56 protein-coding genes and 2 pseudogenes (1 of these 58 cut by a window edge) are annotated in these 56,785 nt (G+C 60.5%); 41 read left to right on the forward strand and 17 right to left on the reverse strand.

The window, feature by feature from the left end:
- Positions 1-598, reverse strand: a 598-nt coding sequence (locus VE934_RS14445; protein ID WP_324888695.1) for a phosphonate ABC transporter ATP-binding protein, incomplete at its 3' end; no start/stop codon positions are given.
- Between the two features lie 137 nt (positions 599-735).
- On the opposite strand from VE934_RS14445, the gene VE934_RS14450 reads away from it, so the two are divergent.
- The 4 genes from VE934_RS14450 (at position 736) to VE934_RS14465 (ending at position 4,918) form a co-directional block, all read left to right on the forward strand.
- Entirely contained in the window at positions 736-2,235 is a 1,500-nt protein-coding gene (locus tag VE934_RS14450) for an AMP nucleosidase (RefSeq protein WP_324888697.1), read from the forward strand.
- Between the two features lie 80 nt (positions 2,236-2,315).
- On the forward strand, positions 2,316-3,131 hold the full coding sequence (locus tag VE934_RS14455; RefSeq protein ID WP_324888699.1) for a siderophore-interacting protein: 816 nt from the start codon (positions 2,316-2,318) through the stop codon (positions 3,129-3,131).
- Positions 3,132-3,161: 30 nt separating this feature from the next.
- On the forward strand, positions 3,162-4,115 hold the full coding sequence (locus VE934_RS14460; protein WP_324888701.1) for an ATP-binding cassette domain-containing protein: 954 nt from the start codon (positions 3,162-3,164) through the stop codon (positions 4,113-4,115).
- Positions 4,112-4,918, forward strand: coding sequence for an ABC transporter permease (locus tag VE934_RS14465; protein WP_414693854.1), 807 nt, complete (start codon positions 4,112-4,114; stop codon positions 4,916-4,918). Before VE934_RS14460 ends, VE934_RS14465 begins: the two co-directional genes overlap by 4 nt.
- A 131-nt stretch (positions 4,919-5,049) precedes the next feature.
- Here VE934_RS14465 and pcaG read toward each other — a convergent pair whose 3' ends face one another.
- Together pcaG and pcaH are read right to left on the reverse strand one after the other, a co-directional pair.
- Positions 5,050-5,640, reverse strand: a complete 591-nt coding sequence (gene pcaG / locus VE934_RS14470) for a protocatechuate 3,4-dioxygenase subunit alpha (RefSeq protein ID WP_324888705.1) — start codon at positions 5,638-5,640, stop codon at positions 5,050-5,052.
- Between the two features lie 13 nt (positions 5,641-5,653).
- On the reverse strand, positions 5,654-6,361 hold the full coding sequence (gene pcaH / locus VE934_RS14475) for a protocatechuate 3,4-dioxygenase subunit beta (RefSeq protein WP_324888815.1): 708 nt from the start codon (positions 6,359-6,361) through the stop codon (positions 5,654-5,656).
- 178 nt (positions 6,362-6,539) lie between these two features.
- Between pcaH and VE934_RS14480 the strand changes: the two genes are divergently transcribed.
- Entirely contained in the window at positions 6,540-7,256 is a 717-nt protein-coding gene (locus VE934_RS14480) for a TetR/AcrR family transcriptional regulator C-terminal domain-containing protein (protein WP_324888707.1), read from the forward strand.
- Positions 7,228-8,151 (forward strand): fatty acid desaturase family protein, encoded by a 924-nt coding sequence (locus VE934_RS14485; RefSeq protein ID WP_324888709.1) that lies wholly within the window; start codon positions 7,228-7,230, stop codon positions 8,149-8,151. The genes VE934_RS14480 and VE934_RS14485 overlap by 29 nt, the downstream gene beginning before the upstream one ends.
- Here VE934_RS14485 and VE934_RS14490 read toward each other — a convergent pair.
- Positions 8,140-9,030, reverse strand: a complete 891-nt coding sequence (locus tag VE934_RS14490; protein WP_324888711.1) for an SAM-dependent methyltransferase — start codon at positions 9,028-9,030, stop codon at positions 8,140-8,142. The two genes, VE934_RS14485 and VE934_RS14490, sit on opposite strands and share 12 nt — an antisense overlap.
- A gap of 89 nt (positions 9,031-9,119) precedes the next feature.
- Between VE934_RS14490 and VE934_RS14495 the strand changes: the two genes are divergently transcribed.
- From VE934_RS14495 to VE934_RS14520, 6 genes are all read left to right on the forward strand, one after another.
- A complete protein-coding gene (locus VE934_RS14495; protein ID WP_324888713.1) occupies positions 9,120-9,560 on the forward strand; it encodes a MarR family transcriptional regulator in 441 nt (146 codons plus the stop codon).
- A gap of 60 nt (positions 9,561-9,620) precedes the next feature.
- A complete protein-coding gene (locus VE934_RS14500) occupies positions 9,621-10,040 on the forward strand; it encodes an organic hydroperoxide resistance protein (protein WP_324888715.1) in 420 nt (139 codons plus the stop codon).
- A 70-nt stretch (positions 10,041-10,110) separates the two neighbouring features.
- A complete protein-coding gene (locus VE934_RS14505) occupies positions 10,111-11,199 on the forward strand; it encodes a DUF2855 family protein (RefSeq protein WP_324888718.1) in 1,089 nt (362 codons plus the stop codon).
- Between the two features lie 14 nt (positions 11,200-11,213).
- Complete coding sequence (locus tag VE934_RS14510) at positions 11,214-11,960, forward strand: metallophosphoesterase family protein (RefSeq protein ID WP_324888720.1); 747 nt, start codon at positions 11,214-11,216, stop codon at positions 11,958-11,960.
- A gap of 8 nt (positions 11,961-11,968) precedes the next feature.
- Complete coding sequence (locus tag VE934_RS14515; protein ID WP_324888722.1) at positions 11,969-13,402, forward strand: bifunctional serine/threonine-protein kinase/universal stress protein; 1,434 nt, start codon at positions 11,969-11,971, stop codon at positions 13,400-13,402.
- Positions 13,403-13,446: 44 nt separating this feature from the next.
- Positions 13,447-14,457, forward strand: a complete 1,011-nt coding sequence (locus VE934_RS14520) for a serine/threonine protein kinase (RefSeq protein ID WP_324888724.1) — start codon at positions 13,447-13,449, stop codon at positions 14,455-14,457.
- 35 nt (positions 14,458-14,492) lie between these two features.
- Here the strand turns inward: VE934_RS14520 and ubiD are convergent.
- The 7 genes and pseudogenes from ubiD to ubiU all read right to left on the reverse strand — a co-directional run.
- Positions 14,493-15,974: pseudogene (gene ubiD / locus VE934_RS14525) on the reverse strand (4-hydroxy-3-polyprenylbenzoate decarboxylase); the annotation flags it as partial.
- A gap of 3 nt (positions 15,975-15,977) precedes the next feature.
- The gene (locus VE934_RS14530) at positions 15,978-16,568 is read right to left on the reverse strand and encodes a UbiX family flavin prenyltransferase (protein WP_324888725.1); all 591 of its coding nucleotides are present in this window, start codon (positions 16,566-16,568) and stop codon (positions 15,978-15,980) included.
- Positions 16,569-16,578: 10 nt separating this feature from the next.
- The gene (locus tag VE934_RS14535) at positions 16,579-16,968 is read right to left on the reverse strand and encodes a putative zinc-binding protein (RefSeq protein ID WP_324888726.1); all 390 of its coding nucleotides are present in this window, start codon (positions 16,966-16,968) and stop codon (positions 16,579-16,581) included.
- Positions 16,965-17,486, reverse strand: a complete 522-nt coding sequence (ubiT, locus tag VE934_RS14540) for a ubiquinone anaerobic biosynthesis accessory factor UbiT (protein WP_324888728.1) — start codon at positions 17,484-17,486, stop codon at positions 16,965-16,967. Before ubiT ends, VE934_RS14535 begins: the two co-directional genes overlap by 4 nt.
- Before the next feature lie 14 nt (positions 17,487-17,500).
- The gene (gene trhA, locus VE934_RS14545) at positions 17,501-18,124 is read right to left on the reverse strand and encodes a PAQR family membrane homeostasis protein TrhA (RefSeq protein ID WP_324888729.1); all 624 of its coding nucleotides are present in this window, start codon (positions 18,122-18,124) and stop codon (positions 17,501-17,503) included.
- Between the two features lie 5 nt (positions 18,125-18,129).
- Complete coding sequence (locus VE934_RS14550) at positions 18,130-19,032, reverse strand: U32 family peptidase (protein ID WP_324888731.1); 903 nt, start codon at positions 19,030-19,032, stop codon at positions 18,130-18,132.
- A gap of 13 nt (positions 19,033-19,045) precedes the next feature.
- A complete protein-coding gene (gene ubiU, locus VE934_RS14555; RefSeq protein WP_324888733.1) occupies positions 19,046-20,095 on the reverse strand; it encodes a ubiquinone anaerobic biosynthesis protein UbiU in 1,050 nt (349 codons plus the stop codon).
- 259 nt (positions 20,096-20,354) lie between these two features.
- On the opposite strand from ubiU, the gene VE934_RS14560 reads away from it, so the two are divergent.
- The 9 genes and pseudogenes from VE934_RS14560 to VE934_RS14600 all read left to right on the forward strand — a co-directional run bounded on the left by VE934_RS14560 (position 20,355) and on the right by VE934_RS14600 (position 28,358).
- On the forward strand, positions 20,355-20,642 hold the full coding sequence (locus tag VE934_RS14560; protein WP_324888735.1) for a DUF2249 domain-containing protein: 288 nt from the start codon (positions 20,355-20,357) through the stop codon (positions 20,640-20,642).
- Between the two features lie 36 nt (positions 20,643-20,678).
- Positions 20,679-22,948: pseudogene (locus tag VE934_RS14565) on the forward strand (nitric-oxide reductase large subunit).
- A gap of 63 nt (positions 22,949-23,011) precedes the next feature.
- Positions 23,012-23,263: a DUF2249 domain-containing protein gene (locus VE934_RS14570; protein ID WP_324888739.1), complete on the forward strand. Its 252-nt coding sequence runs from the start codon at positions 23,012-23,014 to the stop codon at positions 23,261-23,263.
- 18 nt (positions 23,264-23,281) lie between these two features.
- Positions 23,282-23,752, forward strand: a complete 471-nt coding sequence (locus VE934_RS14575; RefSeq protein WP_324888741.1) for an Rrf2 family transcriptional regulator — start codon at positions 23,282-23,284, stop codon at positions 23,750-23,752.
- A gap of 18 nt (positions 23,753-23,770) precedes the next feature.
- Entirely contained in the window at positions 23,771-24,109 is a 339-nt protein-coding gene (locus VE934_RS14580) for a metal-sulfur cluster assembly factor (protein WP_324888743.1), read from the forward strand.
- Positions 24,106-25,272, forward strand: a complete 1,167-nt coding sequence (locus tag VE934_RS14585) for a hypothetical protein (protein ID WP_324888745.1) — start codon at positions 24,106-24,108, stop codon at positions 25,270-25,272. Before VE934_RS14580 ends, VE934_RS14585 begins: the two co-directional genes overlap by 4 nt.
- Positions 25,269-26,465: an NnrS family protein gene (locus VE934_RS14590; RefSeq protein ID WP_324888747.1), complete on the forward strand. Its 1,197-nt coding sequence runs from the start codon at positions 25,269-25,271 to the stop codon at positions 26,463-26,465. Before VE934_RS14585 ends, VE934_RS14590 begins: the two co-directional genes overlap by 4 nt.
- A 182-nt stretch (positions 26,466-26,647) precedes the next feature.
- Entirely contained in the window at positions 26,648-27,682 is a 1,035-nt protein-coding gene (locus tag VE934_RS14595; RefSeq protein WP_324888749.1) for a L,D-transpeptidase family protein, read from the forward strand.
- The gene (locus tag VE934_RS14600; protein WP_324888752.1) at positions 27,675-28,358 is read left to right on the forward strand and encodes a M23 family metallopeptidase; all 684 of its coding nucleotides are present in this window, start codon (positions 27,675-27,677) and stop codon (positions 28,356-28,358) included. Before VE934_RS14595 ends, VE934_RS14600 begins: the two co-directional genes overlap by 8 nt.
- Positions 28,359-28,371: 13 nt before the next feature.
- Here VE934_RS14600 and htpG read toward each other — a convergent pair whose 3' ends face one another.
- The 4 genes from htpG to VE934_RS14620 all read right to left on the reverse strand — a co-directional run bounded on the left by htpG (position 28,372) and on the right by VE934_RS14620 (position 33,424).
- Entirely contained in the window at positions 28,372-30,252 is a 1,881-nt protein-coding gene (htpG, locus tag VE934_RS14605; RefSeq protein WP_324888754.1) for a molecular chaperone HtpG, read from the reverse strand.
- Between the two features lie 228 nt (positions 30,253-30,480).
- Complete coding sequence (locus tag VE934_RS14610) at positions 30,481-31,770, reverse strand: alpha/beta hydrolase (RefSeq protein ID WP_324888756.1); 1,290 nt, start codon at positions 31,768-31,770, stop codon at positions 30,481-30,483.
- Entirely contained in the window at positions 31,757-32,596 is an 840-nt protein-coding gene (locus VE934_RS14615) for a pseudouridine synthase (RefSeq protein WP_324888758.1), read from the reverse strand. Before VE934_RS14615 ends, VE934_RS14610 begins: the two co-directional genes overlap by 14 nt.
- A 117-nt stretch (positions 32,597-32,713) precedes the next feature.
- Positions 32,714-33,424, reverse strand: a complete 711-nt coding sequence (locus VE934_RS14620) for a Crp/Fnr family transcriptional regulator (protein ID WP_324888760.1) — start codon at positions 33,422-33,424, stop codon at positions 32,714-32,716.
- Positions 33,425-33,577: 153 nt separating this feature from the next.
- On the opposite strand from VE934_RS14620, the gene VE934_RS14625 reads away from it, so the two are divergent.
- The 11 genes from VE934_RS14625 (at position 33,578) to VE934_RS14675 (ending at position 46,395) form a co-directional block, all read left to right on the forward strand.
- A complete protein-coding gene (locus tag VE934_RS14625) occupies positions 33,578-34,768 on the forward strand; it encodes an ABC transporter substrate-binding protein (protein WP_324888762.1) in 1,191 nt (396 codons plus the stop codon).
- Between the two features lie 152 nt (positions 34,769-34,920).
- Positions 34,921-36,867 carry an AMP-dependent synthetase/ligase gene (locus VE934_RS14630; RefSeq protein ID WP_324888764.1) on the forward strand — a complete coding sequence of 649 codons (1,947 nt, stop codon included), beginning with the start codon at positions 34,921-34,923 and terminating at the stop codon, positions 36,865-36,867.
- On the forward strand, positions 36,864-37,643 hold the full coding sequence (locus VE934_RS14635) for an ABC transporter ATP-binding protein (RefSeq protein WP_324888766.1): 780 nt from the start codon (positions 36,864-36,866) through the stop codon (positions 37,641-37,643). Before VE934_RS14630 ends, VE934_RS14635 begins: the two co-directional genes overlap by 4 nt.
- A gap of 118 nt (positions 37,644-37,761) precedes the next feature.
- On the forward strand, positions 37,762-38,691 hold the full coding sequence (locus VE934_RS14640; protein WP_324888768.1) for a branched-chain amino acid ABC transporter permease: 930 nt from the start codon (positions 37,762-37,764) through the stop codon (positions 38,689-38,691).
- 131 nt (positions 38,692-38,822) lie between these two features.
- Positions 38,823-39,899: a branched-chain amino acid ABC transporter permease gene (locus VE934_RS14645; protein ID WP_324888771.1), complete on the forward strand. Its 1,077-nt coding sequence runs from the start codon at positions 38,823-38,825 to the stop codon at positions 39,897-39,899.
- 213 nt (positions 39,900-40,112) lie between these two features.
- Positions 40,113-41,441, forward strand: a complete 1,329-nt coding sequence (locus VE934_RS14650) for an ABC transporter substrate-binding protein (RefSeq protein WP_324888773.1) — start codon at positions 40,113-40,115, stop codon at positions 41,439-41,441.
- 123 nt (positions 41,442-41,564) lie between these two features.
- Complete coding sequence (locus VE934_RS14655) at positions 41,565-42,386, forward strand: ABC transporter ATP-binding protein (RefSeq protein WP_324888775.1); 822 nt, start codon at positions 41,565-41,567, stop codon at positions 42,384-42,386.
- A 10-nt stretch (positions 42,387-42,396) separates the two neighbouring features.
- Positions 42,397-43,644 (forward strand): phenylacetate--CoA ligase family protein, encoded by a 1,248-nt coding sequence (locus VE934_RS14660; protein WP_324888777.1) that lies wholly within the window; start codon positions 42,397-42,399, stop codon positions 43,642-43,644.
- A gap of 256 nt (positions 43,645-43,900) precedes the next feature.
- Positions 43,901-44,884 (forward strand): tripartite tricarboxylate transporter substrate-binding protein, encoded by a 984-nt coding sequence (locus tag VE934_RS14665; protein WP_324888779.1) that lies wholly within the window; start codon positions 43,901-43,903, stop codon positions 44,882-44,884.
- A 125-nt stretch (positions 44,885-45,009) separates the two neighbouring features.
- Entirely contained in the window at positions 45,010-45,375 is a 366-nt protein-coding gene (locus tag VE934_RS14670; RefSeq protein WP_324888781.1) for a hypothetical protein, read from the forward strand.
- A 9-nt stretch (positions 45,376-45,384) separates the two neighbouring features.
- Positions 45,385-46,395 (forward strand): tripartite tricarboxylate transporter substrate binding protein, encoded by a 1,011-nt coding sequence (locus VE934_RS14675; protein WP_324888783.1) that lies wholly within the window; start codon positions 45,385-45,387, stop codon positions 46,393-46,395.
- A 47-nt stretch (positions 46,396-46,442) separates the two neighbouring features.
- On the opposite strand, the gene VE934_RS14680 is transcribed toward VE934_RS14675, so the two are convergent.
- Positions 46,443-46,742 carry a DUF1840 domain-containing protein gene (locus VE934_RS14680; RefSeq protein WP_324888785.1) on the reverse strand — a complete coding sequence of 100 codons (300 nt, stop codon included), beginning with the start codon at positions 46,740-46,742 and terminating at the stop codon, positions 46,443-46,445.
- 108 nt (positions 46,743-46,850) lie between these two features.
- On the opposite strand from VE934_RS14680, the gene VE934_RS14685 reads away from it, so the two are divergent.
- The 9 genes from VE934_RS14685 to VE934_RS14725 all read left to right on the forward strand — a co-directional run bounded on the left by VE934_RS14685 (position 46,851) and on the right by VE934_RS14725 (position 56,179).
- The gene (locus VE934_RS14685) at positions 46,851-47,591 is read left to right on the forward strand and encodes a 2OG-Fe dioxygenase family protein (RefSeq protein ID WP_324888787.1); all 741 of its coding nucleotides are present in this window, start codon (positions 46,851-46,853) and stop codon (positions 47,589-47,591) included.
- Positions 47,592-47,738: 147 nt separating this feature from the next.
- Positions 47,739-50,033 carry a bifunctional salicylyl-CoA 5-hydroxylase/oxidoreductase gene (locus tag VE934_RS14690; protein WP_324888789.1) on the forward strand — a complete coding sequence of 765 codons (2,295 nt, stop codon included), beginning with the start codon at positions 47,739-47,741 and terminating at the stop codon, positions 50,031-50,033.
- 68 nt (positions 50,034-50,101) lie between these two features.
- On the forward strand, positions 50,102-50,593 hold the full coding sequence (locus tag VE934_RS14695; protein WP_324888791.1) for a MarR family transcriptional regulator: 492 nt from the start codon (positions 50,102-50,104) through the stop codon (positions 50,591-50,593).
- Positions 50,590-51,444: an enoyl-CoA hydratase family protein gene (locus VE934_RS14700; RefSeq protein WP_324888793.1), complete on the forward strand. Its 855-nt coding sequence runs from the start codon at positions 50,590-50,592 to the stop codon at positions 51,442-51,444. Before VE934_RS14695 ends, VE934_RS14700 begins: the two co-directional genes overlap by 4 nt.
- A 1-nt stretch (position 51,445) precedes the next feature.
- Positions 51,446-52,657, forward strand: coding sequence for an acyl-CoA dehydrogenase (locus tag VE934_RS14705; RefSeq protein WP_324888795.1), 1,212 nt, complete (start codon positions 51,446-51,448; stop codon positions 52,655-52,657).
- Positions 52,654-54,282, forward strand: coding sequence for an AMP-binding protein (locus tag VE934_RS14710; RefSeq protein ID WP_324888797.1), 1,629 nt, complete (start codon positions 52,654-52,656; stop codon positions 54,280-54,282). The genes VE934_RS14705 and VE934_RS14710 overlap by 4 nt, the downstream gene beginning before the upstream one ends.
- Entirely contained in the window at positions 54,279-54,722 is a 444-nt protein-coding gene (locus VE934_RS14715) for a thioesterase family protein (RefSeq protein WP_324888799.1), read from the forward strand. The genes VE934_RS14710 and VE934_RS14715 overlap by 4 nt, the downstream gene beginning before the upstream one ends.
- Positions 54,719-55,114, forward strand: coding sequence for a RidA family protein (locus VE934_RS14720; RefSeq protein WP_324888801.1), 396 nt, complete (start codon positions 54,719-54,721; stop codon positions 55,112-55,114). Before VE934_RS14715 ends, VE934_RS14720 begins: the two co-directional genes overlap by 4 nt.
- A 93-nt stretch (positions 55,115-55,207) precedes the next feature.
- Complete coding sequence (locus tag VE934_RS14725) at positions 55,208-56,179, forward strand: response regulator (protein ID WP_324888803.1); 972 nt, start codon at positions 55,208-55,210, stop codon at positions 56,177-56,179.
- Between the two features lie 52 nt (positions 56,180-56,231).
- Here the strand turns inward: VE934_RS14725 and VE934_RS14730 are convergent, their stop codons facing one another.
- A protein-coding gene (locus tag VE934_RS14730) for a TolC family protein (RefSeq protein WP_324888805.1) crosses the window boundary here: on the reverse strand, positions 56,232-56,785 show its 3' portion. It continues 1,525 nt past the right edge of the window; the window shows 554 of its 2,079 coding nt (coding positions 1,526-2,079); the start codon falls outside the window, past its right edge; the stop codon is at positions 56,232-56,234.

Below are 56,785 nucleotides of genomic sequence, written 5' to 3' on the forward strand. Positions count from 1 at the left end.
TAACCCTGGCCAGGATGTCCATTACCTTGCGTGAGGACTCCGGATCCAGTGAAGCAATGGGCTCGTCTGCCAGCAGCACCCTGGCACCCTGAACCATCGCCCGGGCGATGGCGGCGCGTTGCTGCTGCCCACCGGACAAAGTTGACGCACGCTGAGCCCAGCACTCCGCAATACCCACGCGTCGCAGGGCTTCGATGCCCCGCGCCTTTTCCTCGCTGGTGAACCAGCGGATCAGGCTGCGCCACATCGGCACCCGGTGCAGCGTGCCCGCCAGCACATTGACCAGCACTGGCAGGCGACCCACCAGGTTGAACTGCTGAAACACAAAACCGATACCCGAACGCACAGAGCGGATGTTGCCAGCGATTTTTCCCATGCTCTGCACTGTGCGCCCATGGATCACGATGGAGCCCTCGCCAGCAGAATCACCGGCCATCAGGCCCGCCATGTGCCGCAACAAGGTGGATTTGCCGGAACCGGAAGCGCCGATCAGCGCCACCATTTCGCCAGGCGCGATGGACAGGTCAATGCCTTGCAGGGCCTTGCGGCCGTTGCCAAAGGTTTTGCTTAAAGTGTTGATTCGAATAGCCGTATTCATGGTGTTCCCCGGTGGTGTGCGACTGAATCTAGGTCCGCAATGTGTCGGTTTCGTGTCACTTTTGATCGCTTTACCGACCTTCTGGACATTCGCAGGACGACCCGCCTCGCCTGCAGGCGGACGGGCACAATAAGCCCATGCCCTACCTGCCCCCCTTCATTGCACCCACCCGTTACACCGATCCGCCGGCCGCCTTGGCCCAGGTGCGGGCCATTTATGACCAGCAGATTGCCCACCTGCGCGACGCCATGCACCGTTATGTGGCGGGGGCGGACCTGCCCGGTCATGTGCGAGCCTGCTATCCGTTTGTGCGGGTGCACACCGAAACAGTCGCAAGGGCTATTCTGGAAACACCAGATATTTCGCAGCTCAGCTATGGATTTGTGGCCGGCCCCGGACGGTATGAGACGACGCTGACCCGGCCAGACCTTTACGGCAATTACTACCTGGAACAATTTGGCCTGCTGCTGCAAAACCATTCGGTTGAACTGGAAGTGGGCACCAGCACGCAACCCATCCCGGTGCATTTTTCGTTCGCCGAACACGACCACATCGAAGGCAACCTGAGTCAGGCACGCCGAATGCTCATGCGCGACATGTTTGATTTGCCCGACCTGGCAGCCATGGACGACGGCATTGCCAACGGGACGTACGAGCCCCAACCCGGCGAGCCTCAGCCACTGTCACTGTTCACCGGCGCGCGGGTGGACTATTCATTGCAGCGACTGCGCCACTACACCGGCACCTCACCCGACTGGTTTCAGAACTTTGTGCTGTATACCAACTACCAGTTCTATATAGACGAGTTTGTGCGGCTGGGACACGCCGCCATGGCCGACCCTGAAAGCGAATACATCGCTTTTGTTGAACCCGGCAATGTGGTGACACGCCGTGTTGGCTTGCCATCCATCGCCGGTGACGAGCTGGGCATGGCGCCGCCGCGCCTGCCCCAGATGCCGGCCTACCACTTGATGCGCGCCGATCGCAGCGGCATCACCATGGTGAACATTGGCGTGGGCCCGGCCAACGCCAAAAACATCACCGACCACATCGCCGTGTTGCGCCCCCATGCCTGGATCATGCTGGGCCACTGCGCTGGCCTGCGCAACAGCCAGCAGCTGGGCGACTACGTGCTGGCCCACGGCTATGTGCGTGAAGACCATGTGCTGGATGAAGAGCTGCCGCTGTGGGTACCCATCCCGGCGCTGGCTGAAATTCAAAAGGCACTGGAGCAAGCCGTGGAGGATGTGACCCACCTGCAGGGGCCCGATCTCAAGCGCATCATGCGCACGGGTACCGTCGCATCCACTGACAACCGGAACTGGGAACTGCTGCCGGGCAACCAGCCGCAACGCCGCTTTAGCCAGAGCCGCGCAGTGGCGCTGGACATGGAAAGTGCCACGATTGCGGCCAACGGCTTCCGGTTTCGTGTGCCCTACGGCACGCTGCTGTGTGTGAGCGACAAGCCGCTGCACGGCGAGATCAAACTGCCCGGTATGGCCAATCACTTTTACAGGGAGCGTGTGGACCAGCACTTGCGCATCGGCATACGGGCCATAGAGTTGCTGCGCGCGCAAGGCAGTACCCAGTTGCACAGCCGCAAGCTGCGCAGTTTTTCGGAAGTGGCATTTCAATAGGGGCGCTTATCCCTACGATCCGCTCGCCCGGTCTTTCTGGATGACAATCGTTCTCAATACCGATTTCCAGAAAGCCGCATGTGACGATCGCCCCTGTCCTTTCCCAACCCAACTCACCCGCGGCGCCCCGTGCGCGCCGGCCACCGCGACGCGTGACGGTCAGCCGGGTTGAGGTCCTGAGTCCGGCCATGCGCCGCATCACCTTGACAGGGCCCGAGCTTGAAGGTTTTCCGCCCATCGGGCCCGCCAGCTACATCAAGCTGATTTTTCCCGAGCCCGGGCAAACCGAGCCAAGCCGCCCCTTGCCAGACGGACCGCGTGCGGTGTCCATGCGGACGTACACGCCCCTGGCGATACGGCCCGACGCGTTGGAAGTGGACGTTGATTTTGTATTGCACGGCGAAGGGCCAGCCTCGACCTGGGCTGCACAAGCCCGGGTTGGGCAGGTGTTGTATCTGATGGGCCCGGGGCCGGGCTACCCTGTGGACACCAGCGCGCCGCAGCACCTGCTGATTGCCGACGACAGCGCCCTGCCAGCGGTGGAAACCATTTTGATGGCGCTGCCCGTCAGCGCCAGTGTGCAAGTGTTGGTCGAAGTCATCGACGCGAACGAAGAACGACCATTGGCTGCACAGGCCCAGCTGGATGTCCGCTGGCTGCCACGCGGCAATGACCACCGGCTTGCGGGACAACCTCTTGCAACCGCGTTACGCGCCCTGCCATCCATCCCTGCAGAAACCCGGATCTACCTGGCCTGTGAGGCAGCCGCAATGCGCCGTCTGCGGACATTGCTCATCGATGAGCTGGGTGTCTCACGCAGCCAGATCGTGGCACGCGGGTACTGGAAGCTCGACGTGGTTAACCACCCGGACCATGACTATGGGGACGATGCCTGAGCCCAGGCACCGATCGGCAACAATCAAGGCATGATTTCTCCGCTTGTTTCCATCCAGGGCCTGACTAAGCGGTATGGTGATGCGCTTGTGGTGGATGACCTGTCGTTTGACATCGCGCCGGGTGAATGCCTGGGCGTGATCGGACCCAACGGCGCTGGTAAAACCACGACCATTCGCATGTGCCTGGGCCTCACCGTACCTGACACGGGCAGTGTTTCCTATTTTCTGGACGATGCGCGCGCCGGCTTGCGCATGCCGCAAGACGCGCTGGCCATCAAGGCCAAACTGGGTGTGGTGAGCCAGTTCGACACGCTGGACCCTGATTTCACATGCGCCGAAAACCTGCAGGTGTACGGCCGCTACTTCGGCATGGCCGCCTCAGCCGTGCGCGCGCGCGTACCCGGCTTGCTGGAGTTTGCCTCGCTGGGGCACAAGGCCGGCAGCAAGCCCGGCGAGCTGTCGGGCGGTATGCGCCGGCGCCTCAGCCTGGCGAGGGCCCTCGTCAACGACCCGCGGCTTTTGCTGCTTGACGAGCCGACCACCGGGCTGGACCCGCAGGCGCGGCATCTGATGTGGGAGCGGCTGCAACTGTTGCTGCAACAAGGCAAATCCATTTTGCTCACCACCCACTTCATGGACGAAGCCGAGCGCCTGTGTTCGCGTCTGCTGGTGCTGGACCATGGCAAAAAAATCGCCGAAGGAAAACCCCGTGAACTGATCGCCCAGCATCTGGACCCTGACGTGGTGGAGGTGTATGGCGTGGGAGCGCTGGAGCTGGCCAGGTCTGATGAGCACGCAGCCCTGCGCGCGCTGGCTGCACGTGTGGAAGTCAGCGGCGAGACCGTCTTCTTCTACACGCAGGATGCGCGGCCTCTGCTGGAGCAGCTGAGCAGCCACCACAAATTGCGCACGCTGCATCGCCCGGCCAACCTGGAGGATCTTTTTCTCAAACTCACCGGCCGCCAGATCAGGGAGGATGGATGATGAACCAGTCCATTTGGCGATGGCCTGACCTGTCGGCCCGTTGGTGGCCGGTTTTCTTGCGCAACATGCTGGTGTGGAAGAAACTCGCCATTCCCAGTCTGCTGGGCAACATTGCCGAGCCGCTGATGTGGCTGGTGGCTTTTGGCTACGGCATGGGCGCGTTGGTAGGCGAGATCAACGTGGGCGGCGGTGCCGGCAAAGTGCCCTACATCCTTTTTCTGGCCAGTGGTTCGATTTGCATGAGTGCCATGAACGCTGCGTCGTTTGAAGCCCTGTACTCTGCGTTTTCGCGCATGCATGTGCAAAAAACCTGGGACGGCATCATGAATGCCCCTGTGAGTCTGGATAGCGTGCTTCTTGCTGAGATGCTGTGGGCCGCATTCAAGGCCGTGTTCACGGTCACTGCCATTTTGGTCGTTATGCTGGCGCTGGGCATCAGCCACAGCCCAAAGCTTTTGGTGGCCTGGCCCATCTTGCTGGTGGTCGGCATGATGTTTTCATGCATCGCGCTGATCTTCAATGCGCTGGCCAAGAGCTACGATTTTTTCACCTACTACTTCACGCTGGTGCTGACGCCCATGATGTTTTTGAGTGGGGTGTTCTTCCCGCGTGAGCAATTGCCTACCGTTGTGCGCATCATCTCCGACTGGCTGCCGCTCACCAATGCGGTGGACATCATCCGCCCACTGTTCATGGACCAATGGCCGGCTACGCCCTGGCGGCATGGGCTGGTACTGGTGGCCTACACGGTGGTCGCATACTGGGTGGCCCTGGCGTTGACGCGTAAACGTTTCAGGGCCTGAAGGGCTAGAAACGGGGTTTAGGCTGCCTGCAGCAACTTCTTTAAACAAAATCGGTACTTTGCCCAATAACTACGGGCGCTAGCAGCTATCCATTTGATAGCAATCTGCTGGCTTTGCTGTTTAGCCAGCCTCTAGACATCAAAGAACACGGTCTCCTGATCGCCCTGCATCCGGATATCAAACCTGTAAACCACATGGGCTCCGGTAGCCTGCCGCTTGGCAATCAATGTCGCGCGCCGCTCAGCTGGCACGCTGGCCAGCACCCGGTCCGCAGCATTGGCGTTGGCCTCGTCATCAAAATAAATGCGAGTGAAGGTATGCACCAGCAAACCCCGGGCCATCACACAGACGGCAACAAAAGGGGCCTGTCCTTCCGCGACAGAGCCCGGCTTGACCGTGTCAAACACATAGTGGTGCCCGGCAAAAGTGCCCGTCCCGCAACGTCCAAAACCGGTGAACCCGCTGTCGGCCACCTCGGCGCCGGTACGGGCAAACCTGCCCGCCGCATCAGCCTGCCAGATTTCAACAACCGCGTCATGAATGGTGTTGCCTGCGCCGTCCAGTACCTGGCCGGTGATACGGATGTGTTCCCCTGCCGCATGGGGCTGCGCCAGCACCGGGGTAAACAGGCTCTTGAAGTCGTAGGCATATTGGGAAGGCGTCAACCCATAAGCAAAGAAGGGGCCGACGGTTTGCGATGGGGTTTGTAGCAGTTTGCTCATGATGGCGTTCCGTTCAGGATTCAAAGCGCGTGCCTTGCGGGCCGCGCAACACGATGTCAAACACATAGCCCAATGCAAAGTCGGGCTCGGTCACCTCGAGACTGAATTTGGACACCATGAGATCGCGCGTTTTTTCCGGCACGCCCATGTACATCGGGTCAAACGGCAACAGCGGGTCCCCGGGGAAATACATCTGCGTGACCAGGCGGCTGGCAAAGTAATCGCCAAACAGCGAAAAATGAATGTGGTTGGGCCGCCAGGCGTTGGGGTGGTTACCCCAGGGGTATGCGCCCGGCTTGATGCTGAGAAAGCGGTATCGGCCATCCGCATCCGTCATGCACCGGCCCGCCCCCAGAAAATTGGGATCCAGCGGTGCGTTGTGCTGGTCGGCCTTGTGCACATAACGGCCGGCAGCGTTGGCCTGCCAGACCTCTACCAGCGTGTTGCTCACTGGGCGGCCATCTTCGTCACTGACACGGCCAGTCACGATGATGCGTTCGCCCAGCGGCTCGCCGTTTCTCACAGCGTTTCTGGTCAGGTCATGGTCTAACGGCCCCAGGTCATCAGTGCCATAAACCGGCCTGTTCATTTCAGCCAGGGACTGCTTGATGGGCAACAGCGCTTGCTTGGGACCACGCAGCAGGGTGGACTTGTAGCCGGTGTAAATATGTGCAGGGTGGGAAGACCAGTCGCGCGGTGCAAGCTGAGGGATATTGGTCATTTCGGGCATAAAGAGTCTCCTTCAGGATGTCTGCGCCACTGACTCGGGTCAAGTGGACCTCAATGGTGACATTGTCTGGTCTTTTCATCACCAAAAGCGACAACGGCGCCGCAGCCCTGAACTTCGCTGATGAGCTTTGTCGATTGACATGCTTATTTGTATGCCATACATTTAAGGCATGCCTTCCCCGGTCCAGTCCATCAACCCGTCACCCAGTGAGACGGATGCCCGCAGCACACGCGAGCCTGGTCGGCGCATGCGTTCGCATTTGCTCGACATTGCAGTCGAGCTCTTCAAATCGCGCGGACTGAGCGGCGTATCAGTTGCGGAAATTGCGCAGGCTGCCGACGCATTTCCCAGCCAGGTGACCTATTACTTTCGCACCAAGGAAGCGTTGTTTGTCGAGGCCGCCTGCCGCGAGATTCTCTACACCGGCGAGCAGGCCGAACGCGCGGCGGCCAAGGCCACCACACTGCCGCTCTACACCCGGGCGCTCGCTGAAAGCGTTGTGGCCTCACCGGGTCTGGCGCTGTTTATTGAAGCGCTGACGCTTGCACGGCGACGACAAGATCTGGCGCCGCTGATTGAACGCACTTTTGAGCGCCTGCACAGCGAAGGCGACCGTGCGTATGGCGCGATTCGCGACCTGCGCAACTGGCCGCATGACGACGATCCGGCCCTGCGTGCCCGCCGGTTCTGGGCGTTGGCACTGGGCTCCGTGCTGCGCGGCGCGGCTACGGGTGTGGACCCCGAAGCCAGCGCACGCGACATGCTGGAGCTGCTGGACAGCGACATGGCGCAGCAAGCGCCCACCTCAGGCGCCCGGCCCCCACTCCAGATGGTGAAAGCCGCTCCAAAGGACAAACATGCCCGCAGCCGCACGCGTTCAAGCTGACACCTTTTTCGGCCCTGACGAATGGAAGGCGCTGTCCGCGCGCTCCTCCTGGAAAGGCATTGCCGTGGTGGCACATTGCTGGCTGGTGATAGGCGCGGCGATGGCGGTGGGAATCGTCTGGCCGCTGAGCATTCCCCTCATGGTCATGATCATCGGCAACCGGCAACTGGGTCTTTTTATCCTGATGCACGACGCCGCGCACGGCCTGCTGCATGCCAACCGCGCCATCAACGACCGGCTGGCGCTGTGGTTTTGCGGCCATGAACTCAACATCTACCGCCCTTACCATTTGCAGCACCACCGGTTTGTGCAGCAAAGCGAAGACCCGGACCTGGTGCTGTCCGCCCCTTTCCCGATCACGCCCGACTCCTTGCGGCGCAAGATCATCCGGGACCTGACCGGGCAAACATTTTTCAAACAACGCTTCGGCGGATTGATAAAGAAGCTGAAGGCCCGACCCAACGGAGAGGCCGCCTGGCCTTTGATCGGCGCTGCGCTCAAGCAGCAACGCATTTTTTTGATCACCAATGGCTTGGGCCTGGCCTTGTTCAGCGCGGCCGGGCTCTGGTGGGCCTGGGTTTTGATGTGGCTGCTGCCCATGGCCACCTGGTTGCCGCTGGTCAGCCGCCTGCGCAACATTGCCGAGCACGCGCTGATCGACCAGAACGGAACCGACCCGCTTCGCCACGCTCGCACCACCCACGCCAATCTGCTGGAGCGCCTGTTTATTGCACCCTACTGGGTCAACTATCACTGCGAACATCACATGTTCACGCAAATTCCCTGCTGGAACCTCCCGCGTGCTCACAAGTTGCTCAAGGCCAAGGGCGTCCTGGGACGCATGGAAATGCAGCCCGGTTATGCCACTGTGCTCCGATTGGCGTCAGCCGGTTGAACCAAAACGCGCCGTCAACTCGCCGAGATTGAGTTCGGCCAACACTTGCTGAAGGCGATCTTGCGCAGCGCGCATCTTGTTCTCGCTGGGGGTAGACGGCAGGCTCGCGAGGATAAGCTCGTTCTTCATCGAGTGCTCCCAACCCACCAACTCTGTCACTGTCACTTGGTAGCCATGGGCTTCCAGTTGCAGGCAACGCAGCACGTTGGTGATCTGGCTGCCGAACTCACGCGTGTGCAGCGGGTGCCGCCAGAGCTCGGCCAGCGGCGTCTTCGCCAGTGTCAGCGCCTTGTTCTTGCGCAACACGCTGGCCACCTCAGCCTGGCAGCAGGGAACCAGCACCATGTGGCGCGCCTGTTTGGCAAGACCAAAAGCAATCGCGTCGTCTGTGGCTGTGTCACAGGCGTGCAGGGCGGTAACGATGTCCACCCGCCCGGGCAACTCGGACGATGTGATGGCTTCGCTGACAAGCAGATTGACAAACTCCATGCGCTCAAAACCCAGCCGTTGGGCCAGCGCGCGTGATTTTTCCACCAGCTCGGCGCGCGACTCAATGCCGTAGATGTGCCCGGTGGTCTTGCGGCCCTGCTGAGCCACATTAAAGAACAGGTCGTAAAGAATAAACCCCAGGTAGGACTTGCCAGCGCCATGGTCAGCCAGTGTGAAGTTGCGCTCACCTTCGGAAACCTCGTCCAGCAACGGCGCTATGAACTGGTACAAGTGATAAACCTGCTTGAGCTTGCGCCGCGTATCCTGGTTCAGCCTGCCTTCCCGCGTCAGGATGTGCAGTTCCTTGAGCAGTTCAATTGACTGGCCGGGGCGCAGCTCTTCAATGACCTGGGCGGCCTTGGGGGCGGGGGGAGTGCGGGACTTGTTCATGAACCCTCAAGTCTAGGGCTTTGGTGCAACACATGGCGTCACAATTTTATTGAATTGCACACAATTTAATTGGGTGATACAATTGAGCCATGCCGAACAAAATCGACGCCATGCTGCAACTGGACAACCAGTTGTGCTTTGCGCTGTACTCTACATCGCTGGCCATGACCAAGCTGTACAAGCCGCTGCTTGACGAGCTGGGCCTGACATACCCTCAGTATCTGGTGATGCTGGTGCTGTGGGAGCAGGACGGCCTGATGGTGTCTGAACTCGGTGAGCGTCTTTACCTTGATTCGGGCACGCTCACCCCCTTGCTCAAACGCCTTGAAGCGTCGCAGTTGATCTCCCGCATTCGCGACGTGGCAGATGAGCGACGGGTTCACATCAGCCTGACGGCAACAGGCCGCAAGCTCAAGACCAGGGCCGCAAAAATCCCGGGTTGCATCCTGGCTGCCAGTCAATGTTCCATCCCTGAGCTGGTGGCTTTGACACAGCAATTGCAGACCTTGCGCCAAAGACTCGTCGCGTAATCACTCTTCTCATTTTTTCACCGCCGCCTCAATTCCGGGGCATTTTTTAAAGGAATCACCATGACCCCCCAACTCGAAAAAGTCCTCTACACCGCCAAAGCCCACACCACAGGTGGCCGTGACGGAAAATCCAAAACCGACGACGGCCGCCTGGACGTCACGCTGAGCTCGCCCGGCACAGCTGGCACCGGCACCAACCCAGAGCAGCTGTTTGCAGCCGGTTATTCCGCCTGTTTCATCGGCGCCATGAAGGCTGTGGCCGGCATGAAAAAAATCACCCTGCCGGAAGATGTCAGCATCGACGCAAGTGTTGACCTGGGCAAAATCCCGGCAGGTTACGGCATCGCTGCACGTCTGGACGTATCTCTTCCCGGCATGGACCGCGCCGCCGCACAGGCACTGATCGACGCCGCCCACCAGGTTTGCCCGTACTCGAATGCCACGCGCGGCAACATCGACGTGACCATTACGCTCAAGTAATCAGCCTCAGCTGTCACCAATGTGGCCCGCCGGTGTTGAACCGGCGGGCTTTTTCACTTAAGTTGTGGGCATGCACAACACATCCCTCCTCGTCCGCAAAAGTTCGCTGACCGACGCCCGCCTTGCTACATCGGATTCCGCCCCTCTCACTGATGGCCAGGTCCGGATGAAAATCCATTCATTCGCGCTGACGTCCAACAACATCACCTACGCTGCCTTTGGTGATGCCATGAACTACTGGCAGTTTTTTCCCGTCGCGGAAGGGGAATGGGGTTGTATCCCCGTGTGGGGCTTTGCGACGGTGACGGAATCGTTGTGTGAAGGCGTGAAGGTGGGTGAACGGTTTTACGGCTACTACCCGATGGCATCTGAAACAGTCTTGCTGCCCAGCCGCCTGAATGCCGCCGGATTTTCCGACGGCGCTGCCCATCGGCGCGAATTGCATGCTGTTTACAACCAGTATCTGCGCTGCAGCACCGACCCTTTGTACACCCCCGACACAGAAGATGCGCAGGCCCTGCTGCGACCGCTTTTCATCACTTCCTGGCTGATTGACGATTTCCTCGCGGACAACGATTTTTTTGGCGCCCGCACCATGCTGCTGTCCAGCGCGTCCAGCAAAACCGCGTACGGAACTGCCTTTCAGTTGGCCCAGCGGCCGGGCGTGGAGGTCATCGGTCTCACATCTGCGTCAAACGTCGCCTTCTGTCAGAGCCTGGGTTGCTACAGCCGCGTCCTTACCTATGATCAGCTTGATCAAGTGAGCATGGACACAGCCTGTGTTTACGTTGATTTTGCAGGCAATGCGCAGCTGCGCCATGCCATCCACAGCCGCTTTGCCAAGCTTGCATACAGCTGCTCGATTGGAGGCACTCATGTCGAGCAACTGGGCGGCGCGAAAGACCTGCCGGGCCCACGCGCCACACTTTTTTTTGCGCCCGCCCAGATCAAAAAACGTCATGCCGACTGGGGCGCGGAAGAGCTGGGCCGCCGGCTGCAACAAGCTTGGCACGCCTTCCTCACACAAGCCGTCAGCCCAGAGGCACCCTGGCTTGGCGTTCAACGCCATCAGGGTCCTGAACAGGTGCTACACGCCTATGCCCTGGTGCTGGCTGGGCGCGGTGACCCGCGGCTGGGTCACATACTTTCTCTGGAATAGGGCAAGATGGGGGCATGAAGCTTGCCCTGCTGTCCGACATTCATGCCAACCTGCATGCGCTCGAAGCCTGTCTGTCCGACGCTGCTGGGCGCGGCGCCACGCAATATGCCTTTCTGGGTGACCTGGTGGGTTATGGGGCCCAGCCCTCCGCCGTGATGGACTGCGTAATGGCCTTGGCCGCGCAGGGTGCCTGGGTGATCCGTGGCAACCATGATGAAGCATCAGCTCGGCCGACCGCCGACACCACGCGGGCTGACACAGCAGGTGCGGCCTGGACCCATGCCCAGCTAAGCCCCGCTCAACTGTCCTTTCTGGGCAATTTGCCTTTGACCCGACGTGAAAGCAGCACGCTTTTGGTTCATGCCAGTGCCCACGAGCCGCAGCGATGGCACTATGTTGAAAGCCCGCGCGAAGCGGAGATGAGCCTGGAGGCCGCTGGCCGCGGCGTGACCCATGTGTTTGGTGGTCATGTGCATCATCAGCGCTTGTTCTATCGGGGTGCTGGTCAGGGGCTCATGGCCTTCGATCCGACGCCAGGAGTGGCTGTTCCCGTTCCTGCACACCGCCAGTGGCTGGCCACCGTAGGCTCGGTAGGACAACCCAGGGATGGCCATTGCGAAGCGATGTACACCCTGTTTGACGTCAGCGAACTGCAGCTGACGTTTTTGCGTGTCCCCTACGACCACCTGGCAGCAGCGCAGGCCATCCGTTCAGCAGGTTTGCCCGTATCCAACGCCGACCGGCTGGCCATTGGACGCTAGTAGATCAAATGAAGCTGCTTGAACCTGGCACTGAAATCGACGGCTTCCGCGTTGGCGACTGCCTCCATGCCGGCGGTATGGCGCACATTTACCGGGTAAGTTTTTCAGCACCTGGCCGGGAGGGCGGTTTTGCCATGGCCATGAAAGTGCCACGCATGACCAGCAGTGACGGCGCTGAAACCATCCTGAGCTTTGAAGTCGAGCATCAGATGCTGCAGGTGCTCTGTGGCCCACACGTGCCGCGTTTTGTGGCGGCAGGCGATCTGGCACGACTCCCCTACCTTGTGATGGAGTATGTAGAAGGCCGCGTGCTGCAGAGCTGGCTCGACGATGCTGTTGAATCCCGTTTGCGCCCCGATCCCGGCGACATTGCGCGGCTGGGCGCTGCGCTGGCGGTAGCGGTACACAGCCTGCACAGCCAGAACGCGGTGCACTTGGACCTGAAACCCGCCAACGTGATGGTGCGACACGATGGCCAGGTGGTGTTGCTTGATTTTGGCTTGAGCTGGCATGCACACTACCCCGACCTGCTGGCTGAAGAGATGCGCGCGGCTGCGGGCTCACCAGCGTGGATGGCGCCTGAGCAGGTGGTGGGCGTGCGCGGTGATCCGCGTAGCGACATCTTTGCCATCGGTGTCATTCTGTACGAGCTGGCTACCGGCGAACTGCCATTTGGCGAACCACAAACCAGCGGCGGACTGCGGCAACGCTTGTGGATGGATCCGCCACCCCCCCGTCGCCTGCGACCCGAACTACCTGCGTGGCTCCAGGAGATCATCCTGCGCTGCCTGGAGCCCGAAGCCGCCAAACGTTATCCGTCTGCGGCGCATGTCGCGTTCGATCTGACCCACCCGGAACAGGTCAAGCTCAGTGAGCGCAGCGCACGCACAGGCCCAACGCCATGGCGCGTGCATTTCAAGCGCTGGATCAAGGCTGCAGGCATGCAATACCGGCCCAGCCCCTTGCCGGCGGAAAGCATTACCGAAGTCCCAATCGTGATGGTGGCCGTGCCCTGGCGCGACACCACCGATGCCACGCTCTATTCACTGAGACAGGCGGTCGACCGCTCGCTAGGCCAGCAGGCGGGCGCCCGCCTTGCATGTGTGACGGTCGTGCCGCCCGGCGGGGACACCACCGGTAACGAAACCAATGTGGTCCGCATGCAGCGCGAACGGCTGCGCCAGTGGGCGCAGGGCCTGAATCTGGACGGCCATCAGGTTTCCCTTCACGTACTGGAGGGCCGCGACACGGCTCATGCATTGCTCGACTACGCGCGCGCCAACCGGGTGAGCCTCATCGTTGTGGGCGCCGCCACGCATGGGTTGCAGCTGCAGCGCCTGATGGCGACAGTGCCCATCAGGGTCGCCATGGAAGCGCCATGCACGGTCATGTTGGTCAAGCAGGCTCTGCCTTACGAACGTCTGGGCACCACCGCTGACTGATCGGGTGAAATGATGGAGCGATTAGCGGGGGCGATAATCTTCCGATGTCTTCTCACCCCTATGACGCACTGATGCCCGATGTGGTGCTGGATGCACTTGCAAGCGTGGGCCTGTATGGCGACGGACGCCTCATGGCACTGTCTAGTTACGAAAACCGTGTCTACCAGATCCACCTTGAGGCGGCACCCGGCGCGGCGGTCGGTGACACCGTGGTTGCCAAGTTCTACCGGCCCGGCCGCTGGAGCGACGCGCAAATTCTTGAGGAACACGCCTTCGCAGCGGAACTGATGGCTGCAGAAATCCCGGTTGTGGGCGCACTCTCGCTCAATGGCTCGACCCTGCATCACTTTGAGGGCTTCAGTTTCAGCGTATCGCCCAAGCGCGGCGGCCGGCGACCCGAACTTGACGATGCCAGCGTGCTTGAATGGATTGGCCGATTTCTGGCGCGTATCCACACAGTCGGCAACAAGCAGCCGTTTTCGCATCGGCCAGCGCTGGACCTGCAGACCTTTGGCTACGCTTCACGCGACGTCCTGGCCGCCGGTGACTACCTGCCGCTGGACATGAGCTCGCGCTGGCACAAGGCTTTTGAAGAGGCCATGCTGGTGGCGCAAAACGTGTTTGAAAGCGTGGGCGACATCCACACCCTGCGGCTGCATGGCGATTGCCATCCCGGCAACATCTTGTGGACGCCAGAAGGCGTTGAAGGGGCTGGCCCGCATTTTGTCGATCTGGACGACGCGCGAAGCGGGCCAGCGGTACAGGACCTGTGGATGCTGCTCTCTGGCGACCGCGCGCAATGCACTCGGCAACTGGGTGCGCTGGTTGATGGCTACGAAGAGTTCCGCGAGTTTGACCGCCGCGAACTGGCCCTGATTGAGCCGCTGCGCACCTTGCGGCTGGTCCACTACAGCGCCTGGTTGGCCCAGCGCTGGAAGGATCCGATTTTTCCGGTCAACTTCCCGTGGTTCGGTACCAGTGACTACTGGAAAGGCCAGGTTGACATGCTGGAGGAGCAAACCGAGGCCATGCAGGAAGCGCCGCTGGTGGCTTGAATCTTTTCCGCCAGGCTACCAGCGGCGACAGATCCCAAGCCCAATGAATCAAAAATGCCCTGCATACGGGCCTGCACTGCGGGGTCCATGACAATCGGTCGGCCCCATTCGCGTTGGGTTTCGCCGGGCCATTTGTTGGTTGCATCCAGTCCCATCTTGCTGCCCAGGCCGCTCACGGGCGAAGCGAAGTCCAGGTAGTCGATAGGCGTGTTTTCCATCAGCAGGGTGTCACGCGCCGGGTCCATGCGGGTGGTCAGGGCCCAGATCACTTCGCGCCAGTCGCGTACGTCGACATCGTCGTCCACCACCACCACAAACTTGGTGTACATGAACTGTCGCAAATGGCTCCATACGCCCATCATCACGCGTCGTGCGTGGCCGGGGTAGGCCTTTTTAATACGCACCAGCGCCATGCGGTAGCTGCAACCCTCAGGCGGCAGGTAAAAGTCGGTGATCTCGGGAAACTGCCTTTGCAGCAGGGGAATGAACAGCTCGTTCAGGGCCATGCCGAGCACAGCAGGCTCGTCCGGCGGTTTGCCGGTGTAGGTCGAGTGGTAAATCGGGTCACGCCGCATCGTGATGCGATCCACCGTGAACACCGGAAATGAAGCCTGCTCGTTGTAATACCCCGTGTGATCGCCGAAGGGGCCTTCGAGTGCGTGCTCATAACCAGTGGCGTGGCCGGCATCCGGATAGATATGCCCTTCGAGCACGATTTCTGCGGAGGCCGGCAGGCGCAGGATGCTGCCCAGCGCGCGCACGACGTCGGTACGCGCACCGCGCAGCAAGCCGGCAAACTGGTATTCAGACAAGCTGTCAGGCACCGGCGTCACCGCACCCAGAATGGTGGCCGGATCAGCACCCAGCGCAACAGCCACGGGATACGGTTGGCCCGGGTTCACTGCGCCGTGGTCACGAAAATCAAGTGCTCCTCCGCGGTGGGGCAGCCAGCGCATGATGAGCTGGTTGCGTGAAAGGACCTGCTGGCGGTAAATACCCAGGTTCTGCCGCGGCTTGTGTGGCCCCTGTGTGATAACAAGGCCCCAGGTGACCAGGGGTGCGACGTCGCCGGGCCAGCAGTGTTGCACCGGCAGGCGTGCCAGGTCGACGTCCGCGCCTTCCCACACTACCTCCTGACAAGGTGCAGAACGAACTTCGCGCGGGGCCATATGCCACAAGGTTTTGAGCAGACCGCCCAGGTCAAGCATGTCTTTCAGACCCTTGGGCGCCTCGGGCTCCTTGAGGGCGGCAAGTACCTCGCCAAAGGTGCGCAGCGCACGCAGATCGGCCACACCCATGGCGCGAGCCACGCGTTCTGGTGTACCGAACAGGTTGGCCAGCACCGGCATGCTGTGGCCGGTAGGGCGTTCAAACAAGAGGGCCGGACCACCCGCACGCAAAACGCGGTCGCACAGGGCCGTCATTTCCAGATGGGGCGACACCGGCTCGGCTACGCGGCGCAGATCGCCGGTCTTCTCGAGCTGGGCCATGAAATCGCGCAGATCGCGGTAGCGCATGAGTCAGGGGCTCGCTGTGACCAGCGCCTGCCCGCCCCAGCGGGGGGCCACGTTATGCGAAATCTCCAGCAAGTCGAGCACACGGGCCACGCTACTGTCCACCAGCTCAGCCACGGATTGCGGGCGCTGATAGAAAGCAGGCATGGGCGGACAGAGAATGGCACCCATTTCGGTCGCACTGACCATGTTGCGCAGATGACCCAGGTGCAATGGCGACTCGCGCACCATTAGCACCAGTCGCCGTCGCTCCTTGAGCATCACGTCAGCAGCGCGCGTGATGAGGTTGTCTGCCAGGCCGTGCGCTACGGCGGCGAGCGTGCGCATCGAGCAGGGCGCCACCACCATGGCACTGGATAAAAAGGAGCCGCTGGCAATGGAGGCGCCCACATCGCGAGCGTCGTGCACCTGATCGGCCAGGGCTTCGACGGCGGCGCGGCTCATGCCCTGCTCCTGGTCCAGATTGCGCCAGCCAGCGTCGGACACCACGAGGTGGGTTTCAATCCCCGTCATAGGGTGGAGCACTTGCAGCAGGCGTGTTCCGTACACCGCGCCGCTGGCACCGGAAATCGCAACAACAATGCGCCTGGCGTTCACGTTTTGGCCGTCACGGTCTGGGCCTATCCAGCGGTGCGGCCAGCAGGTCAGCCGTCACTCGCTCAAGCACCAGCGCCGCCTGCGCGGGATCAAAGTCTTCATGCGTCCGCTTTTTCACGCCGTACTGCTGGAGCGGGTAATGCCGATCGGCGGTGATGGCGTGGCGCGCAAGCACGTTTTTGACGCAGGCCAGCGGGCAACCGTCTAGCGCCACAATGGGCCGGCCGGAGCGCGCAATTTTCATCAGGTGCGGTACGTCGCCGCCCACTCCGGCAATGCAGGACATCTCGGCGATGCCACGCCGGTCCAGTTGCAAGGCCACATGGTTTGCCAGTTGCGCCGCGCTTGAACACCCGGAACACGAGTAGACAAGTGGAAAGTGCCTGCGGTTTTCAGTCATGTTCTTTCTCTACCATGTTCACGCGGCCCGATACCGGCCGTGCGTTTGCGCGGCCCAAAACGGGCCAGCACCTTCAGGGGTGTCCACTGCTGCAGGTCAAGCGCTGGCAGTTCCAGCGCATCGAGCGCGTTTTTCACGACCAGACCGAGCTCAGTGTCACCTTCCATTGCGAGGCGGCGGCTGAAGAACAGGGTGTCCGGGTCTTCACGGCGTTGAGCCAAACGCATGAAATCATGGGCGTTCGCGCTGATGGCCAGATCAGTGGCCTGCAGGCGGGGGCAGGCGGAAAACCGTTGCCCTGTCCATGTAAAGTCAAAAGTCAGGTGCGCGTCGCGAACATAAATGCGCAGCTTTTTGTGCAACAGAAAACTGCACACGTCGGCCGGGAGTTGGCGTGCCAGGTTCAGGTTAAGAGCCTGCACCAAAAGCACCGAGCCGGGGTAGGCCGGGAGGAGGCCGAGCAGGGAACCAACTGCTGGCGGCAGCACAAAGCGTGGGAACGGAGAAGATGGTTTCATGGTGGCAGGTGGCGTCAAGCCACGTAAAGCAGCACGGTGATGAAGTGGCAGATGCTGCCGCCCAGTACGCACAGATGCCACCAGCCATGGCCATGGCCATGGCGCAGCTTGTGGTCCGTAGTGTAAAAGCCAATTCCCAGGGTGTAACAAGCGCCTCCTGCAGCCAGCCACGCAAAGCCTGCGGGCGTCAGCGCTGCCCACAGGGGCAATACCGCGACCAGTGCCAGCCAGCCCATCACCACATAGATGACCAGCGAGACCACCCGTGCGCCCCTGGCCAGCCAGATCTCCTGGACTATGCCCAGCACCGCCAGGCTCCACACCACACCCAGGAGAGACCAACCCCAGGCACCGCGCAGTGAGACCAGCGCAAACGGCGTGTAGCTGCCGGCAATCAAAAGGTAAATGGAGCAGTGGTCAAACTTGCGCAGCACGTTTTTTGCACGCCCACTGATGCTGTGATACAGCGTGGAAAAAACATACAGCAGAACCAGCATGGCGCCATAAATGCTGAAGCTGACGATCTTCCACGGATCGCCGGCCATGCCCGCCGGCACGATCAGGACGGCTGAGCCGCCCGCCGCCAACCCTGCGCCGACCAGATGGCTGATGCTGTTGAAGCGTTCACCGTGGTACATCGCGTTCAGCCTTGCACGGCAGGAGCGACCTGCTCCAGTCCGGGCCGGCCGTGCCAATACCCGTTGCACCCCTGCTCCGGCATGAGCGGCTGCATGCGCGCCAGTGCCTCCTGCGGTGCCAGCAGTTTCTCGCGGGCTGCGTCAAATATGGCAATCACTTCTACGGTGTGCTGCGCTTGGGGACTCAGGCGAACCACATCCACGCCGATGGCCCGCATGTCCTCCAGCGCGTCCACAAGGTTGTAAACGCGTGCCGACTGGGTTTGTGTACCGTTGAGCACCAGAAATTCCTCCCGTTCACGCGTTCTGAGCATCAGGCCGTCCGGGTGGTCCAGGCAGCTGAAACGGCAGTCGTCTTTTGGCAGGTTGCGGTGCCGCGCGGTAAAGCAGCGCGCCGAATAGGCCAGTGGCATGCGGCCATAGGTAAACACCTCGGTCTGCAAGCCGCTCGGTCGGTTCTGCTGCAACAACTCGAGATCGCTCTGCTTCATCTCCAGCGGCATAACCCAGCGACTCGCTCCCAGCGCGGCCATCCATTGGAGGGCAGCCGGGTTGTAAAGGTTGAGATGCGGGCCGGCCACAAACGGCAGCTTGCCCGCCAGGCGATGGACGGCGCCCATGTCGTTGGCCTCGACCTGAAAATTACCGTTGGCCGTGATCCTGTGCATGGTGCCGACGTCGCTGCCCGACTCAAGTAGGACGTGGGTTGAGAGCACCACCTCCTTGCCCGCCGCGCGAAGAAGGACGGCGATGTCCAGCCAGTCGGCCAGGCGCAATTCATGCCGTCGCGAGCACACGGTCTCGCCCAGGTAGACCACATCCACCGGGGTGCTGGCGATCTCTTCGTAGAAGTCGAATACCTTCTCCCGTTGCCAGTAGTACAGCAAGGGACCAAGGGAAATTTTCATGGCGCGGGTCTCACTATTTCCAGGGCCGGTGATAAGCGCCCAGCGTGTGTTGCTGGCCTTCGGCCACCTGGTCCAGGCTGGCCATCCAGCTGGTTTTCGGTGCGTAGCGATGCGGATTGGCAACGCAATGGTCAATGGCCTCACGCCAGACCCGGGTCACCTGCGCCACATACGCGAGGCTGCGCTGCCGACCCTCGATCTTGATGGCGCGTACCCCCATCTTCAGGAGTTGCGGCAAGAGCTCGAGCGTGTTCAAACTGGCAGGCTCCTCAATGGCGTAGTAGCTCTCGTCATCTCCCACGTCGAAACGTCCCTTGCAGAGCGTGGGGTAACCAGTGTTTTCACCGCTGGCATAACGGTCAATCAACACACCGCCCAGGCGCGATTCCAGGCCCTGCGGCGTCTCCTGCCAGCGCACGGCCTTGGCTGGCGAACACACGCCGTGCGTGTTGGGCGACTCCCCCGTCACATAAGACGATAGCGCGCAGCGCCCTTCTACCATCACACACAGGCTGCCAAATCCGAATACTTCGATCTCTACTGGTGTCTTATCGATGACTTGACGTACTTGGTCGAGCGACAGCACACGCGGCAATACTGCACGAACCACACCGAACTGCTCGCGGTAGAAATTGATGGCGTCGTAGTTGGTTGCCGACCCCTGCACGGAAAGGTGCAAGCGCAAGGCCGGATAACGCCGGGCAGCGTATTGCATCAGTCCCGGGTCGGCCAGGATGACCGCATCCATTCCCAGGTCCACCGCCTGGTCGACCGCCGAAAACCACGGCCCGGGATTGGCTGCCTGGGGATAGGTATTGAGTGCCATGAAGACCTTGCAGCCACGGTCATGTGCGTACCCCACGCCCGCTGCAATCGCAGTTGCATCGAAGTTGAGTCCTGCAAAGTTGCGCGCATTGGTCGCATCACGCAAACCCAGGTAAACACAGTCGGCGCCGTTGTCGACCGCGGCTTTCAGGGCAGGAAGACTGCCGGCCGGGCACACCAGCTCTGGCGTAACTGCCGGCGTCTGCGGGATGTCAGGAAGGGAAGGAGTGGAAGTCATGCAGATTGAAGTCAGACAGGCTCCCGGAAGAGAGCCATCGCAACCCGCAACCTTACGCCGAACTAACAGAATACTTTCTGATCCCCGTCAACAGTTGGCCTGAACGCAGGCTCACAAGGACATGGATCACCGGCTGACTTTTTTGCCGAAGCTCCTCAAAGTCCAATTGACCTGGATCAATAGGGGAATGCACCACTCCCATCTTAATAGATGTATTATTTATACATCTTCTAAATTTTGCTTTTCAAATGGAGTTCTCATGAGCCACGCTTCCGCAACATCCACACTCGATATCCGGACGATTCCTCCCCGCGAGCGGCATCCCGCCATCTTCTCCACTTTGGGCCAACTTGGCACCGGCCAGACCCTGGAGCTGATCAACGACCACGATCCACAGCCACTGAACCTTCAGCTCCAGGCAGAAATGCCAGGCAAATTCGATTGGTCCTGGCTTGAACAAGGCCCCGATACCTGGCGCGTGACCATTACCCGGCGGGCGTCGACCCACAGCGACGGGCAGTGCTGCGGCTCCTGCGGCGGCGCCTGATCCGCCTTTTTTTCAAGAATTCAGAAGGAATACGCGATGAAAAACAACAATATGCTGTGGCGCTGGCTCGGCTTCATCTTTGTGCTGTCGTTTGGTGCGCTGGGGTACCTCGGTGTACAGATCTACCTGACAGCCCCACCCATTCCCAAGGCCGTCGTCACCACGTCTGGCGAGGTTCTTTTCACCGGTGAGCAGGTCCAGAAGGGCCAGCAGGTGTGGCTGGCCAGCGGCGGCCAACAGCAAGGCAGTGTCTGGGGCCATGGCGCCTATGTGGCGCCGGACTGGTCGGCCGACTGGCTGCACCGCGAAGCGCTGGCGCTTCAGGCCATTCATACCCAGGCCTTGCGCAAGGGCCCATCCGCAATGACAGCTTCCGACCACGGCGCAATCAATGCTGCGCTGAAGGAAGAAATGCGGCGCAATACCTACGACACGACGACCGAGACTGTCACCGTGTCTACCGAACGCGCACAGGCGATCCGCGAAGCGGCAAGCCACTACGACGCCCTGTTCGGCAGTGATGTGCTGCTGGACGAACTACGTGACCAGTATGCGATGACCGGGAACCTGCTGCCGGACGCGGCGGATCGGCAGGCGCTCACCGCTTTCTTCTTCTGGACTTCCTGGGCCGCAAGCACCGACCGGCCAGGCGAGGAAAACCTGTCTTACACCAGCAACTGGCCGCATGAGCCGCTGGTGGGGAACAAGACGACCGACTCGGCCGCGATCTGGTCGATGGTCAGCATCGTGCTCCTGCTCGGTGCGATCGCCGCCATGTTGTGGCTGCACGGCAGCCAGCGGCATGAGGCGGAGGCAGTTCCCCCCAAGGCGGATCCATTGCTGGGCGCGGTTGCCACACCTTCGATGAAGGCCACGCGCAAGTACTTTTTTGCCGTGATCGGCCTGATGTTGCTACAGATCGGCATGGGCGTGGTCACCGCGCATTACGCCGTCGAGGGCAAGGCATTCTTCGGTCTGCCGCTGGCAGAAATTCTGCCTTATGTGGTCAGCCGCACCATCCATACCCAGGTCGGCATCTTCTGGATCGCCACGGCCTGGCTGGCCACCGGTCTGTACATCGCCCCGCTGCTCTCGGGCCGCGAGCCCAAGCTGCAGAAGCTGGGTGTGGACGTGCTGTTCTGGGCGCTGATTGCCATCGTCGTCGGATCCACCGCCACCGCCTGGTTGGGCACACTGCAGCGCCAAGGTGTGGACTTTGCCTTCTGGGTGGGCAACCAGGGGCTGGAATTCACCAGCATGGGCCGCGTCTGGCAAATTCTTCTGTTCGTCGGCCTGCTGTTCTGGGTGTTCCTGCTGGGCCGGGCACTGTGGCCGGCGCTGAAAAAACCTTCAGAAACCCGCGGCCTGATCGCCATGGTCTTCCTGTCGGCCACCTGCATCGGCGGCTTTTACGCGACGTCGTTGACCTGGGGCCAGAACACGCACTACTCGATGGTCGAGTACTGGCGCTGGTGGCTGGTTCACCTGTGGGTGGAAGGGTTCTTCGAAGTATTCGCCACAGCTGTGGTGGCGCTGATCTTCGCCAAGCTGGGACTGGTACGCACCGAAAGCGCCAACCGCGCCATCATCGCCGAGACCATCGTGTTCCTGTTCGGCGGCATCCTGGGCACCCTGCATCACCTGTATTTCACCGGGACACCCACATCGGTGATTGCTGTTGGCGCCGTGTTTTCTGCCCTGGAAGTTGTGCCCCTGACCCTGATCGGCCTGGAAGCCCTGCAAACCTACCGGCGCTCCAAAGCCCTGCCATGGCTTGCCACCTACAAGTGGCCCGTGATGTGTTTTGTCGCGGTGGGCTTCTGGAACACTGTCGGCGCCGGCCTGCTCGGTTTTGCCATCAACCCGCCGGCATCGCTCTACTACGTGCAGGCCTGAACATGACGGCCGCCCACGGTCACGCTGCCCTGTTCGGTGTCTACGGCATGCTCGGCATCGGCCTGATGCTGTTCTGCCTGCGCGGCCTGTATTCGCGCAACATGCATGCCGACAACATCCTCAAGCCCGCCTTCTGGAGCCTGAACATCGGTCTGGCCATGATGGTTTTCCTGTCGCTGCTGCCCGCAGGCATCTACCAAGCCTGGGCCAGCATCACCCGGGGCCTGTGGTACGCGCGCTCGCCGGAAATCATCCATTCCCCGGTGATGGAAACGCTGGTATGGATGCGGGTCCCGGGCGACATCCTGTTCGCCATCGGTGCGGTCCTGCTGGCGTGGTATGCAGCACGACTCTTGCGGCGTCCCGCCGTGCAGCACGCGCTGGCGGCAACGGCAACCGCCCGAGGCTGACCCCTGTGAAGTGCCGGCCCATCCGGCACTTTGTTCCAATGCTTTTTAATCGGAAAACCAATCATGAGCGAGATACAGACACTCCACAATGTCCACCCCTTTGACGCCCGCGGCGTTGCCAAGCGCTTCCGCCACGCGGCTATCTTTGGCGCCCTGGAAAGCCTTCATGCAGGAGAAACCATGCGCTTTGTCAATGATCATGATCCGTTGCCACTGTTGAACCAGTTGCAGCAGGCCTTCGGCGACAAGCTGGGCATCGACTATGTGCGGCGCGAACCGGGGGAAATCGTGATCGACTTCCAGGTGCGCGGTTGAGGCCTTACATTCATCTCTATGAAACTCACCGCCTTTACCGACTACAGCTTGCGTGTGCTGATTTACCTGGCCGCGCAGCCCCAGAAACGTGCCACGATTGCCGAAATCGCGACTTCTTTCGACGTGTCGGAAAATCACCTGATCAAAGTTGTGCACCTGCTCGGTAAAAACGGCTGGCTGGCCAATGTGCGTGGCAAGGGTGGTGGGCTCGAACTGGCCATGCCGCCCGAACTGGTCGGCGTCGGCGAGGTGGTGCGCCAGACAGAAGGCACAGCGGTGGTGGCCGAATGTTTTTCTGATGAGGCCAACCACTGCGCGATCACGCGCATCTGCCGGTTGCGCGGTGTGCTCGGCGAAGCGGTGGATGCCTTCTACAACGTGCTGGATCGCTACACCCTGGCCGACCTGGTCCAGAACCGGCACTCTCTCGCCAAAGTGCTGTTTATTGACAGAACCACACCCATGGCGGCGGCAGAACGCGTCGCATGAGCTGATGTCGGGACTGCCATGACTGAGCCTGTAGCGCCGTTTCCCTACGAAGGCCCGGAGGCGTTGCGGCAGCCCCTGGTGGAGGCACTCAGGCGTGTAGTCGACCCGGAGGTCGCCATGCGCATCGTGGATGTCGGGCTCATCTATGGCGTCACGGTGACTGACGAGAAACTGCATGTCAGACTGACCATGACGTCCGCCGCGTGTCCGGTGGCCGATCTCATCATTGAGGAGGTCGAGACCGAGCTGGATCGCGTGGCGCCGCCGGAATTGCTGATTGAAGTTGAACTGGTGTGGGAGCCACCCTGGTCCGCCGATCGCATGAGCGAGCGAGCCAGGCGCTTCATGCAGTGGTGAAAACGTCACCCCGGCCCAAACAGGCACAGCGCCAAAGCGCGCCGCGTTGGGTCGCCCTGGCGGTGCGACCACTGCTGTTGTCATTGGTTGCGTTATCGCTGTTGGCAGGCATCTCAGGCGGACTGCTGCGCGCCGGGGTCGCGCTGCCATTGCCGACGGATTCCGCCTGGCCAAGCCAGGCCGCGCTGATGCATGCTGCGCTGATGATCTGCGGTTTTCTCGGCACCGTCATCGGCATCGAACGTGCGGTAGCCGTCAAATTGCGTTCCGCCTTCCTCGCCCCGCTGGCCTCAGGAGCCGGTGGCGCACTCCTGCTGCTGGGTCAGCCCCGGCCGGGCGCGTGGATGGGCGTGGTAGCGGCCGCCATTTTCACGGCTGTCAACATCGTGATCGTGCGGCGCCAGCGCGCAGCCCACACCTGGCTGCTGCTGGTCGCCGCCGGCGCGTGGCTGGCCGGCAATCTGCTGTTCGCCACGGGCCAGGACAGCGTCGCAACGCTGCCCTGGTGGTTCGCATTTCTCGTGATGACCATCGCCGCCGAGCGCCTGGAAATGACGCGGTTGATGCGCCGGCGCCCCGCCGCAGAGCTGTCGTTGCAAGCCGTTCTGGGGGCGTTGATCGCGGGCGCGGCCTGGTCGGCGCTGGCCCCGGTTGCGGGCGGACTTTTGTACGGTGCAGCACTGGCCTTGCTGGCGCTGTGGCTGGCGGCTTTCGACATTGCCCGCCACACCGTCCGGGCACATGGACTCAGTCGTTACATGGCTGTCTGCCTGCTCGGCGGCTATGCGTGGCTGGCGGTGGCGGGTGTTGCCTGGGCTGGCACCGCCATAGGCCTGCCCCTGCGCGACGCCGCTTTGCACGCCCTCGGCCTGGGTTTTATCGTCAGCATGATGATGGGCCATGCACCAGTGATCCTGCCGGCCATTGCACGCGTCAAGCTGAGGTTCGGCGTCTTTTTCTATGTACCGCTGGCCGTGTTGCACCTCTCCCTGCTGTTGCGGCTGGTCGCTGGAATGGCCGGTAACCCGCTGCACAGCACTGGTGCCCTTCTCAATGCTGTTGCAATGGCGCTGTTTGCGGCCACCATCGCCGGCGCCGCGATTGCCTGGCGCATCCAGCATGGCGGGCCCGACGCCCTGTCCACACGAAAGACATCCTCATGACCTCCTTCGTCAACATCGCGGAGCCTACCCGCCCTTCGCCAGCACCCGTCGGCTGGGCGCTCTGGGACCTTGGCTTTCGCCCGTTTTACCTGCTGGCCAGCGCCTTCGCTGCCTTGTCCATCGGCCTGTGGGCGCTGCAATTCTCAGGTTGGCTGGGGCTACCCTACCTGCAGGGACCGATGTGGCACGCCCACGAGATGCTGTTCGGCTTTGCACTGGCTGTGGTCGTTGGTTTTCTCTTCACGGCTGGGCGCAATTGGTCGAACCGGCCGACGCCCACCGGCTGGCCCTTGGCTGCTCTGGCCGCGCTGTGGGTAGCCGGCAGGGTACTGGTACTTACACCCTTCGGCTGGGCTGCTGCAGCCGTCAATGTTGCATTTCCCCTTGCCGCCGCCATCGCGCTTGCGATTCCCTTCATCGCTGCGGGCAACCGCCGCAATTACTTTTTTGTGGGTCTGCTGCTGCTGATGTCAGCAGCCGTGCTGGGTATTCACTTGGCGCAACTCGGCGTAGTGCAGCTTCCAGGCTGGGTGGGCATTCAGCTCGGCCTGGATGTCATGCTGTTCATCATGGCCGTGATGGGCGGCCGTGTGATTCCCATGTTCACCAACAATGGCGTTCCGGGAGCCAATGCCACGCGCCAGCCCCTACTGGAGAAAGCGGCACTCGGTGGCGTGCTAGTTCTGTTGCTGGCCGACGCCGTGCAACTGCATGGCGTCTGGCTGGGCGCGTTGGCTGGGGTTTGTGCACTTGCCCACCTTGCCCGATGGAGCCTGTGGCGGCCCTGGAAGACAGGGCGTGCGCCGCTGGTCTGGGTGCTGCACGTTGCTTACTTGTGGATTCCCGTGCATCTCGCGCTGCGCGCCTTTGCAACGGCGGGATGGGTGGTCCCCTCTGTGGCCACTCACGCGTTGACCGTAGGCGCCATTGGCGGCCTCATCATCGGCATGATGACCCGCACCGCGCGCGGCCACACCGGACGGGCTCTACGCGCCGACCGTAGCGACGTGGCTTGTTTTGTTCTTGTGCTGCTTGCGGCGCTGGTCCGCGTTTTTGTGCCGCTCGCCGTCCCGGCCTGGTTCATCCATGCAACGCTGGGATCGGCCGCACTCTGGTCTGCCGGCTTCGGGCTCTACACGGTGCGCTACTGGCCGGTGCTGACGCGGCCGCGTATTGACGGGCAGGCAGGTTGAGATAACTGCTGAGCGGCAAGTGGGCCAAGGGCTATGTCTTTTGGGCAATACAGCGGCTGGGATTCAAGAGCGACGGCGACGTCAATATGTAGCGCTTTTCCACGACCATACAACACGGCCTTTGCTGACACTGTGTTACATGCGGCGGCCCCATCATGGCTCCATCTCACAACGGAGCCGCCATGTCCAACAATTGTCCTCTTGCCCGCCGTCACCTGCTTGTCTGGCTAAGCGCCGGAGCAGCCTTTCCCGCGCTCGCTGCCACGCAGAAAAAACGCTCCACCAAAGGCGCGGCAACCAATGCAGCCACCGGCACGGCGTTCATGGAGCGTGTCAACGCCGCCACCGACACGCCCGTCTTGAGCTCGGGAGCACGCGGTGAAGCAGTCCTGCGCGCACAAATCTTGCTGGACCGTGCATGGTTTTCCCCCGGTGAAATCGATGGTTCTTTTGGCACCAATATGCGCCGCATGGTGGCCGCTTTCCAGACCGCCAATGGCCTGAAATCCTCCGGCCGGATTGACGTCGAGACCTGGAAAAGCCTGTCGGGTGAAACGCCAACGCCAGTACTGAGTGAATACACCATCACCAAGGAAAACGCGGTCGGCCCATTTACCAAAACGCCGGCTGACATGATGGACCGTGCAAAGCTCAAATCACTCGACTACGAAACTATTGAAGAAGCCTTTGGCGAAAAGTTTCATTGCAGCGCCAAGTGGCTGCGCGACGTCAATCGCGGCAGCAAGTTTGAGCCAGGTGACAAAATCATTGTTCCGGCTGTTGGCAACGACAAGCCCCCCAGTAAAGCGGCGTCCATCCGCATCGACAAATCAGAGCGGGTTTTGTACCTGCTGGACAGTGCTGAACTGCCAGTGGCGGCCTTCCCGATTAGCATTGGCGGGGCGTCCGACCCTCTGCCGCTGGGCCGCATGGAGATCAAGAACGCCGCCAAAAATCCGGTCTTTACCTACGACCCGGCGTTGCTCAAGGACGCGAAGAAAACCTATGTCAAAACCGACATTCCTGCCGGTCCCAACAACCCGGTCGGCGTGTACTGGCTGGGACTCACCAAGCCTCATTGGGGGATTCATGGCACACCGGATCCGTCGCGCGTAGGCACCGCCGCCACGAACGGATGCTTGCATCTGACCAACTGGGACGTGCTCAGGCTGGCGCAGGTGGTGAAGCCTGGCTTTGCCGTCGACGTTCATGCCTGAACGTCCTGTCAGGCACTGGGGAGGATGGGTAGCCGCAGTCGCGTTTGTTCTGGGCGTGCTGTGGGCACTCAATCGCCCGGCGCCTACGACTACGTCGGCCAGCGAGCCGCCTGTGACCTCGGTACCGACAGCCAAGCCGCCCAGTGCCGGCCTTGGCAAGACGGCACCTTCTCCTTCGTCACCCCCTTCACCCCCCCCACAGGCAGCAGTACAGACACCGGAGCCTGCGACCGGCATACCGCCCCTGCTTCTACCGGTACAAGGCGTTTCCCCGCGCGACCTGCGTGACACTTTCGCTGATACCCGGGACGCGAATCAGCGTGGCCATGAGGCCATTGACATCATGGCACCCCGAGGCACGCCCGTATTCGCCGTGGACGATGGCCGTATCGTCAAGCTGTTTTCAAGCAAGCCTGGCGGCATCACCGTTTACCAGTTCGATCCCACCGGGAATTTTGCCTATTACTACGCGCACCTCGACGCTTACGCCGAGGGACTTGCAGAGGGTCAGACCGTCAAGCGCGGTAGCGTGATTGGTTTTGTCGGCTACACCGGCAACGCCAACCCGGCCGCACCGCACCTGCACTTCGCCATCTTCAAGCTTGGCCCTGAAAAGCAGTGGTGGAAGGGCGAGCCCATCAACCCGTTCGAGTATCTGGGCGGCAAGAAGCCCTAGCAGCGTGTTTGTCTTAAATCAGCAAGGCGTTGACTCGCTTCACATAGGCTGAAGGATCATCCGGCAAGCCGCCCTCAGCCAGTAAGGCCTGGTCAAACAGGATGTGCGCGAGATCGTCGAAGTGCTCGCTTGCTTCGAGTTTTTTCACCAGGGGATGCTGGGCATTGATCTCCAGAATGGGCTTGACCTCGGGCGCGGCCTGGCCAGCTTGCTTGAGCATTCGTGCCAACTGCGTTGACATGTCGCCATCCTGCACCACCAGACAGGCTGGTGAATCCACCAGCCGGGTCGTTGCGCGGACATCTTTGGCCTTGTCCTTCAAGGTTTCCTTGAGTCTGTCCAGAATCGGCTTGAACTGGGTCTGGGCTTCTTCGGCGGCTTTTTTCTCGTCCTCGTCCTGCAGCTTGCCCAGGTCCACCGCGCCTTTGGCCACTGACTGCAAAGGCGTGCCGTCAAACTCGTGCAGGTAGTTCAGCGCCCATTCATCAACCCGGTCGGTCATGAGCAGAACTTCGATTCCCTTTTTGCGGAAAATTTCCAGCTGCGGGCTGTTCTTGCCGGCCGCTTGGGTGTCGGCGGTGATGTAGTAAATCGCGTCCTGACCTTCCTTCATGCGCCCCTTGTAGTCGGCAAAGCTCACGGTGGTGGTGTCGGTGGTGGAGCTGGCAAAACGCAGCAGCTTGGCCAGGCGGTCGCGGTTGGCAAAGTCTTCGCCCAGGCCTTCCTTGAGCACGGCGCCAAACTCCGTGTAGAAGCTTGCAAACTTTTCTGGCTCATTCGTCGCCAGGTCTTCGATCATGGACAACACGCGCTTGGTGCAACCCTCACGGATGGCCTTGACCGCGCGGCTTTCCTGCAGCAACTCACGCGAGACGTTGAGCGGCAAATCTGACGAATCCACCACACCTTTGACAAAACGCAGGTAGGTCGGCAGCAAGGCCTGCGCATCGTCCATGATGAAGACGCGCTTGACGTACAGCTTGACGCCTGCGGCCTTGTCGCGGTTGAACAAATCCATGGGCGCCTTGCCCGGGATGAACAGCAACTGGGTGTATTCGGTCGACCCTTCCACGCGGTTGTGCGTGCTGGCCAGCGGTGGCTGGCTGTCGTAGCTGATCTGTTTGTAAAACTCGTGGTACTGCTCTTCAGTAATGTCTTTTTTGGAGCGGGTCCACAGCGCCGCGGCCTGGTTGACGGTTTCCCATTCATCGCTGGTGACCATCTCGCCCGGTTGATCGTTCTCGCCCTCTTTCCATTCTTCCTTGCGCATCAGGATGGGCAAGGAAATATGGTCGGAGTATTTGCTGATGATGCTTTTGAGCTTCCAGGTGTTGAGGTACTCGGCTGCGTCGTCCTTCAGGTGCAGGATGACGCTGGAGCCGCGCTCAGCGCGGTCGATGGTGTCGACTTCAAAGTCGCCAGTACCGGCGCTGGTCCAGCGCACGCCTTCGCTGGCTGGCAGGCCGGCGCGACGGCTTTCAACCGTGATTTTGTCGGCCACGATGAAACCTGAATAAAAGCCGACCCCGAACTGGCCGATCAGTTGCGCATCGTTTTTCTGGTCACCTGAAAGCTTGGCCACAAAGTCGCGTGTGCCGCTTTTGGCAATGGTGCCCAGGTTGTCAATGGCTTCCTGCTGCGACAGGCCAATGCCGTTGTCGCTGATGGTCAGGGTTTTGGCAGCCTTGTCAAAGCTGACCCGCACCTCCAGGTTGGGCGCGTTTTCGTACAACGCCGCGTTATTCAGCCCTTCAAAGCGAAGCTTGTCACACGCGTCAGATGCGTTGGAGACCAGCTCACGCAGAAAAATATCGGGATTGGAATACAGCGAGTGGGTGACCAGGTTCAACAGCTGGGCAACTTCGGCTTGAAAGGAAAGGGTTTGCTTGCTCATGTGGTTTTTTAAAACAGACGATTGAAAAAATGCTCCAGTCCGGGCCGCGGGTGCCCGCCGGAAAACCTCTAACTATACGAAATGGGGCGGGCGAGGCGCTTTTCAAGCATGTCCCCCACGTTTGTCATCCCGGACCTCGATCCGGGATCCATGTCTCCAGAGCCCAGAAGGTGGTTCATGCGAGATGGATCCCGGATCGAGTCCGGGATGACAGCCCAAAATGCCTTCCTAGCTCAGCCAGCTTTTCACCTGCGCATATACCGCTGGGCTATGCAGCAAAGCCATATGGCCGGTCTCACGGGCCACCCACTGCTTTTCCGGCGGAAAACCCAGTTCGCGGGCGGCATCGGCATGCTGCCCAAGAGCGCTGGATAGTGGAACCAGGCCGTCACCCAGCAACTGGTCCCCCGCCTGGCTTTTGTAACCGCTACCGGCCGCGCCCACGGCAGCCGCCACGGCATAACAAGCCATTCCGTTGGGAAGCGGGACTGGAGTCCTGCTGTCCGCCGCAGGCGCAAAGCGGTCAGCCCCCTGCCAGTCGTCCTGCAGCACATGACCGTGACGCAGGTCTGTGATGCCTGCGCTGCGGATCTGGCCGATGCGCGCAAAAGGGCGGGTCACCACATTGCTGCCCAGTACGACGTCCACCCAGTTGCCGACTCTTTCCAGAGGCGCGCCGTGGTGCGGGGTGCCCAGAAAGACAAGGTGTTTAAGTTTGCCCAGCCAGCTGTGGCCCTGCGCGGCGCCGCTGTGGCATGCACTGCGCGCAACGAGACCGCCCATGCTGTGAACCAGCAGGCTCAGCTCCTGCACGGGCTGCGGCCAGGCCTTCACCAGTTGCTCCAGCAACGCGGCGAATTGCCCGCCGTTGGTGGACGTGTGCAACCCGCTGTTGTAGTGCAGGTAGACCGGTGTGTAGCCAAGCTCCTTTGCGAGACTCTCGCCGAAATCACGCAAGTCGCCGGACGGATTTTTGGGACGCCACTGCAAGTCGTTCATGCAAAGGCCATGGACCAGCACCAGCAATTTGGAAGTGGCCCCGGGCAGGCGCCGCGCCAGCGCAGCCTTGTCCACGACCAGCGATTCGCCGTTGTGGCGCAGGCTCATTTCGATGGCAAGCGGATTAATGGTTTCCTGCAAGCGGTCACCCAGCACACCATTCAGAGCTGCCAGCACCGCCTCTCGCTGTGGTGAAGAGTTTTGCGGACCCGACTTGGGCGCTACGCGCGACAAAACGGCATCCACACCGCCGGCCGCCAGGCGCGTCACGCCTTTCACGCTGCCATACACCAGACCGGTGATGCCATATTTGTTAACGCCGGACTTGCCCGCCCCGCGATCTACAAATTTTTGCCCCGCCGGGCCAAAAGGCGCGGCGACGGTTTTGTAAACATTGCCCTGAACCTTCTCCGCCAGATCAGCCACACCCAAGGTGGCTTGTGCAGCGAGTTGCGCCAGGCCCTGGATGTCAGACAGATGCAGGTAGCCCGGCAGCTTTGAATTCTTAAAAATGTTCATGAGGTGCCAGGTAGCGCCACTGCCCCACCGGGAGGTGACCGAGGTTGACCTGACCAATGCGCACACGTTTGAGGCCAGTCACAAACAACCCCACCTGTTCACACATGCGGCGGATCTGGCGCTTTTTGCCTTCCCTGAGGATAAAGCGCAGTTGCTCGGGGTTTTGCCAGCTCACTTGTGCGGGCTTTAGAGGCTCGCCGTCCAGGCTCAGGCCGTGACACAGCAGCTTGAGTTTTTCGGGTGGAAAGGCGGCCTGCACGTTGAGGGTTTCTGCGCCGTAGCTGACGCGTACCAGATACTCTTTTTCTACTTCTGAATCTTCACCGATGAGGTGGCGCGCCACGCGGCCGTCCTGCGTGAGCACCAGCAAACCGATCGAATCAATGTCCAGCCGCCCAGCCGGCGCCAGGCCGCGCAGTTGCTCATGCCCCCAGCGCATGCGGCTGTTGCACTGGCTCCAGCGGTTGCCCGGTTGCACCAGCACCACTGCTGGCTCATGCCCGTCTTCTGCCTGGCCGCTGACATAACCAACCGGCTTGTTGATCAATATGGTGACTTGCTGGCGCTGCTGCTGCTCGGCCTCGCGTGCCACTTCAATGCGCGAATGGATGGACACCGGCTGCCCCATCACCGCTGGCGCGCCATCCACACGTACCCAGCCACGCGCAATCCAGTCGTCAGCCTCGCGGCGCGAGCACATGCCCAGCTCGGCCATGCGTTTGTTCAGCCGAATGGCGCTGCCGGTGGACGCAGGGGCAGCCTTGTCACCAGCGCGAATGCGGGTGGCTGCTGGTGGCGCGGGTTTGCGGGGAGGTAATTCAGACATCATTCACTATGAATTTAATAGCATACTATCGACGTCAATAAAGGGCGAAAGCACGATTTTACTTGAAGGCGCAACAAACAGGCTTTCAGACGTCATCTTGAAGCCCACGGCCTGCACTCACGCAAACACGCTCGACCGCAAGGCAACCAGATCCAGAACCCGAAGCCCGCCGTACTCCACACGGATCATGCCCTGCGCCTCCAGCGCGGCCAGGGCCTCATTGACCCGTTGGCGTGACAGCCCGACGAGGTAGGCCAACTCCTGCTGGGTGATGCGCAGGATTTCGCCCACGCCCGGGTAAAGCACGGGGTTGAACAGCGCCGCCAGACTGCGCGCCACACGGATGTCGGGATTGTTCATGCGGTCGATCTCGCGCGCGGCGATGAACTGCCCCAGCCGTTCGTTGAGCTGGTTCATCACAAAGCGGTTGAAACCAATGGAGTGGTCCAGCAGCCAGTGAAAGGTGTCGATGGGCACCCCTGCCACCACGCTTTTACGCAAAGCCTGAATGTTGTAGCGGTAGGGTTCGCGTTTGAGCGCCGTGCCTTCGCCAAACCACCCACCCGGCGGCAAGCCGGCAAATGTCATGGTTGCGCCCTGCGCGTTTTCGCTGCTCATCTTGAGCAGCCCTTCGACCACGCCGAACCAGTAGGTCACCGGTCGCCCGATGCGGCACACATGGTCACCCGGCAAGGCGTCACCCACCTGCAACTCGGCAAGCGCGCGCTCGCGCTCTGCAGGCAGCAACAAATGCAACCACGGAATGCCGGCGAGTTCATCGGCAGTGGGGATGCGACGGCGCTGGTGCAGTGACAAATCGCTGGACATGGATTGAATTTTCTAGCGGTGTTGCCCCGGGAAAGTCCGGACAGGGAGCACCCTTGGATTGTCGTCGGATGGACATTTTGCCGCCAATTGAAAGCATAGCATCGCCTCCTTCGTGCACCAAGTCCTTGTCCCCCACCCATCTGAAAGATCGCGATGAAATCACAACGCAACCTTCCCGCTTCAGCGTCATTGGCTCGCACCAGCCACCGAAACCTGACGCGACGCCACGTACTTGGCGCCATGGCCGCAGTGCCAGCGCTCGCGCATTTGTCGCTGCACGCACAAGACAATGGGATCATCAAAATCGGCCAGTCCATCGCGCTGACCGGCCCCTTGGCCGAACTCGGGCAGGCCATGCACCAGGGAGCCAAGGCCTGCTTTGCCGCAGTCAACGCCCAGGGCGGCGTTGCCGGACGCAAGATCGAACTCAGCGCTTTGGATGATGGTTATGACATCAAGCGCGCACTCGCCAATCTGGACACATTCCTCGCCGACAAAAACACCTTCGCCCTCTTCAACTGCATGGGCACACCGATGATCGAAGCCATGCTGCCAAAGGTCGTCGAAACCGGTATTCCCTTCTTCTCGCCATTCACCGGCGCCCTGGTAGCGCGCCCAAAAAATGCACGAAACGTGTTTAACATCCGCGCAAGTTATCCCGAAGAAGCCGAGCAACTGGTGCAACATCTGGCCACCATTGGCATCAAACGCATTGCCATCGCGTACCAGAACAACTCCTTCGGCAAAGAAGTTTATGAAGGCGCCAGGCTCGCCATGGAAAAGCACAAACTGACCGGAACCGCCATCGTCACGGTAGAGAACAATGCCTCGGACGCCGGCAGCGCCGCAACCAAATTGGCAGAGTCCAACCCCGAGGCCGTGCTCGTCGGCCTGGCTGGAAAGCCAACCATCGAATTCATCAAGGCTATCCGCGCAGTGCGCAAGGGCTTGCCGCTTTATGCGCTTTCCATCATGGGTACGTCCGCCACCATCAAGTCAATCGGCGAAGACGCGACCGGTATCGCCATCTCACAGGTCATGCCTCTGCCAACCAACACGGTGGTGCCTATGGTGCGTGAATTCCAGCAAGCCTGGAAAGCGACAGGCGCACAGCAAGAGGCCTCGCATCTGGCGCTGGAGGGCTATGTCAATGCCCGGGTGTTTGTCGAGGTACTGCGCCGCGCGGGGCGTGGCTTGACGCGCTCCAGCTTTATCGAAAACGCCTGGAATCTCAAACGCCACGACTTGGGCGGCTTCGAAATTGGATTTAGCGAACCGGGCAAAAACGCATCGCGTTTTGTGGAACTCACACTGGTCGGGCGCGAAGGCAGGTTCATCCGCTAAGTGATTCCTTCAGTCCCCGGGCACACCCCATTAGGACTTACCCGCAAATTGTCGTTGCAATGACAACGCAACGTCAAAGCGGGTCTTAGTATTGATTTCATTCGGCGGCTTTCCATCACGAAAGACCGCCGAAAACAGGAGACAAGTTCCGCATGTTGACCACTTTTCCCCGACTGCTGCTCAAGCACGCTGCCGAACGCCCCACGGCGCCGGCGATGCGCGAAAAGGAATACGGCATCTGGCAAGCGCACAGCTGGGCCAGCATGGCAACACTGGTTGAGCACATTGCCTGCGGTCTGCATCAAGCCGGACTGCAACGGGGTGAGCACATGGTGGTCATCGGTGCCAATCGCCCTCGCCTCTATGCCACCATGCTGGCAGCGCAGTCGCTAGGCGCCATCGCCGTGCCGCTCTATCAAGACGCCGTAGGTGCCGAGTGCGTGTTTCCGCTGACAAACGCCGAGGTGCGTTTTGTCATGGTCGAAGATCAGGAGCAGGTCGACAAACTTCTCGAAATCCGCGACCAGTGCCCCCAAATGGCACACATTTATTTTGACGATCCACGTGGGCTGCGCAACTACCAGGAACCCGGTCTCGTTGCGCTGGACCTTTTGGTCAATGAAGGCAAAACATTTGCGGCCCAGCAACCGGGCTTCTTTAAAGCCGAAGTGGAACGGGCACAGCCTGACGATGTTGCCGCGATGTTTTTTACATCCGGGACGACTGGCAATCCGAAGGGCGTAGTCCACACACACAACACCTTGCTGGACCGCGCGCAGGCGGGCGCCGAGTTTGACAAATTGACAAGTGACGAAGAGGTCCTCGCCTACCTGCCACCAGCCTGGATCGGGCAAAACATCTTCAGCTATGCGCAGTGGTTGTGCTGCGGTTACGTGGTCAACTGCCCTGAAAACGCGAGCACGGTCACCATTGACCTCAAGGAAGTCGGGCCGACCTACTACTTTGCGCCACCGCGCGTATTTGAGGGCCTGCTTACCAGCGTAATGATTCGCATGGAAGACGCGGGACTGATCAAGCGCAAGATGTTTCACGCCTTCATGGATGTGGCGCAGCGCGTGGGCCCCGCCCTGATGGACGGGAAGCCGGCAGGTATTGGCGACCGCCTGTGGTACGCACTGGGCACTGTGCTGGTTTATGGCCCGCTGCGCAACAACCTCGGCCTGAGCCGCGTGCGCGTGGCCTATACGGCGGGCGAAGCGATCGGCCCCGATCTGTTTACGTTTTACCGCTCCATCGGCGTCAATTTGAAGCAGCTGTATGGCTCAACGGAAACTGCAGTGTTTGTCTGCCTGCAACCGGACAACCAGGCACGCGCCGACACGGTAGGTGTGCCGATCCGCGGGGTGGAAATCAAGGTGGCCGACAACGGTGAGATTCTGGTCAAGTCGGCAGGGCTGCTCAAAGGCTATTACAAAAACCCGACTGCGACGTCGGAAGTTCTGACCGCCGACGGCTGGTACCACACCAGTGACGCCGGGTTTATCGATGCGACCGGCCATCTGAAAATCATCGACCGCGTAAAAGACGTGGGCCGCATTCATGGCGGAAGCAACGACGGAGCCATGTTTGCGCCCAAGTACGTCGAAAACAAACTCAAGTTTTTCCCTCACATCAAGGAAGTGGTGGCTTACGGAGATGGTCGCGAAAAAGTCTGCGTCATGCTCAACATTGACTTTGACGCGGTGGGTAACTGGGCTGAACGCCGCAACCTGCCGTACGCCGGTTACACCGACCTGGCGCAGAAACCCGAGGTGTATCAATTGATCAGGGAGTGCGTGGAAAAGGTCAACGCCGACCTGAGCGCCGACACCCTGCTCGCGGGTTCGCAGATCAGCCGCTTTCTGGTCCTGCACAAGGAGCTTGATGCCGACGATGGCGAGCTGACCCGCACCAACAAGGTACGGCGCGGCTTTATCGCCGACAAGTACCTGCCACTGGTCGACGCGCTGTACAGCGGAAAAACCGAACAGTTCATCGAAACCGTGGTCAAGTTTGAGGATGGGCGCAGCGGCAGCGTGAGTGCCACACTGAAGATCAGTGACGCCCAAACCTTTGCACCAGTGAAGGCGGCAGCATGAAGAAAATCGGCGACGTCATCCTCGACGTCAATAACATTTCCCTGAGTTTCGGCGGCGTGAAAGCGCTGGCGGATATTTCCTTCAACGTGAAAGAGCACGAGATTCGCGCCATCATCGGCCCAAACGGCGCCGGTAAAAGCTCCATGCTCAACTGCATCAACGGCGTGTATCAGCCGCAGCAGGGCAGCATTACCTTTCGCGGCCACACCTTCAAACACATGAACAGCCATCAGGTGGCGGTGATGGGCGTGGCCCGCACCTTTCAAAACCTCGCCTTGTTCAAAGGCATGAGCGTGCTGGACAACATCATGGCCGGGCGCAACCTGAAGATCAAAAGCAACCTGCTGCTACAGGCGCTGCGCATAGGTCCGGCGCAGAGGGAAGAGTTTCAGCACCGGGAGGCGGTCGAAAAAATCATCGACTTCTTGGAGATCCAGGCCTTCCGCAAAACGCCCGTCGGGCAACTGCCCTACGGCCTGCAAAAACGTGTCGACTTGGGCCGCGCGCTGGCCATGGAACCGCAAGTATTGTTGCTGGACGAACCGATGGCAGGCATGAACGTCGAGGAAAAGCAGGACATGTGCCGCTTTGTGCTCGACGTCAACGATGAGTTCGGGACCACGGTGGTCCTGATCGAACACGACATGGGCGTGGTGATGGACATCTCCGACCGCGTCGTGGTGCTCGACTACGGTAAGAAGATCGGCGACGGCACGCCCGACGAAGTCCGCAACAACCCCGACGTCATCAAGGCCTACCTAGGAACGAGTCAATGAATATGGCAAACCCCTGTTGCGGACTCGCTTCGCGTAGCCGCCTCTCCCCTTGCAGGGGACGCCCCCTGCAGCCCGGCGAAGCCGGTTCTGCGGCGGCTGCTGGAAATTGGAGCAACTGATGGCTTTTTTCTTGGAAACACTTCTCGGCGGCCTGATGGCCGGTATGTTGTATTCGCTGGTCGCGCTGGGTTTTGTGCTGATCTTCAAGGCCTCGGGCGTGTTCAACTTCGCGCAGGGCGCGATGGTGCTGTTCGCCGCATTGGCCATGGCCCGCTTCTCGCAATGGATTCCGGAGTGGACCGGCATTGAAAACCCCATCGTCGCCAACATCGCCGCCTTCGTGATTGCGGCCATCATCATGTTCGCCGTGGCATGGTTCATTGAACGTCTGGTACTGCGCCATTTGGTCAACCAGGAGGGCGCCACCTTGCTCATGGCCACCCTGGGCATTGCCTACTTCATGGAAGGCCTGGGGCAGACGATATTCGGCAGCAACATCTACAAGATCGACATCGGCATGCCGAAAGACCCGGTCTTCGTGCTCGACTCGATATTTCCGGGTGGCATTCTGATCAACAAGGAAGACCTGTACGCCGCGCTCATTGCCGCCGTTCTGGTTGCGGCCCTGAGCGTGTTTTTCCAGAAAACTGCCACCGGCCGGGCCCTGCGCGCCGTGGCCGACGACCATCAAGCGGCGCAGTCCATTGGTATCCCGCTCAACCGTATCTGGGTCATTGTCTGGTGCGTGGCCGGCGTGGTGGCCCTGGTGGCCGGCATGATATGGGGCAGCAAACTGGGTGTGCAGTTTTCACTGGCCACCGTCGCCTTGCGCGCCTTGCCCGTGGTGATCCTGGGTGGTTTGACTTCAGTGCCCGGCGCCATCATCGGCGGTCTGATCATCGGGGTCGGCGAAAAGCTTTCCGAGGTCTACCTCGGCCCGTTTGTCGGCGGTGGCATCGAGATCTGGTTTGCCTACGTGCTGGCCCTGGGCTTCCTGCTGTTCCGTCCGCAAGGACTGTTCGGTGAAAAAATAATCGATCGCGTATGAAATACGCGATCAACACGCTTGCGGGTTCTTCGCCGGATACGGCGAAGGAGTATTTTTCAGCGAAGACTCACTTTGCGCAGCAAAGTTAAGCGAAGCGCGTCGCAGCTAAAAGATCAACGAGATACCCAAATATGTTCTACAGAGAAAACGGCCAATTCAAAACCAGCTACCGGGCAGATCAGCAGATCTTTTCCATCCTGCAGGACCGCATTGCCATCGCGTTGCTGCTGGCCGTGGCCTTCGTGGTTGTGCCCCTGCTGGCGAGCGACTATCTGTTTCGCGCCATCCTGATTCCGTTTGTCATCATGTCGCTGGCCGCCCTGGGCGTGAATATCCTGGTCGGTTACTGCGGCCAGATTTCGCTGGGCTCGGGGGCTTTCATGGCGGTCGGCGCCTATGGTGCCTACAACTTCTTTGTGCGTATGCCAGGCATGCCGCTAATCCCCGCATTGATTCTGGGAGGCCTGTGTGCCACTTTCTTCGGCATCCTCTTTGGCTTGCCCAGCCTGCGCGTCAAGGGACTTTACCTGGCGGTTGCAACGCTGGCTGCACAGTTTTTTGCTGACTGGATGTTCCTTCGCATCAAGTGGTTCACGCTGGACACCCCGTCGGGGTCGGTGTCGGTGTCCAATCTGCAGGTGTTCGGCCTTCCGATCGAGAGTTCGGTGAGCCGCTACCTGCTGTGCCTGTGCATCCTGGCCGTGATGGCGCTGCTCGCCAAGAACCTGGTGCGCAGTGCCATCGGCCGCGAATGGATGGCCATCCGCGACATGGACGTCGCTGCCGCGGTCATTGGCATCCGGCCCATGTACGCCAAGCTCAGCGCGTTTGCCGTCAGCTCATTCATCATCGGCGTGGCGGGCGCACTATGGGCCTTTGTCTACCTCGGCGCCTGGGAGCCGGCCGCGTTTTCTGTCGACCAGTCTTTCCGTCTCCTGTTCATGGTCATCATCGGGGGCCTGGGCTCCATCATGGGCAGCTTCTTTGGAGCGGCCTTTATCGTGATCTTGCCCATCGCCCTGAACCAGTTCCTGCCGGTGTTTGCCGGCCTGTTCGGGATTGAAATTTCCACGGCCGGCGTGTCGCACGCCGAGCTGATGATTTTTGGCGGCCTGATTGTCTGGTTCCTGATCGTTGAGCCGCACGGTCTGGCCAAACTCTGGTCCGTAGGCAAACAGAAGATGCGGTTGTGGCCGTTTCCGCACTGAACATATGGCCCCCACGCTTGTCACTTCGTGTACTGCGCTGCCCCCCGAGGGGGCGCTGCGCCTGCGGCCCGGCAAAGCCGGTTCCGCGGCCCCGGCTGACCAAGAAGGAATACCTTTTCGCGATGCTCGAAATCACCGATGCGCTGCGGGCGGTTGGGTCGTTTACTGAGGTGCTGGTTTTTTAGGTGTGTTTTACATTTTTAGGAGACAACAATGAAGGTTCGTAACTTGATATTGGCGGCGGCAGTCCTTGCCACCGGCGCTTCGTCCATCGTGACGACCAGCGCATTTGCTCAAGCCAAGGAGCAGTTCATCCCGGTGCTGTCCTACCGCACTGGTCCTTATGGCCCGAACGGTGCCCCTTGGGCCAACGGCTATGTTGACTACATCAAGCTGGTCAATGCACGCGGCGGTCTCAACGGCGTGAAGATCACTTTCGAAGAATGCGAGACCGGTTATGACACCGCCCGCAGCGTGGAGTGTTATGAGCGGCTCAAGGGGAAGGGCGCCTCGCTGGTGCAGCCGCTGTCCACCGGCGCCACTTTTGCACTCACCGAAAAGGCTCCAGTCGACAAAATTCCCGTGGTCACCATCGGTTACGGACGCAGCGAAAGCGCGGACGGCACCGTGTTCAAGTGGAATTTCCCGATTGCCGGTACTTACTGGGTAGCCGCTGACGCCATTCTGCAGGCCATCGCCAAGAAAGAAGGCGGCTTCGACAAGCTCAAAGGCAAGCGCATCGCGCTGGTCTACCACGATAGCCCCTACGGCAAGGAACCCATCCCCCTGATGCAGGAACGTGCGGCCATGCATGGCTTCAATTTGCAGCTGTTACCGGTCACCGCACCGGGTGTGGAGCAAAAAGCCACCTGGCTGCAGGTCCGCCAATCCCGCCCCGACTATGTGGCGCTGTGGGGCTGGGGCGTGATGAACTCCACCGCTATCAAGGAAGCTCAGGCCACCGGCTACCCGCGTGAGAAGATGTACGGCGTGTGGTGGGCTGGTGCTGAGCCTGACGTGAAAGACGTGGCTGACGGCGCGAAGGGCTACAACGCAGTGACCATGCAGCATGGTGCTGAGCCCAACTCCAAGGTCGTCAAGGACATCCTGTCCATGGTGCATGCCAAGGGCCAGGGCACGGGTCCCAAAGACGAAGTCGGCCAGGTGCTTTACATGCGCGGCGCCATGAGCGCCATGCTGGGCCTGGAAGGCATTCGCTCCGCCCAAGACCGTTTTGGCAAGGGCAAGGTCATGACCGGTGAGCAGGTCCGCTGGGGCCTGGAAAATCTGAATCTGACACAGGCCAAGCTCGACGGCTTGGGGTTCGCTGGCGTGATGCGTCCGATCAGCACTTCGTGCACGGACCACATGGGCTCCGCCTGGGCACGTATCCACACCTGGGACGGCAAAGCATGGAAATTCACTTCCGACTGGCTGCAGGCAGATGAACAGATCATCAAGCCCCTGGTGAAATCCACTGCCGCCAAATACGCCGCCGAGAAAAAACTCACGGCGCGTACCCCGGCCGACTGCCAATCCTGATGCATTGAAAAACTCCACCCCCCTCCTGCGGGAGGGGGCGCGGCTCAGTCGAGCCGCCAAACGCCAGCGCTTTGAGACCCCTCGCAGCGCTGCCGTTTGGTTCCAATCAAGCAGAAACACCGTATGGAAAAACCTGACATCGCCAACGACATCGTCCTGAACGTCAACGGAATCGAGGTGATTTACAACCACGTGATCCTTGTACTCAAGGGCGTATCGCTTCAAGTACCCCAAGGCCGGATCGTCGCCATTCTGGGCGGCAACGGCGCGGGGAAGACAACCACCCTGCGGGCTGTCTCCAACCTGCTCAGAGGCGAACGCGGGGCAGTGACCAAAGGCTCCATCGAGCTGCGCGGCGAGCGCATTGAAAACCTGTCGCCCGCGGATCTGGTGCAGCGCGGCGTGGTGCAAGTCATGGAAGGCCGACACTGCTTTGCGCACCTGACAATTGAAGAAAACCTGCTGACCGGCGCCTACACCCGGAGAAGCAAGGCCGAAATCGCAGCCAATCTGGAGAAGGTTTACGCCTACTTCCCCCGCTTGATGACCCGGCGCACCTCCCAGGCCGCCTACACATCCGGCGGCGAGCAGCAAATGTGTGCCATTGGCCGCGCCTTGATGGCCAGCCCCACCATGGTGCTGCTGGACGAGCCATCCATGGGTCTGGCCCCACAGATCGTCGAAGAAGTATTTGAAATCGTCAAAGACCTCAACCAGAAGGAAAAGGTAACCTTTTTGCTGGCCGAGCAAAACACCAACATGGCCCTGAAATATTCCGACTATGGCTACATCATGGAGAGCGGCCGGGTTGTGATGGACGGGATGGCAAGTGACCTGGCCAACAACGAGGACGTCAAGGAGTTTTACCTTGGCGTGGGCGGCGGCGAGCGCAAGAGCTTCAAGGACGTCAAGAGCTACAAACGCCGCAAGCGCTGGCTCGCTTGAGGACGCCGACATGACGCCGTTTTTTGACAGTCTGGAAACCCGCCCTCCAGAACAACGTGAGGCCACGCTGATGGCGGCATTGCCAGCTCAGGTCGCCCATGCGCAAAAGGCGGCCTCCGCCTATGCCACCATCCTTGCTGGAGTTGACGCGGCTGGCAGTAACAGCCGGACTGCACTGGCACGCCTGCCGGTCACGCGTAAACATGAACTCCTGGACATGCAGAAAGCCGGCAGGGCACGTGATGCGTTTGGCGGTTTTTCCACATTGCTGCGCGGCCCCGACATGCCGCGCGTATTTTCCTCCCCTGGCCCCATTTACGAGCCGGAAGGAAATACCAGGGATTATTGGCGTGCCGGGCGAGCAATGTACGCCGCTGGCTTTCGCGCTGGCGACCTCGCCCACAACGCGTTCAGTTATCACATGACCCCGGGCGCCTTCATCATGGAGTCCGGTCTGCACGCAGTCGGCTGCACGGTGTTCCCGGCAGGGGTCGGTCAGACCGAGCAACAGTTGCAGGCGATTGCAGAGCTCCGGCCTGACGGCTACACCGGCACGCCGAGTTTTCTGCGCATATTGGTCGACAAGGCCATTGAAACAGGCAGCGACATCTCCAGCATGCGCAAGGGCCTGGTAGGCGGTGAAGCCTTCCCCCCCAGTCTGCGGGACTGGTTTACAGAACACGGACTTGCCGTTTACCAAAGTTATGCCACCGCCGATCTGGGTTTGATCGCCTACGAAACCGAATCCCGCCAGGGCTTGGTGATTGATGAGGGTGTCATCGTGGAAATTGTCCGCCCGGGCACTGGTGATCCGGTCCCGGAAGGTGAAGTTGGCGAGCTGGTTGTCACCACCCTGAACCCTGGCTACCCCCTGATCCGCTTTGGCACGGGGGATTTGTCCGCCGTTTTGCCTGGCCACTGCCCCACAGGGCGAACCAACACCCGGATCAAGGGCTGGATGGGCCGTGCTGACCAGACGACCAAAATACGCGGCATGTTTGTGCACCCCTCGCAGGTGGCCGACATTGCCAAACGGTTTCCAGAGGTGCTCAAAGTGCGTCTGGTGGTGACGGGCGAGATGGCCAGCGACAGCATGATGCTCAAAGTTGAAACGCATTCGGGCGGCGAGGGACTGGAAACCCGCATCAGCGAAGCGATTCGCGACGTGACGAAGCTGAGAGGTGACGTCGAAATTCTGGCACCGGGCAGTCTCCCGAATGATGGCAAGGTCATTGAGGACGCACGCAGTTATAAGTAGCCCCCACGCTTGTCGCTCCGCGTACTGCGCTGCCCCCCGAGGGGGCGCTGCGCCTGCGGGCCGGCAAAGCCGGACCCGCGGCCCCTGCTTGACTAAGACCCCGGTTCACGTACCCCATAGATCCGTTCCCCCCGTCCGACCTGAGCTTGTCGAAGGGGCCGTGGCGAGGCGTGCGTGCTTGCCCTTACGTAGTTCCCGCGATGGACAGTCCCTGGTCCGTTTGTAGACTGGGGGTGTCACTCAAAGGAGACTACTCATGAAACGCTTGCTTGTCCTCGCTGCTGCTGCGACCGCCCTGTTCGCCAACGCACAAACCTACCCCGGTTCAAAGCCGGTTTCCATCGTCGTGCCGTTTGCGGCCGGCGGGCCCACCGACCGTGTGGCGCGCGACCTGGCTGAAGCCATGCGCAAACACATTCCAGGCTCCAACTTTGTGGTGGAGAACGTCAACGGCGCCGGCGGCACCATAGGCGCGACGAAGGTCGCCAAGGCCAGCCCTGACGGCCACACTCTGTTGCTTCACCACATTGGTATGGCCGCAGCTCCGGGTTTGTATCGCAAGCTGCAATACAAACCGCTGGAAGACTTTGAATATCTGGGGATGATCAACGAAGTTCCGATGACCCTCGTCGGCAAACCCCAGTTGCCAGCCAATACCTACCGCGACTTTGAAAACTACATCAGGGCCAACGCTGGCAAGCTCAACATTGCGCATGCCGGCCTGGGTTCAGCTTCGCACCTGTGCGGCCTGATGTGGCAGGCAGCCATCAAATCCACCGAAGCCATGACCACCATTCCCTTTGGCGGCACGGCTCCGGCGATGAACGCACTTGTCGGCGGACAGGTAGACATGATGTGCGACCAGACCACAAACACGACCGGCCAGATCGAAGCCGGCCGGATCAAGGCCTTCGCCGTGACGACGGCCAAGCCCCTGTCCAGCAACAAGGTGTTGAAAGACCTGCCAACCCTGCAGGAAATGGGTCTTAAAGGTTTTGACCTCACCATCTGGCACGGTCTCTACGCCCCCAAAGGAACACCTCCGGCAGTCCTGGCACAGCTGAACACAGCCATGAAGGCGGCACTGAAGGACCCTGACTTCATCAAAAAGCAGGAAGGTCTGGGCGCCGTGGTAGTGACTGACAAGCGTGTTGATCCCGCTGCTCACAAGACTTTTGTGGCCAACGAAATTGCCAAACTCAAGCCTGTGATTGACGCTGCGAAACAGTTTGCAGACTAAATAGACACCGCTTCCCTCTCAGCCGCATGGCCGCAAGCCATGCGGCTTTTTCTTTTGCCGGCTACCGGCACACCACTCGGGTTATCCCACTGCCCAAAGGCGGTCGTTCGAATTACAAACAAGCCATGCCAACGCTGCGGGTTGTTGATTCCATTACCGAGCTCAGCCCGGTTGATGCGGGCTGCATTGCGGTCAGCGGCTCGCATGGCGGACTTAGTTCTGCGCGTTACGCGCTGGCCGCGCGGCCATTGCTGAGTATTTTTAACGACGCGGGTGTTGGCAAAGACAGCGCCGGTGTGGCTGCCCTGGATTTCCTGCAAGCGTCCGGTTTGGCCGCCTGCACGGTGTCGCACAAGAGCGCGCGAATAGGCGAAGCCCTGAGCACAATGTGCGACGGAGTCATCAGTTACGCCAACCCGCTGGCGCTAATGCTCGGCGTGCAGGTCAGTGAAGGCTGCCAGCGAGTTCTCGACAAACTGCAAACACATTGAAGGAAGCACATGCATTCAAATTTATTCCGTATCCGGCGTACTGCAATAGCAGGGATCCTCGCCGCCGCGCTGGGCGCAGCCTGCCTGCCCGCTGGCGCCCAAAGCGCGTGGCCCAACAAACCGGTGCGAATCGTTGTGCCCTTCGCCCCCGGAGGCACCACCGACATTCTGGCGCGCGCCATCGCCCCGGAGCTTGCCAAAGCGTTCGGCCAGCAGTTTGTGGTGGATAACCGGGCTGGGGCGGGCGGCAACGTTGGCGCGGACATGGTCGCCAAGGCGCCACCAGATGGCTACACGCTTGTCATGGGAACGGTCGGCACGCACGGCATCAACAAATCGCTTTACGCCAAGATGCCGTTTGACCCGCAGAAAGACTTTGCACCCATCACGCTGGTGGCCGGCGTGCCCAACGTGATGGTCATGAATGCCGACAAAGCGAACAAACTGGGTATCAACACGGTGGCGGATTTTGTCAAGTACGCCAAATCGCATCCGGGCCAGTTCAGCATGGCATCCAGCGGCAATGGCACCTCGATTCACCTGGCAGGCGAACTGTTCAAGGCACAAAACCAGATTTTCATGACACACATCCCGTACCGTGGCTCAGGCCCCGCCCTGCTGGACCTGGTCGGCGGCACTGTCGACGTTATGTTTGACAACCTGCCGTCTGCGATGCCTCAAATCAAGGCGGGCAAGTTGAAAGCCTTTGCGGTCACCAGTGCGCAACGCTCGGCAGCCATGCCTGAGTTACCCACGGTGGAGGAAGCGGGGAAATTAAAAGGATTTGAAGCCAGCAGCTGGTTTGGTTTACTCGCGCCGGCAGGGACACCGCCGGACATTGTCAGCCGCGTTCAGCAGGAAGTAGCAAAGGCCCTCGCCACCCCGGCCATTAAGGAAAAAATGCTGGCTCAGGGTGCGATTCCCAGCGGCAACACGCCTCAGGAGTTTGCAAAGCTCATAGAGAGCGAAATTGCCAAGTGGGCGCAGGTGGTGAAGGCTTCCGGCGCAAAAGTCGATTAACGGGCCAGCGACCTGCATCTTCAAGGTGCAGTGGTTGAGCGGCCTATTCAGACCCCCCAGACCACCTCGTGTCCCGCCTTGTGATTACGCTTGAGCATGTCGATAAACGGTACTGCCCGCTGGCGCAGGCCCGGTCCGTCGCCGGCCGCGGCTTCAGCCGCATCGTCAGAGCGCGACTCTTCGAGCGCGATGGCAGCCTCCAGAGCTGACACCGCCGCTGGCATCTCGTCGGGCAGGATGATGCCCTTGGGGCCTGCGTCCTTGCCAATGACTTCCAGCACACGGCGGCCGTTGGCCTCCAGCATGATGACGTCGCCTGAACCTTTGGATTTGAACTTGTACAGCATGAGCGGCTCCTTGGTATTTTTGATCGGATGAAATAATTATGGCGGCGCCGCCGTCCATCGTCTGTAGGCTGCGTTCCCGTTGCTTGATACGTCACGCAAAATAGGGGCATGTTTACGCTCCCAACCGCTCCCAAACCCGCCGTCCAGTCGCTCAGTCAGGACGGGCTGAGCCTGCTGGCGTCCGCTGATCTTGTTGCCACCCTTCCCCGCGACTGGGCGGCACAGTGGGAAACACTCGTGCCATCATGGAACCGACTGCCTCCCGACGCTCACCTCAAGGATGGCGGCCACTACCGTCAGCGCCGTCACTCCTGCTTTGTGCAGGACCTCTCCACCGGCGAGCTGACACAAACACCCCATCGCGCGCACTGGCAGCCCACGGATTACAACGCCTTGCACGGCGGGTTTGAGCGGTGGTTTGATCCGGTTGAGGATGGCGTTGCAACCGACAAGTCGTGGGTGGCCCTGCTGTCCGGACTGGGCCAGCTTTTTGCACAAGTCCGGCCTGGGGCGCGGTGGTTTGTGGAAGCCCACCAGTTCCGCATCGACACGGCCGGTGGCGTCGGCCGGCCGACACCGGAAGGCGCACACCGCGACGGCGTGGACTTTGTCGTTGTCTTGCTGGTTGCAAGGCATGGCGTGAAGGGCGGGGAGACGCGCGTCTTTGATGCCAATGGTCCCCATGGCCTGCGCTTTGTCATGCAGGAACCTTTGACCACCCTGCTGCTGGATGATGCGCGTGTGATTCATGAAACCACACCCATCCTGCCGGTTGAAGCCGACACGGCAAGCGGACACAGGGACACACTTGTTCTGACTTATCGGGCGGCGGGTTTCCAGGCTCCCTGAACGAGCCCACCCTCGCTTGCCCACTTAGCCGCCGCCCGCCCGATTGCGCCCAAAGGAGTGCCGGTCATGGTCTGCAAAAAAACACTTGACGAATATTGTTTAAACCTAAACAATTAAATTTCGATCAATCCACTGAAGCGGCGCCAAATGCACCTTCTCTGTCTGGGCGGCGGGCCTGCCGGTTTGTACTTTGCGCTTCTGATGAAGCTGCAAAACCCGGCTCACACCATCACCGTAGTGGAGCGCAATCGTCCGTTTGACACCTTTGGCTGGGGCGTGGTGCTGTCGGATCAGACGCTGGGCAATCTTCAGATCGCTGACCCTGTCAGCGCCCAGCTGATTGGTGACGCGTTTAATCATTGGGATGATGTGGAAGTGTTCTTCAAGGGGCGCTCCGTCCGCTCAGGTGGCCATGGCTTTTGCGGCATAGGCCGCAAGAAGCTGCTCAATATCCTGCAAGAGCGCTGCCTTGCGCTGGGTGTGGATCTGGTATTTGAAACCGATGTGCAGGATGACCAGGCCATCGCCGCCAAATACCAGGCGGATCTGGTTGTGGCCAGTGACGGCCTGAACAGTCGCATCCGCAACCGTTACGCCGACACCTTTAAGCCCGACATCGATTTGCGCGCCTGCCGCTTTGTCTGGCTGGGTACGCACAAAACTTTTGACGCGTTTACCTTCGCCTTTGAACAGACTGAACACGGCTGGTTTGCCGCACACGCCTACAAGTTTGACGACAGTACTTCCACTTTCATCGTAGAAACGCCTGAGGCTGTGTGGAAAGCCCACGGCCTCGACCAGATGAGCCAGGAAGAAGGCATTGCATTTTGCGAAAAGCTGTTTGCCAAATACCTGGATGGCAATGCGCTGATGAACAACGCAACGCACGTGCGCGGTTCGGCGATCTGGATCCGCTTTCCGCGCGTGGTCTGCGAGCGCTGGGTTCACCATGAAAACATCGGGGGTAAACAGGTTCCCATCGTGCTCATGGGTGACGCAGCTCACACCGCGCATTTTTCAATCGGTAGCGGGACCAAGCTGGCACTGGAAGATGCCATTGAGTTGAGCCGCTGCCTTGCCGCTCACGCTGATATTGAAAAGGCCTTGCAAGCCTATGAGACGGTGCGCAGTGTGGAAGTGCTAAAAATCCAGAACGCCGCCCGCAACTCAACCGAGTGGTTTGAAAATGTGAACCGCTACAGCAGCTTGGAGACTGAGCAATTTTTCTACTCGCTGCTGACCCGGTCCCAGCGAATCAGCCACGAAAACCTGCGGGTTCGGGATGCCTCGTGGTTGCAGGGATACGAACAGTGGCTTGCCACAAACATGGACGAGCCAGCTCCTCCGCCCATGCTGCTCCCACTCAAGGTGCGAGACGTTCAGCTCAAGAACCGTATCGTTGTCTCGCCCATGGCCACTTACAGCGCCGTGGAGGGCGTGCCGCAGGATTTCCATCTGGTGCATCTGGGTGCCCGTGCACTCGGCGGCGCCGCCCTGGTGTTTGCCGAAATGACCGCGCCTTGTCCGGAAGGCCGCATCACGCCCGGTTGCCCCGGGCTCTGGAATGAAGAACAGATGCTGGCGTGGAAGCGAATTGTTGATTTTTCCCACCGCTCCGGAGAGGGCGTACGCATGGGTATGCAACTCGGCCACAGTGGCCCCAAGGGCTCAACCCAAGTCGGATGGGATTCACCCGACGAGCCCCTTGCTGCCGGCAACTGGCCACTGCTGGCCGCCAGTAGAGTTTCTTACGGTCCAACCAATGCAGTGCCAGCCGCCATGACGCGGCAGGACATGGACCGCATCACCGCGCAATTTGTCCAGTCGGCGCGTTACGCGGAGCAAGCCGGCTTTGACTGGCTGGAGCTGCACTGTGCACATGGGTATCTGCTGTCCAGCTTCATCACACGGCTGACCAACCTGCGTACGGACGACTATGGCGGCACACTGAAAAACCGCTGCCGCTACCCACTGGAAGTTTTCAAAGCCGTGCGAGCCGTATGGCCGGCAAATTTGCCCATGAGTGTGCGCATCTCAGCGCATGACTGGGCACCGGGCGGCAACACCGCCGACGATGCGGTGGATATTGCGCGTCTGTTCAAGGCCGCCGGTTGTGACTTCATCGATGTCTCCTCCGGGCAAACCACGCGCGCAGCAAAACCTGTGTATGGCCGCATGTACCAAACGCCGTTTGCCGACCGCATACGCAACGAGGTGGGCATACAGACCATCGCAGTTGGGGCGATTTCTGAAGTCGATCATGTCAACAGCATCATCGCAGCCGGCCGCGCCGACCTGTGCGCGATTGCGCGCCCACACTTGGCTGACCCGGCCTGGACGCTGCATGAGGCGGCCAAGCTGCAAAGCCGCGCCGTCGACTGGCCCAAACAGTATTTGAGTGGCCGGGATCAGCTCTATCGCGAACTTTCAAAGAAAAATTGACGTTCTGCCCATTAACTACGGACATAGTTCGCTATCAAAAGCATAGTAAAACGCAACAGGAGACAAGCATGGACATGGAAGCAAGAGGACACCGCGAACACCCCGAGGCCTTGCGGCTGTGGCTGCGGCTGCTGACCTGTACCCAGCTGATTGAAAAGCAGGTGCGTGGGCAATTGCGCGAGCAGTTTGACACTACCCTGCCCCGCTTCGATCTGATGGCGCAGCTGGAGCGCAACCCGGACGGGCTGAAGATGAATGAGTTGTCGCGCCGCATGATGGTCACCGGTGGCAACGTCACCGGCATCACCGACCAGCTGGTGGCCGAAGGCGTGGTCGAGCGGGTGGACGTTGAAGGCGACCGCCGTGCCTACCGCGTGCGGCTGACCTCGCGCGGGCGCAAGGTCTTTGACGAAATGGCGCGACAGCACGAAAGCTGGATTGTTCAGGCCTTTGGCGGTCTCTCGGCACGCGAAGTGGAAACGCTGCACAAGTTGCTGGGCAAGGTCAAGCAACATCAGATGGATCTGGTCGCCACCGGCGAGGAAATGGACAAGACATGAAACACTACGTTGGCGCCAACAACCCCATGCAGGCGCAGTTCAATGCCCTGTGCAGTTATGAGGCCCGCCATTTTTCGTACGCGTGTGAGGCGGGTGTTGCAACGCTGACGCTCAACCGTCCGGACCGAAAGAACCCATTAACTTTTGACTCTTACGCTGAATTGCGCGATCTGTTTCGCGCGCTGAACCAGGCAACTGATGTCAAGGTCGTGGTCATCACCGGTGCGGGCGGCAATTTTTGCTCTGGCGGCGACGTGCACGAGATCATCGGCCCGCTCACCAGGATGAGCATGCCTGAACTGCTGGAGTTCACCCGAATGACGGGCGATCTGATCAAGGCCATGCGGCTGTGCCCGCAGCCGATTGTTGCCGCCATCGACGGAATTTGCGCAGGCGCAGGCGCCATGATGGCTCTGGCGGCCGACATGCGTTTTGGAACGGCGCAGGCCAAAACAGCATTTCTCTTTACCCGCGTAGGCCTGGCGGGTGCGGACATGGGCGCCTGCGCGCTGCTGCCGCGCCTGATCGGACAGGGTCGTGCGTCAGAGCTGCTGTTCACGGGCCGCGCCATGACGGCGCAGGAGGGTTTGCAGTGGGGCTTTTTCAACTCGTTGCACGAGCCGGATGACCTGCTGGCCAAAGCACAAGCGCTGGCCGCCGACCTTGCTGCCGGGCCCACCTTTGCGCACGGCATGACTAAAACCATGCTGCATCAGGAGTGGGCCATGACACTGGACCAGGCCATTGAAGCGGAGGCCCAGGCACAAGCCATCTGCATGCAGACACGGGATTTCAAACGCGCCTATGACGCCTTTGCCAGCAAGCAAAAACCCGTGTTTCAGGGGGACTGAGATGAAAGCCGACACGCGTCATCTGACACTCCCGTTTTTTGACGAAGCGCATCGCGCCTTGGGTCAGCAACTGTCTGAGTGGGCGCCCGCACAAACAGTTGACGAAAGCGACGACCGGCGGGCGTGCAAGGAGTGGGTAGGCTTGCTCGGACGATCGGGATGGTTGCGATACTGTGTACCCGCAGGCCCGGACGGCGCATGGGGCGGCGCTCTGGAGCAACTTGATTCACGCGCGCTGGTGGTGCTGCGTGAAACCCTGGCTTTTCACTCTCCGCTGGCAGATTTCGCATTTGCCATGCAAGGCCTGGGCAGCGGAGCAATCACCCTTGCGGGCACTCCAGCGCAGCAGGCTGCCTACCTGCCTGCGGTCGCCAGCGGCAACAAGATCGCAGCCTTCGCATTGAGCGAGCCCGATGCAGGCTCTGACGCAGGGGCCATGACAACCAGCGCCAACCTATCGGGAAGTGACTGGTCTCTCAACGGCTGCAAAACCTGGATCAGCAACGGGGGCATCGCCGACTTTTATGTGACCTTCACGAAAACCGACATGGGAGCGGGCACGCGCGGCATCACCGCGTTTATCGTGGACGCGGACAACCCCGGTCTGGACAGCAGTGAGCACATCGCGGTGATGGCCCCGCACCCCTTGGCCACCCTGAAGTATTCCAGCTGCCTTGTGTCAGACACAGCCCGGTTGGGTGCGCTCAACGGAGGCTTCAAGCTGGCCATGCAGACGCTGGATATTTTTCGCGCATCGGTCGCTGCCGCGGCGTTGGGCATGGCGCGCAGGGCGTTGGCTGAGGCCGTGCGTTTTGCGCATGAGCGAAGAATGTTTGGCCAGACCCTGGCAGACTTTCAACTGACGCAGGCCAAAATCGGCGAGATGGCGGCGTTGATTGACGCTGCTGCATTGCTGACTTACCGCGCGGCCTGGTTGCGCGACGACAGCGAACGCAAGGGCGCTGGTGCCCGTGCGACGGCGGAAGCCGAAGACCGGAGAGATCGCACCGTGGCAGCTGCGATGGCCAAAATGACCGCCACCGAAAATGCGCAACGTGTGATCGATATGGCACTGCAGATGCACGGGGGCCTGGGCGTGAAGATTGGGACCAAAGTTGAGAGCCTGTACCGTGACATCCGGTCGTTGCGTATTTACGAGGGCGCGACTGAAGTCCAGCAGCTCATCATTGGCAAATCGGTATTGCAATCATGAACGGCACGCCAACCCCATCAGCCCAGTTGGACCGCTTTGTGCACGACCGTCTGCCTCCCCCCGAGCAATGGCCGCAGATGCGTTATGAACTGCCGGAGCTTCAAATCCCGGCCCAGATCAATCTGGTAGATGCGCTGTTCGCCAAGGCCAGGCTCGCCGGTGATTCCAGCCGTCCCCTGCTCCGCTCGGATGCCTTGACGCTGAGTTATGACGAAGTGTCTGAGCGCGTCAACCGAATTGCCGAGGTGTTGATCGAAGACCTGCAGCTGGTGCCTGGAAACCGCGTCTTGCTGCGAGGCGGCAACTCCATCGGCATGGCGTTGAGCTGGCTTGCTGTTGTCAAGGCCGGTCTGGTAGCCGTCGCCACCATGCCGTTGCTGCGGGCTACCGAACTCGGCGACATCATCGACAAATCGCAACCGACGGTTGCCATTTGCGACGCCAATCTCATGGAGGAGCTGGTCCCGGCCCAAGCCGCGCACCCTGTGCTGCGCACCATTGTCATATTTAATTCGCCGGACGACCCGCAGGACCTTGGGGCTTTGAGTGCTGCCAAATCGGGGCGTTTCACTGCCTGCCCAACGGCGGCGGACGACATCGCCCTGATGGCCTTCACGTCGGGAACCACGGGCAAGCCCAAGGCGGCCGTGCACACCCATCGTGACGTCCTCGCAGCATGCGAAGCCTGGCCGCGTCATGTGCTCAAGGCCACGCCGGAGGACATTGTGATGGGGTCACCCCCCTTGGCCTTTACCTTCGGCCTTGGAGGCATGCTGATCTTCCCGATGTGGGCGGGGGCTTCGGTTTACTTCCCTGGCATTGCCTACACACCCGAAGCCATGGTCAAGTTGATCAGTCAGGTGGGTGCCACCATTTGCTACACCGCGCCCACGTTCTACCGCCAGATGGCGCCGTTTGCAAAACAATACGGTGTGAACAGTCTGCGCATCTGCGTCAGCGCAGGTGAAGGTCTGCCAGACGCCACGCGCCAACTGTGGAAGGACGCGACCGGTATCGAAATGACCGACGGCATAGGCGCGACCGAGATGTTTCATATCTTTATTTCCAGCGGTGCGGATGAGGCGCGGCGCGGTGCGGTGGGTAAAGTGGTGCCCGGGTACACCGCCAAAGTGGTTGACGACGAAGGCCAGGAGCTGCCCCGGGGCAGCGTCGGAAAACTTGCTGTCACCGGGCCCACGGGTTGCCGCTATTTGAGCGATGAGCGCCAGACCAACTATGTCAAAAACGGCTGGAACCACCCGGGCGACGCTTTCATGCAGGACCCCGACGGCTACTTCTTCTTTCAGGCCCGCGCTGACGACATGATCATCACCTCGGGCTACAACGTCGGTGGCCCTGAAGTGGAAGATGCCCTGCTAAAGCACCCCTCGGTTGCCGAGTGCGGGGTGATTGGCGTGCCCGACGATGAGCGCGGCATGGTGGTCAAGGCTTTCATCGTGCTCGAGCCGGGCTGTGAGGCCAACGATGCCACCACCAGGATCCTGCAGGACCACGTCAAGGCTATGCTGGCTCCGTTCAAGTATCCGCGTCAGATCAAGTTTGTGAGCAGTCTGCCGCGCACCGAGACCGGGAAACTGCAACGCTTCAAGTTGCGAACATCATGAAATTCACGGTCCACAAGAAAATCCGCTTCCACCATTGCGACCCTGCGGGCATTGTTTTTTATCCGCAGTTTTTCTACCTGCTGCATGAGGTGCAGGAAGACTTCCTGACCCACATCGGCCATCCTGAACACGAGCTGATCGCGGGCGGCACGGGCATCCCTATTGTCAACCTGACCACCGATTTTGTTGGCATGTGCCGGTTTGGCGACAAGGTCACCATCACCCTGCACCTGACCAGACTGGGCGGCGCCAGCATCGGCATGCACTATGAAATTCATAGCGAACTTGACCCGTCAATCAAGGGCAAAACCCTGAAATTGCGTGCAAATTCGGTGGTGGTGTGCTCCGAGATGCAGCATGGGAAGGCCATTGCCATTCCGGATGCGCTGCGCGAAGCCATGCTGCCTTATCTGGAAACCCCACAGGAAAACAAACCATGATGAAACTGTTGCAACCGCCAGAGTGGGCAGCGCCCAAGGGTTATGCCAACGGGGTGATGGCCAGAGGCGTCCTGATTTTTGTCGGCGGGCAGATCGGATGGAACGCGCAGCAAGAATTTGAAAGTGATGACTTCATCGCGCAAACCCGACAGGCGCTGCAGAACATCAGGGCAGTCCTGCTGGCCGGCGGCGCCGGGCCGGAGCACATGGCGCGCATGACCTGGTATGTGGTGGACCGGGTGGAATACATCGCGCGGCTCAAAGAGCTGGGCGCAGTTTACCGCGAGGTCATGGGTAAAAATTTTCCAGCCATGACCTGCGTGGAAGTTTCCGCACTGGTGGAAGAGCGGGCAAAGATCGAAATAGAAGTGACGGCCGTTATGCCGGACTGAGAGGAGAGGTCCAGCCCCCGCTCTTGCTCTTTTCTGGCTTAAGATGGCTATAAGACGCCCCGTCGCGCCCCGTTTTTACAGGACTTGCAGCCTATGACCGACAACAGCTCCACCTTCAGGCATATCGCTCCCGAGCCTGCATTTGGCCTTGCTGAATCCCAGCGAAGAATGCAGCAGCAATTGATGGAATCGACCGGTGTTGCGCAGTCCGTTTTCAACCTCAAGACGCAGCAACTCAATTGGAATAACCGCGCATACGAGATGTTTGGCGTCAGCCCGGTCGGTACGGTCATGACGCTGGAGACGGCGATGGACCTCGTCTACCCCGACGATCTGGAGATGGTGGTCAAGGCGCGCGATCAACTGCGTAAAGTCCCGGGAGCGCTGGAACTCGACTACCGCATCATCCGCCCGGATGGTGGCCTGCTTGATGTACACACCATGCTCTACGCTGAAACCGACGGGCAGGGCCGCCCGCTGGCCTATGTGGAACTAAGCCTGGACGTGACCGAACGCAAGCGGGTTGAAAATGCGCTCATTCACTCCGCCCGCCTGTGCCGGGTGCTCGACAAGGTGGCCACTGACGGCTATTGGGAACAGGCAGAAAGCTCAGACAGTGGTTATCGGGAAGAAACTATTCCCGCCCCGCTTGCGGCCAATCCGGTTCACTCGGGCCCGCAGCGGAAAATGCGAATCCTGTATGTAGAAGACAACATGTACAACCTCATGCTGTTTGATGACGTGATGCGCACCCGTGAGGATGTGGATATGCGGATGGCACAGAACGGTGCGCAGGGTTATGAGGTGGCCGCTACCTGGCAGCCGGATGTGCTGGTGATTGACGGGCGCCTGCCCGACACGCACGGGATTGATCTGCTCAAACGCTTGCGGGAGCTACCGGGTTTGGAGTCGACCCCGGCATTTATGTGTTCAGCCGACACCTTGCCGGAGCACAAAATAGTTGCAGAGCAAGCCGGGTTTACCGGCTACTGGACCAAGCCGGTCGACTTTGACAAGGTGTTCGACGAACTAGACCGCGTGGCGGCTACGACAGATCTTCGCTGACCGGACTCGTCACGCGGGAGCCGCGATTGCGCAGCTTCTTTACCGCAGCGGTTTACTCCATGCCCTGTGCGGGCGTCACAGAGCTTTCGCGCGTAATCATCCAACGGTCGCCGACTCGCATCCACTCCAGCGTCTTGGTCACAACATCCCGATAGTTGCTTGAGCGGTAAGTCTGCTTGAACACCGTGGTCGCACGGTTGCGATCAGGCTGTGTCAAGGTCAGATCTGAAACTTCAACGCTGACGTCTGTAGCTCGCTCCATCACCCGCTTGCGCCGCTCCTTCCAGGCCTCACGGTCGCCGCCCGTGGAAGGCACGAAGGTTGGCGCATAAAACCCGAAGTACCCGTCAATATCCCGTTTGGCCCAGGCAGCGCGCCAGGCTTCCAGCGTTTGCCTGAGTTCGCCCGCGCTAACGCTGTCTGGTAGCTGTGCTGGTGCGGGCGCCAGTGATGCACCGGGAGTTGGTGCTATCCGGGGCGCTCCGCGCGGCGCTGACGTTGCTGGCGCCGGAGGCATTGCTGCAGATGCTGGGGATGCAGCCGGGCTCGGCGTAGTAGCTGGGGCTGGCGTAACCAGTGCAGGGGACGCTGGATCACCCGGCGCGG

This window comes from Polaromonas sp., assembly GCF_035638815.1.
Taxonomy (GTDB): domain Bacteria; phylum Pseudomonadota; class Gammaproteobacteria; order Burkholderiales; family Burkholderiaceae_C; genus Polaromonas.

Coding starts and splice junctions, on each gene's coding strand:
- VE934_RS14450 (WP_324888697.1), top strand. CDS start 736: ATGCCCTACCTGCCCCCCTTCATTGCACCCACCCGTTACACCGATCCG.
- VE934_RS14460 (WP_324888701.1), top strand. CDS start 3,162: ATGATTTCTCCGCTTGTTTCCATCCAGGGCCTGACTAAGCGGTATGGT.
- VE934_RS14465 (WP_414693854.1), top strand. CDS start 4,112: ATGATGAACCAGTCCATTTGGCGATGGCCTGACCTGTCGGCCCGTTGG.
- pcaG (WP_324888705.1), bottom strand. CDS start 5,640: ATGAGCAAACTGCTACAAACCCCATCGCAAACCGTCGGCCCCTTCTTT.
- pcaH (WP_324888815.1), bottom strand. CDS start 6,361: ATGACCAATATCCCTCAGCTTGCACCGCGCGACTGGTCTTCCCACCCT.
- VE934_RS14480 (WP_324888707.1), top strand. CDS start 6,540: ATGCCTTCCCCGGTCCAGTCCATCAACCCGTCACCCAGTGAGACGGAT.
- VE934_RS14485 (WP_324888709.1), top strand. CDS start 7,228: ATGCCCGCAGCCGCACGCGTTCAAGCTGACACCTTTTTCGGCCCTGAC.
- VE934_RS14490 (WP_324888711.1), bottom strand. CDS start 9,030: ATGAACAAGTCCCGCACTCCCCCCGCCCCCAAGGCCGCCCAGGTCATT.
- VE934_RS14495 (WP_324888713.1), top strand. CDS start 9,120: ATGCCGAACAAAATCGACGCCATGCTGCAACTGGACAACCAGTTGTGC.
- VE934_RS14500 (WP_324888715.1), top strand. CDS start 9,621: ATGACCCCCCAACTCGAAAAAGTCCTCTACACCGCCAAAGCCCACACC.
- VE934_RS14505 (WP_324888718.1), top strand. CDS start 10,111: ATGCACAACACATCCCTCCTCGTCCGCAAAAGTTCGCTGACCGACGCC.
- VE934_RS14510 (WP_324888720.1), top strand. CDS start 11,214: ATGAAGCTTGCCCTGCTGTCCGACATTCATGCCAACCTGCATGCGCTC.
- VE934_RS14515 (WP_324888722.1), top strand. CDS start 11,969: ATGAAGCTGCTTGAACCTGGCACTGAAATCGACGGCTTCCGCGTTGGC.
- VE934_RS14520 (WP_324888724.1), top strand. CDS start 13,447: ATGTCTTCTCACCCCTATGACGCACTGATGCCCGATGTGGTGCTGGAT.
- VE934_RS14535 (WP_324888726.1), bottom strand. CDS start 16,968: ATGACTGAAAACCGCAGGCACTTTCCACTTGTCTACTCGTGTTCCGGG.
- ubiT (WP_324888728.1), bottom strand. CDS start 17,486: ATGAAACCATCTTCTCCGTTCCCACGCTTTGTGCTGCCGCCAGCAGTT.
- trhA (WP_324888729.1), bottom strand. CDS start 18,124: ATGTACCACGGTGAACGCTTCAACAGCATCAGCCATCTGGTCGGCGCA.
- VE934_RS14550 (WP_324888731.1), bottom strand. CDS start 19,032: ATGAAAATTTCCCTTGGTCCCTTGCTGTACTACTGGCAACGGGAGAAG.
- ubiU (WP_324888733.1), bottom strand. CDS start 20,095: ATGACTTCCACTCCTTCCCTTCCTGACATCCCGCAGACGCCGGCAGTT.
- VE934_RS14560 (WP_324888735.1), top strand. CDS start 20,355: ATGAGCCACGCTTCCGCAACATCCACACTCGATATCCGGACGATTCCT.
- VE934_RS14570 (WP_324888739.1), top strand. CDS start 23,012: ATGAGCGAGATACAGACACTCCACAATGTCCACCCCTTTGACGCCCGC.
- VE934_RS14575 (WP_324888741.1), top strand. CDS start 23,282: ATGAAACTCACCGCCTTTACCGACTACAGCTTGCGTGTGCTGATTTAC.
- VE934_RS14580 (WP_324888743.1), top strand. CDS start 23,771: ATGACTGAGCCTGTAGCGCCGTTTCCCTACGAAGGCCCGGAGGCGTTG.
- VE934_RS14590 (WP_324888747.1), top strand. CDS start 25,269: ATGACCTCCTTCGTCAACATCGCGGAGCCTACCCGCCCTTCGCCAGCA.
- VE934_RS14595 (WP_324888749.1), top strand. CDS start 26,648: ATGTCCAACAATTGTCCTCTTGCCCGCCGTCACCTGCTTGTCTGGCTA.
- VE934_RS14600 (WP_324888752.1), top strand. CDS start 27,675: ATGCCTGAACGTCCTGTCAGGCACTGGGGAGGATGGGTAGCCGCAGTC.
- htpG (WP_324888754.1), bottom strand. CDS start 30,252: ATGAGCAAGCAAACCCTTTCCTTTCAAGCCGAAGTTGCCCAGCTGTTG.
- VE934_RS14610 (WP_324888756.1), bottom strand. CDS start 31,770: ATGAACATTTTTAAGAATTCAAAGCTGCCGGGCTACCTGCATCTGTCT.
- VE934_RS14615 (WP_324888758.1), bottom strand. CDS start 32,596: ATGTCTGAATTACCTCCCCGCAAACCCGCGCCACCAGCAGCCACCCGC.
- VE934_RS14620 (WP_324888760.1), bottom strand. CDS start 33,424: ATGTCCAGCGATTTGTCACTGCACCAGCGCCGTCGCATCCCCACTGCC.
- VE934_RS14625 (WP_324888762.1), top strand. CDS start 33,578: ATGAAATCACAACGCAACCTTCCCGCTTCAGCGTCATTGGCTCGCACC.
- VE934_RS14630 (WP_324888764.1), top strand. CDS start 34,921: ATGTTGACCACTTTTCCCCGACTGCTGCTCAAGCACGCTGCCGAACGC.
- VE934_RS14635 (WP_324888766.1), top strand. CDS start 36,864: ATGAAGAAAATCGGCGACGTCATCCTCGACGTCAATAACATTTCCCTG.
- VE934_RS14640 (WP_324888768.1), top strand. CDS start 37,762: ATGGCTTTTTTCTTGGAAACACTTCTCGGCGGCCTGATGGCCGGTATG.
- VE934_RS14645 (WP_324888771.1), top strand. CDS start 38,823: ATGTTCTACAGAGAAAACGGCCAATTCAAAACCAGCTACCGGGCAGAT.
- VE934_RS14650 (WP_324888773.1), top strand. CDS start 40,113: ATGAAGGTTCGTAACTTGATATTGGCGGCGGCAGTCCTTGCCACCGGC.
- VE934_RS14655 (WP_324888775.1), top strand. CDS start 41,565: ATGGAAAAACCTGACATCGCCAACGACATCGTCCTGAACGTCAACGGA.
- VE934_RS14660 (WP_324888777.1), top strand. CDS start 42,397: ATGACGCCGTTTTTTGACAGTCTGGAAACCCGCCCTCCAGAACAACGT.
- VE934_RS14665 (WP_324888779.1), top strand. CDS start 43,901: ATGAAACGCTTGCTTGTCCTCGCTGCTGCTGCGACCGCCCTGTTCGCC.
- VE934_RS14670 (WP_324888781.1), top strand. CDS start 45,010: ATGCCAACGCTGCGGGTTGTTGATTCCATTACCGAGCTCAGCCCGGTT.
- VE934_RS14675 (WP_324888783.1), top strand. CDS start 45,385: ATGCATTCAAATTTATTCCGTATCCGGCGTACTGCAATAGCAGGGATC.
- VE934_RS14680 (WP_324888785.1), bottom strand. CDS start 46,742: ATGCTGTACAAGTTCAAATCCAAAGGTTCAGGCGACGTCATCATGCTG.
- VE934_RS14685 (WP_324888787.1), top strand. CDS start 46,851: ATGTTTACGCTCCCAACCGCTCCCAAACCCGCCGTCCAGTCGCTCAGT.
- VE934_RS14690 (WP_324888789.1), top strand. CDS start 47,739: ATGCACCTTCTCTGTCTGGGCGGCGGGCCTGCCGGTTTGTACTTTGCG.
- VE934_RS14695 (WP_324888791.1), top strand. CDS start 50,102: ATGGACATGGAAGCAAGAGGACACCGCGAACACCCCGAGGCCTTGCGG.
- VE934_RS14700 (WP_324888793.1), top strand. CDS start 50,590: ATGAAACACTACGTTGGCGCCAACAACCCCATGCAGGCGCAGTTCAAT.
- VE934_RS14705 (WP_324888795.1), top strand. CDS start 51,446: ATGAAAGCCGACACGCGTCATCTGACACTCCCGTTTTTTGACGAAGCG.
- VE934_RS14710 (WP_324888797.1), top strand. CDS start 52,654: ATGAACGGCACGCCAACCCCATCAGCCCAGTTGGACCGCTTTGTGCAC.
- VE934_RS14715 (WP_324888799.1), top strand. CDS start 54,279: ATGAAATTCACGGTCCACAAGAAAATCCGCTTCCACCATTGCGACCCT.
- VE934_RS14720 (WP_324888801.1), top strand. CDS start 54,719: ATGATGAAACTGTTGCAACCGCCAGAGTGGGCAGCGCCCAAGGGTTAT.
- VE934_RS14725 (WP_324888803.1), top strand. CDS start 55,208: ATGACCGACAACAGCTCCACCTTCAGGCATATCGCTCCCGAGCCTGCA.